This window comes from Vibrio breoganii (genome assembly GCF_001677275.1).
Classification (GTDB): Bacteria; Pseudomonadota; Gammaproteobacteria; order Enterobacterales; family Vibrionaceae; genus Vibrio; species Vibrio breoganii.
Genome location: NZ_CP016177.1, coordinates 57,672 through 115,342 on the forward strand (window position 1 = coordinate 57,672; position 57,671 = coordinate 115,342).

Annotated in this window: 54 protein-coding genes, 2 tRNA genes and 2 rRNA genes (2 of these 58 cut by a window edge); 35 read left to right on the plus strand and 23 right to left on the minus strand. The window is 45.8% G+C overall.

Translation table 11 applies throughout. The annotated features are described in order from the left end of the window. The 4 genes from A6E01_RS00295 to A6E01_RS00310 all read left to right on the plus strand — a co-directional run. A 23S ribosomal RNA gene (locus A6E01_RS00295) occupies positions 1–1,031 on the plus strand (it extends 1,858 nt beyond the left edge of the window). 91 nt (positions 1,032–1,122) lie between these two features. Further along, positions 1,123–1,238 (plus strand): 5S ribosomal RNA (gene rrf, locus A6E01_RS00300). 59 nt (positions 1,239–1,297) lie between these two features. After that, positions 1,298–1,374, plus strand: a tRNA-Asp gene (locus tag A6E01_RS00305). A 78-nt stretch (positions 1,375–1,452) separates the two neighbouring features. Beyond that, positions 1,453–1,529, plus strand: a tRNA-Trp gene (locus A6E01_RS00310). 535 nt (positions 1,530–2,064) lie between these two features. Here A6E01_RS00310 and A6E01_RS00315 read toward each other — a convergent pair. Genes A6E01_RS00315 through hemC form a run of 4 tightly spaced genes read right to left on the minus strand, consistent with a single transcriptional unit; the run spans position 2,065 to position 6,095 of the window. After that, positions 2,065–3,243 carry a heme biosynthesis HemY N-terminal domain-containing protein gene (locus A6E01_RS00315; RefSeq protein WP_017029282.1) on the minus strand — a complete coding sequence of 393 codons (1,179 nt, stop codon included), beginning with the start codon at positions 3,241–3,243 and terminating at the stop codon, positions 2,065–2,067. After that, positions 3,240–4,409: a uroporphyrinogen-III C-methyltransferase gene (locus tag A6E01_RS00320; RefSeq protein ID WP_017029283.1), complete on the minus strand. Its 1,170-nt coding sequence runs from the start codon at positions 4,407–4,409 to the stop codon at positions 3,240–3,242. The genes A6E01_RS00315 and A6E01_RS00320 overlap by 4 nt, the downstream gene beginning before the upstream one ends. Position 4,410: 1 nt before the next feature. Further along, positions 4,411–5,154 (minus strand): uroporphyrinogen-III synthase, encoded by a 744-nt coding sequence (locus tag A6E01_RS00325; protein ID WP_017029284.1) that lies wholly within the window; start codon positions 5,152–5,154, stop codon positions 4,411–4,413. Between the two features lie 5 nt (positions 5,155–5,159). Continuing rightward, positions 5,160–6,095, minus strand: coding sequence for a hydroxymethylbilane synthase (gene hemC, locus A6E01_RS00330; RefSeq protein WP_065209342.1), 936 nt, complete (start codon positions 6,093–6,095; stop codon positions 5,160–5,162). A gap of 332 nt (positions 6,096–6,427) precedes the next feature. Here hemC and A6E01_RS00335 point away from each other — a divergent pair, with 332 nt between their 5' ends. Continuing rightward, positions 6,428–8,950 (plus strand): class I adenylate cyclase, encoded by a 2,523-nt coding sequence (locus tag A6E01_RS00335; protein WP_017029286.1) that lies wholly within the window; start codon positions 6,428–6,430, stop codon positions 8,948–8,950. A gap of 18 nt (positions 8,951–8,968) precedes the next feature. On the opposite strand, the gene cyaY is transcribed toward A6E01_RS00335, so the two are convergent. Then, positions 8,969–9,283 (minus strand): iron donor protein CyaY, encoded by a 315-nt coding sequence (gene cyaY, locus A6E01_RS00340; protein WP_017029287.1) that lies wholly within the window; start codon positions 9,281–9,283, stop codon positions 8,969–8,971. A 73-nt stretch (positions 9,284–9,356) separates the two neighbouring features. On the opposite strand from cyaY, the gene lptM reads away from it, so the two are divergent. The 6 genes from lptM to A6E01_RS00365 are packed head-to-tail and all read left to right on the plus strand — an operon-like array spanning position 9,357 to position 13,941. Further along, entirely contained in the window at positions 9,357–9,482 is a 126-nt protein-coding gene (gene lptM / locus A6E01_RS20860) for an LPS translocon maturation chaperone LptM (protein ID WP_017033040.1), read from the plus strand. A 22-nt stretch (positions 9,483–9,504) separates the two neighbouring features. Continuing rightward, on the plus strand, positions 9,505–10,758 hold the full coding sequence (gene lysA, locus A6E01_RS00345; protein ID WP_017029288.1) for a diaminopimelate decarboxylase: 1,254 nt from the start codon (positions 9,505–9,507) through the stop codon (positions 10,756–10,758). Positions 10,759–10,767: 9 nt separating this feature from the next. Then, entirely contained in the window at positions 10,768–11,598 is an 831-nt protein-coding gene (dapF, locus tag A6E01_RS00350; RefSeq protein ID WP_017029289.1) for a diaminopimelate epimerase, read from the plus strand. 24 nt (positions 11,599–11,622) lie between these two features. Next, a complete protein-coding gene (locus A6E01_RS00355) occupies positions 11,623–12,324 on the plus strand; it encodes a DUF484 family protein (protein ID WP_017029290.1) in 702 nt (233 codons plus the stop codon). Beyond that, entirely contained in the window at positions 12,305–13,225 is a 921-nt protein-coding gene (gene xerC, locus A6E01_RS00360; protein ID WP_065209343.1) for a tyrosine recombinase XerC, read from the plus strand. The genes A6E01_RS00355 and xerC overlap by 20 nt, the downstream gene beginning before the upstream one ends. Continuing rightward, on the plus strand, positions 13,225–13,941 hold the full coding sequence (locus A6E01_RS00365) for an HAD-IA family hydrolase (RefSeq protein WP_065209344.1): 717 nt from the start codon (positions 13,225–13,227) through the stop codon (positions 13,939–13,941). Before xerC ends, A6E01_RS00365 begins: the two co-directional genes overlap by 1 nt. Here A6E01_RS00365 and A6E01_RS00370 read toward each other — a convergent pair. The 4 genes from A6E01_RS00370 to A6E01_RS00385 form a co-directional block, all read right to left on the minus strand. Then, positions 13,934–14,515 (minus strand): tRNA-uridine aminocarboxypropyltransferase, encoded by a 582-nt coding sequence (locus tag A6E01_RS00370; RefSeq protein WP_065209345.1) that lies wholly within the window; start codon positions 14,513–14,515, stop codon positions 13,934–13,936. The two genes, A6E01_RS00365 and A6E01_RS00370, sit on opposite strands and share 8 nt — an antisense overlap. Then, positions 14,512–15,522 (minus strand): COG3650 family protein, encoded by a 1,011-nt coding sequence (locus A6E01_RS00375; RefSeq protein ID WP_017033036.1) that lies wholly within the window; start codon positions 15,520–15,522, stop codon positions 14,512–14,514. Before A6E01_RS00375 ends, A6E01_RS00370 begins: the two co-directional genes overlap by 4 nt. A gap of 34 nt (positions 15,523–15,556) precedes the next feature. Next, positions 15,557–16,384 (minus strand): Cof-type HAD-IIB family hydrolase, encoded by an 828-nt coding sequence (locus A6E01_RS00380; protein WP_065209346.1) that lies wholly within the window; start codon positions 16,382–16,384, stop codon positions 15,557–15,559. Positions 16,385–16,474: 90 nt separating this feature from the next. Then, positions 16,475–17,452: an alpha/beta fold hydrolase gene (locus A6E01_RS00385; RefSeq protein ID WP_017029296.1), complete on the minus strand. Its 978-nt coding sequence runs from the start codon at positions 17,450–17,452 to the stop codon at positions 16,475–16,477. A 69-nt stretch (positions 17,453–17,521) separates the two neighbouring features. Between A6E01_RS00385 and rhtB the strand changes: the two genes are divergently transcribed. From rhtB to A6E01_RS00415, 6 genes are all read left to right on the plus strand, one after another. Continuing rightward, positions 17,522–18,139 (plus strand): homoserine/homoserine lactone efflux protein, encoded by a 618-nt coding sequence (rhtB, locus tag A6E01_RS00390; protein ID WP_017029297.1) that lies wholly within the window; start codon positions 17,522–17,524, stop codon positions 18,137–18,139. Positions 18,140–18,311: 172 nt separating this feature from the next. Next, the gene (locus tag A6E01_RS00395; protein ID WP_017029298.1) at positions 18,312–18,647 is read left to right on the plus strand and encodes a metalloregulator ArsR/SmtB family transcription factor; all 336 of its coding nucleotides are present in this window, start codon (positions 18,312–18,314) and stop codon (positions 18,645–18,647) included. 48 nt (positions 18,648–18,695) lie between these two features. After that, positions 18,696–19,703 carry an ArsJ-associated glyceraldehyde-3-phosphate dehydrogenase gene (locus tag A6E01_RS00400; protein WP_065209347.1) on the plus strand — a complete coding sequence of 336 codons (1,008 nt, stop codon included), beginning with the start codon at positions 18,696–18,698 and terminating at the stop codon, positions 19,701–19,703. A gap of 53 nt (positions 19,704–19,756) precedes the next feature. Next, positions 19,757–20,254: a phosphatase domain-containing putative toxin gene (locus A6E01_RS00405; RefSeq protein ID WP_017029300.1), complete on the plus strand. Its 498-nt coding sequence runs from the start codon at positions 19,757–19,759 to the stop codon at positions 20,252–20,254. Between the two features lie 74 nt (positions 20,255–20,328). Then, the gene (gene arsJ, locus A6E01_RS00410; protein WP_065209348.1) at positions 20,329–21,534 is read left to right on the plus strand and encodes an organoarsenical effux MFS transporter ArsJ; all 1,206 of its coding nucleotides are present in this window, start codon (positions 20,329–20,331) and stop codon (positions 21,532–21,534) included. A gap of 95 nt (positions 21,535–21,629) precedes the next feature. After that, positions 21,630–22,643: an acyltransferase gene (locus A6E01_RS00415; RefSeq protein ID WP_017029302.1), complete on the plus strand. Its 1,014-nt coding sequence runs from the start codon at positions 21,630–21,632 to the stop codon at positions 22,641–22,643. Between the two features lie 50 nt (positions 22,644–22,693). Here A6E01_RS00415 and A6E01_RS00420 read toward each other — a convergent pair whose 3' ends face one another. Continuing rightward, entirely contained in the window at positions 22,694–23,023 is a 330-nt protein-coding gene (locus A6E01_RS00420) for a DUF2500 domain-containing protein (RefSeq protein WP_017033032.1), read from the minus strand. A 318-nt stretch (positions 23,024–23,341) separates the two neighbouring features. On the opposite strand from A6E01_RS00420, the gene A6E01_RS00425 reads away from it, so the two are divergent. From A6E01_RS00425 to A6E01_RS00455, 7 genes are all read left to right on the plus strand, one after another. Further along, entirely contained in the window at positions 23,342–23,707 is a 366-nt protein-coding gene (locus A6E01_RS00425; protein WP_050988793.1) for a hypothetical protein, read from the plus strand. 82 nt (positions 23,708–23,789) lie between these two features. Beyond that, positions 23,790–24,023, plus strand: coding sequence for a YecH family metal-binding protein (locus A6E01_RS00430; RefSeq protein WP_017029305.1), 234 nt, complete (start codon positions 23,790–23,792; stop codon positions 24,021–24,023). Between the two features lie 594 nt (positions 24,024–24,617). After that, positions 24,618–26,345: a dipeptide ABC transporter ATP-binding protein gene (locus A6E01_RS00435; RefSeq protein ID WP_017029306.1), complete on the plus strand. Its 1,728-nt coding sequence runs from the start codon at positions 24,618–24,620 to the stop codon at positions 26,343–26,345. 81 nt (positions 26,346–26,426) lie between these two features. Continuing rightward, complete coding sequence (locus A6E01_RS00440; protein ID WP_017029307.1) at positions 26,427–27,980, plus strand: ABC transporter substrate-binding protein; 1,554 nt, start codon at positions 26,427–26,429, stop codon at positions 27,978–27,980. A gap of 177 nt (positions 27,981–28,157) precedes the next feature. Beyond that, a complete protein-coding gene (locus tag A6E01_RS00445) occupies positions 28,158–29,135 on the plus strand; it encodes an ABC transporter permease (protein WP_017029308.1) in 978 nt (325 codons plus the stop codon). Between the two features lie 2 nt (positions 29,136–29,137). After that, a complete protein-coding gene (locus tag A6E01_RS00450) occupies positions 29,138–30,076 on the plus strand; it encodes an ABC transporter permease (RefSeq protein ID WP_017029309.1) in 939 nt (312 codons plus the stop codon). A gap of 173 nt (positions 30,077–30,249) precedes the next feature. Continuing rightward, positions 30,250–30,663, plus strand: coding sequence for a hypothetical protein (locus A6E01_RS00455; RefSeq protein ID WP_017029310.1), 414 nt, complete (start codon positions 30,250–30,252; stop codon positions 30,661–30,663). A gap of 48 nt (positions 30,664–30,711) precedes the next feature. On the opposite strand, the gene gorA is transcribed toward A6E01_RS00455, so the two are convergent. Both gorA and A6E01_RS00465 read right to left on the minus strand, forming a co-directional pair. Further along, the gene (gene gorA / locus A6E01_RS00460) at positions 30,712–32,067 is read right to left on the minus strand and encodes a glutathione-disulfide reductase (RefSeq protein ID WP_017029311.1); all 1,356 of its coding nucleotides are present in this window, start codon (positions 32,065–32,067) and stop codon (positions 30,712–30,714) included. Positions 32,068–32,114: 47 nt separating this feature from the next. Then, positions 32,115–32,954: a 23S rRNA (adenine(2030)-N(6))-methyltransferase RlmJ gene (locus tag A6E01_RS00465; RefSeq protein WP_017029312.1), complete on the minus strand. Its 840-nt coding sequence runs from the start codon at positions 32,952–32,954 to the stop codon at positions 32,115–32,117. Positions 32,955–33,070: 116 nt separating this feature from the next. Here A6E01_RS00465 and prlC point away from each other — a divergent pair, with 116 nt between their 5' ends. Further along, positions 33,071–35,113, plus strand: coding sequence for an oligopeptidase A (gene prlC, locus A6E01_RS00470; protein WP_017029313.1), 2,043 nt, complete (start codon positions 33,071–33,073; stop codon positions 35,111–35,113). 46 nt (positions 35,114–35,159) lie between these two features. Here prlC and asnC read toward each other — a convergent pair whose 3' ends face one another. Then, positions 35,160–35,621 (minus strand): transcriptional regulator AsnC, encoded by a 462-nt coding sequence (gene asnC / locus A6E01_RS00475; protein ID WP_017029314.1) that lies wholly within the window; start codon positions 35,619–35,621, stop codon positions 35,160–35,162. 88 nt (positions 35,622–35,709) lie between these two features. Here asnC and A6E01_RS00480 point away from each other — a divergent pair, with 88 nt between their 5' ends. Next, positions 35,710–36,492 (plus strand): class I SAM-dependent methyltransferase, encoded by a 783-nt coding sequence (locus A6E01_RS00480; protein WP_017029315.1) that lies wholly within the window; start codon positions 35,710–35,712, stop codon positions 36,490–36,492. A 94-nt stretch (positions 36,493–36,586) separates the two neighbouring features. Further along, positions 36,587–37,138: a hypothetical protein gene (locus A6E01_RS00485; RefSeq protein WP_026012653.1), complete on the plus strand. Its 552-nt coding sequence runs from the start codon at positions 36,587–36,589 to the stop codon at positions 37,136–37,138. Positions 37,139–37,189: 51 nt separating this feature from the next. On the opposite strand, the gene A6E01_RS00490 is transcribed toward A6E01_RS00485, so the two are convergent. Beyond that, complete coding sequence (locus A6E01_RS00490; protein ID WP_017029317.1) at positions 37,190–37,615, minus strand: universal stress protein; 426 nt, start codon at positions 37,613–37,615, stop codon at positions 37,190–37,192. 212 nt (positions 37,616–37,827) lie between these two features. On the opposite strand from A6E01_RS00490, the gene ftnA reads away from it, so the two are divergent. From ftnA to A6E01_RS00505, 3 genes are all read left to right on the plus strand, one after another. Further along, entirely contained in the window at positions 37,828–38,355 is a 528-nt protein-coding gene (gene ftnA, locus A6E01_RS00495; RefSeq protein WP_017029318.1) for a non-heme ferritin, read from the plus strand. 77 nt (positions 38,356–38,432) lie between these two features. Beyond that, complete coding sequence (gene uspB / locus A6E01_RS00500; protein WP_017029319.1) at positions 38,433–38,756, plus strand: universal stress protein UspB; 324 nt, start codon at positions 38,433–38,435, stop codon at positions 38,754–38,756. 109 nt (positions 38,757–38,865) lie between these two features. Beyond that, the gene (locus A6E01_RS00505; RefSeq protein WP_017029320.1) at positions 38,866–40,053 is read left to right on the plus strand and encodes a BaiN/RdsA family NAD(P)/FAD-dependent oxidoreductase; all 1,188 of its coding nucleotides are present in this window, start codon (positions 38,866–38,868) and stop codon (positions 40,051–40,053) included. A 130-nt stretch (positions 40,054–40,183) separates the two neighbouring features. On the opposite strand, the gene A6E01_RS00510 is transcribed toward A6E01_RS00505, so the two are convergent. Further along, positions 40,184–40,489, minus strand: coding sequence for a hypothetical protein (locus tag A6E01_RS00510; RefSeq protein ID WP_237334477.1), 306 nt, complete (start codon positions 40,487–40,489; stop codon positions 40,184–40,186). Positions 40,490–40,754: 265 nt separating this feature from the next. Between A6E01_RS00510 and A6E01_RS00515 the strand changes: the two genes are divergently transcribed. After that, on the plus strand, positions 40,755–41,525 hold the full coding sequence (locus A6E01_RS00515; protein WP_065209350.1) for a substrate-binding periplasmic protein: 771 nt from the start codon (positions 40,755–40,757) through the stop codon (positions 41,523–41,525). Positions 41,526–41,595: 70 nt separating this feature from the next. On the opposite strand, the gene A6E01_RS00520 is transcribed toward A6E01_RS00515, so the two are convergent. The 7 genes from A6E01_RS00520 to A6E01_RS00550 form a co-directional block, all read right to left on the minus strand. Next, a complete protein-coding gene (locus A6E01_RS00520) occupies positions 41,596–45,036 on the minus strand; it encodes a hypothetical protein (RefSeq protein WP_065209351.1) in 3,441 nt (1,146 codons plus the stop codon). 104 nt (positions 45,037–45,140) lie between these two features. Next, a complete protein-coding gene (locus tag A6E01_RS00525) occupies positions 45,141–46,145 on the minus strand; it encodes a LacI family DNA-binding transcriptional regulator (RefSeq protein WP_065209352.1) in 1,005 nt (334 codons plus the stop codon). A 44-nt stretch (positions 46,146–46,189) separates the two neighbouring features. After that, on the minus strand, positions 46,190–47,173 hold the full coding sequence (locus tag A6E01_RS00530; RefSeq protein WP_017029325.1) for an ABC transporter ATP-binding protein: 984 nt from the start codon (positions 47,171–47,173) through the stop codon (positions 46,190–46,192). A 21-nt stretch (positions 47,174–47,194) separates the two neighbouring features. Beyond that, the gene (locus A6E01_RS00535; RefSeq protein WP_017029326.1) at positions 47,195–48,154 is read right to left on the minus strand and encodes an ABC transporter ATP-binding protein; all 960 of its coding nucleotides are present in this window, start codon (positions 48,152–48,154) and stop codon (positions 47,195–47,197) included. Further along, positions 48,151–49,134 carry an ABC transporter permease gene (locus A6E01_RS00540; RefSeq protein ID WP_017242683.1) on the minus strand — a complete coding sequence of 328 codons (984 nt, stop codon included), beginning with the start codon at positions 49,132–49,134 and terminating at the stop codon, positions 48,151–48,153. Before A6E01_RS00540 ends, A6E01_RS00535 begins: the two co-directional genes overlap by 4 nt. Before the next feature lie 9 nt (positions 49,135–49,143). After that, positions 49,144–50,118 (minus strand): ABC transporter permease, encoded by a 975-nt coding sequence (locus A6E01_RS00545; protein ID WP_065209353.1) that lies wholly within the window; start codon positions 50,116–50,118, stop codon positions 49,144–49,146. A gap of 55 nt (positions 50,119–50,173) precedes the next feature. Next, the gene (locus A6E01_RS00550) at positions 50,174–51,817 is read right to left on the minus strand and encodes an ABC transporter substrate-binding protein (protein WP_065209354.1); all 1,644 of its coding nucleotides are present in this window, start codon (positions 51,815–51,817) and stop codon (positions 50,174–50,176) included. Positions 51,818–52,349: 532 nt separating this feature from the next. Here A6E01_RS00550 and A6E01_RS00555 point away from each other — a divergent pair. Then, positions 52,350–53,612: a hydroxymethylglutaryl-CoA reductase gene (locus tag A6E01_RS00555; RefSeq protein ID WP_065209355.1), complete on the plus strand. Its 1,263-nt coding sequence runs from the start codon at positions 52,350–52,352 to the stop codon at positions 53,610–53,612. Positions 53,613–53,616: 4 nt separating this feature from the next. On the opposite strand, the gene A6E01_RS00560 is transcribed toward A6E01_RS00555, so the two are convergent. Further along, entirely contained in the window at positions 53,617–54,498 is an 882-nt protein-coding gene (locus tag A6E01_RS00560; RefSeq protein WP_017029331.1) for a DMT family transporter, read from the minus strand. Between the two features lie 308 nt (positions 54,499–54,806). Here A6E01_RS00560 and ubiE point away from each other — a divergent pair, with 308 nt between their 5' ends. The 3 genes in view from ubiE to ubiB are tightly spaced (at most 12 nt apart) and all read left to right on the plus strand, a layout consistent with a single transcriptional unit that may run on beyond the window. Next, on the plus strand, positions 54,807–55,580 hold the full coding sequence (ubiE, locus tag A6E01_RS00565) for a bifunctional demethylmenaquinone methyltransferase/2-methoxy-6-polyprenyl-1,4-benzoquinol methylase UbiE (RefSeq protein WP_017033025.1): 774 nt from the start codon (positions 54,807–54,809) through the stop codon (positions 55,578–55,580). A gap of 12 nt (positions 55,581–55,592) precedes the next feature. Continuing rightward, entirely contained in the window at positions 55,593–56,198 is a 606-nt protein-coding gene (locus A6E01_RS00570; RefSeq protein WP_017242689.1) for a ubiquinone biosynthesis accessory factor UbiJ, read from the plus strand. After that, on the plus strand, positions 56,195–57,671 hold the 5' portion of the coding sequence (ubiB, locus tag A6E01_RS00575; protein ID WP_017033023.1) for a ubiquinone biosynthesis regulatory protein kinase UbiB. It continues 158 nt past the right edge of the window; the window shows 1,477 of its 1,635 coding nt (coding positions 1–1,477); the start codon lies at positions 56,195–56,197; the stop codon falls past the right edge of the window. The genes A6E01_RS00570 and ubiB overlap by 4 nt, the downstream gene beginning before the upstream one ends.

Below are 57,671 nucleotides of genomic sequence, written 5' to 3' on the forward strand. Positions count from 1 at the left end.
CGAAGCTCTTGATCGAAGCCCCGGTAAACGGCGGCCGTAACTATAACGGTCCTAAGGTAGCGAAATTCCTTGTCGGGTAAGTTCCGACCTGCACGAATGGCGTAATGATGGCCACGCTGTCTCCACCCGAGACTCAGTGAAATTGAAATCGCTGTGAAGATGCAGTGTACCCGCGGCTAGACGGAAAGACCCCGTGAACCTTTACTACAGCTTGGCACTGAACATTGACCCTACATGTGTAGGATAGGTGGGAGGCTTTGAAGACGGTACGCCAGTATCGTTGGAGCCGTCCTTGAAATACCACCCTTGTAGTGTTGATGTTCTAACTTAGTCCCCTTATCGGGGATGAGGACAGTGCCTGGTGGGTAGTTTGACTGGGGCGGTCTCCTCCCAAAGAGTAACGGAGGAGCACGAAGGTGGGCTAAACACGGTTGGACATCGTGTGGTTAGTGCAATGGCATAAGCCCGCTTGACTGCGAGAATGACAATTCGAGCAGGTGCGAAAGCAGGTCATAGTGATCCGGTGGTTCTGAATGGAAGGGCCATCGCTCAACGGATAAAAGGTACTCCGGGGATAACAGGCTGATACCGCCCAAGAGTTCATATCGACGGCGGTGTTTGGCACCTCGATGTCGGCTCATCACATCCTGGGGCTGAAGTCGGTCCCAAGGGTATGGCTGTTCGCCATTTAAAGTGGTACGCGAGCTGGGTTTAGAACGTCGTGAGACAGTTCGGTCCCTATCTGCCGTGGGCGTTGGAAGATTGAAGGGGGCTGCTCCTAGTACGAGAGGACCGGAGTGGACGAACCTCTGGTGTTCGGGTTGTCATGCCAATGGCATTGCCCGGTAGCTAAGTTCGGAATCGATAACCGCTGAAAGCATCTAAGCGGGAAGCGAGCCCTGAGATGAGTCTTCCCTGGCACTTTAAGTGTCCTAAAGGGTTGTTCGAGACTAGAACGTTGATAGGCAGGGTGTGTAAGTGCTGCGAGGCATTGAGCTAACCTGTACTAATTGCCCGTGAGGCTTAACCATACAACACCCAAGGGGTTTTGTGGACTCAAAGTAAGAACTTTGAATGTGTGATATAACTTTTAAATAATAGCTTTCCGAATTTTAAAATTTGCTTGGCGACCATAGCATTGTGGACCCACCTGATTCCATGCCGAACTCAGAAGTGAAACATAATAGCGCCGATGGTAGTGTGGGGTTTCCCCATGTGAGAGTAGGACATCGCCAGGCTTTAAATTACATCGCTTTAAAGCAGTTAGTAAGACTTTAAAGAGATAAGAATTAGGTGCGGAGTGGTAGTTCAGTTGGTTAGAATACCGGCCTGTCACGCCGGGGGTCGCGGGTTCGAGTCCCGTCCACTCCGCCACTTATTTTAGAGAACCTCGCTTTGCGAGGTTTTTCTGAATCTGAAGTTTGAGAAAAATCAGACTCAGATCACAGTTTTAGGGGTGTAGCTCCAATTGGCAGAGCAGCGGATTCCAAATCCGCGTGTTGGGAGTTCGAATCTCTCCACCCCTGCCATACAGAAGGCCTTAGCAGCAATGCTAAGGCCTTTTTGCTTTCTATAAACTTACATAGTCAGTGTGTTATACCCAAGTAGAACTGTAGATTTCACCAATTTTCTTAGTGAACATGTGGTGTGAGCTTGGAGGTAAGTCCCTTCGAATCTCCGGAATGCCGGCCCAGTCCACCCCTGCTAAATTGAAGGCCTTAGTTAGGCGCTTCGTATTAACACCAGGGTCTCCTTTATTACCTGCAATATAGGAAAGTAGAAAAGACCAACGGACACAGACACAGTATAGAGAATTGATTTACTTGAACCGTGGGAGTCCTTAACTGGCTTCTTACTTCAAGGTAGGCATTGCTAATAGATATATTGAGTTGAGTATCAGCGTAAATAGAGGTGTTGTAATCTGGCTGGATAGCCACATCCTTTGAGGCTTGAGGCTTGAGGCTTGAGGCTTGAGGCTTGAGGCTTGAGGCTTGAGGCTTGAGGCCGAAAAAAAAGCCGCTGATAAACAGCGGCTCCAATCAAACATCAATAAGTGAAATAGATTTACTTACTCAATAACAGCAGTGCCTTTTGTGAGACTTCATTTGCGGCATTGGTGTAGTTCTGTTTGTGTAATGCGTTGGCAAGTTGGCCGTAATCAATGGCATTAGGTCGGATCTTCAACGCTGACTCAAAGTAAGCCTGTGCATCACTCCAGTTGCCTTCGTTCATCAGTATCTGACCAATAACACTTTGTAGGTCGCCATTGTCCTTAAACTTCTTCTCTAGACTCTTAAGGTGGCTCAATACAGGGTACCAGTCGGTGATATGTAAGGTTGGGAATACATTCAGCAGTTCCGCCTTAGGTGACTTCTGGGTCGCTTCTTTTAGCACTGTGATTGCCGTTGAGTCTGCGCCGCGATTAATCAGCTCACTGGCAAAGGTCACGATGATCTTACTTTCAGACTTCATGCTTTTGCCTAAATGGTCCCAGTAGCGAACGATACCATCGACGCCTTGTTGATGAGATAACTCTGAGATACGCCCTGCATGTGCTTGTACTGAAAGCTTGTGGTATTCGTCTTTATCTACCCCTTTCGCTTTCTTTAATATTGGAAGCAAATCCAATAAAGGCTGCCAGCAATCCAGTTGGATATAACAGGTTTTTAGCAGGGTGAGCAGACGAGGGTTATCGGGGTAATCATGTCTTAGGCTGGATAGCACATCAAAGGCACTTGCAAAGTCACCCGCGGCCATCGCTTGCTTGCCCTTGGTTAGACCTATAGCAAGATCAGCGCCTTGTTGCTTTGAAGCTAATTCAAAGTACTTATCGCGCTTGTCGTCTTTGCCTAGCTCGTGAGCGGCTTCAGCAGCGACCAGATAACACAGCAATGGCATATCGTGCGAGTTAGACCAGCGAGTTACCTTTTTCTCTGCGCTCTGCCAATCACCTTCAATTAACTTGATAATGCCTTCATTGGTCAGCCTGCGAGCTTTTTTGAGCTTACGGTTACTAAACCAATTCCAGGTAGCGCTAGATGCTCGTATTGAACGCTTGATCAAGAACTCAGCAAAGAACAACGCAATCAGAGCGCCAATAACGAAGATGACTAACGTGGTGACACTCATCTCAATAGTGTATTCAGCCAAAGAGATCAGCACATAGCCTTGTTGACCTGAGAATTGGGTTCCGACAAAAAGACCAATCCCTAGTGCGATGAAAACAAACAGTATGCGAATCATTTGTTTTCCTCCGTGACAATAGTCGTCACCTCTCTACGCAAGCGTTCACGAATAATATCTGCGATGAGCTGATTGGTTTCTAGCTTAGCAGGGTACTCTAGGTCTACTTTAACCTTTGATAATTTATCCAATGCACTCTCAAACTCGTTAACGGATTGTGCATCTTGATCTAAATAGGTTTGGCTCCACTCAAGTGCAACAAGCAGACTCTTGCGATAGATCTCTTCTTGCTCTGAGTAGGTTGCTTTGATCGCGGTTTCCAACTTAGCTTTAATGTTCTCTCTCAAGTAGAAATGTTGCTGAGGAGATAGAAGTGGCACTGCGCTACCATCGCGAACTCTAAAGGTGATGAAGTGTTCTGCGAAGTTCTCTAGAGATGTAGATAGGTTGGTTTGCCAGTCTTGAATGTCCTTAGATACGTGTTTCTTCGTTTCTTCTGCAGCTTCTGGCAGGATGGCATTAGCTAGTGGCAACTTATCGACTTGCTCTTGAAGAGCGATCAATTGCAGCGCGACGCCATCTTTGTCTAATAGAGGCAAGCTGCGTAATTCAGTAATATCGTTGGCCATTGCTTGGCGTAGTGGCACCAGACTCGGGTCATTAAGTGTCGCGATGCGCTGATCCGCGGCTTCCATTAGCTTGGTTGCAGTAACAAGATCGTGTTCTAAAAATAGCTTCCTTCCCGCGAGTTTAACTAAGTAGTCTGCTTCTGCGAGTAGCCAGTCATTGGGACGACGCCCTTTGACATCAGAGATAGCCAGTTGCAGGCTCTCTATACTTTTTTGTTGCTGACCAATCAATACTTCTGTTCTGTTTACCGCTTCGTTGGCTGTCTGAGCTGCTGATTGCTGTGTCTCTTGAAGTTGCCCATTGATTGTCTGTTGGGCTGTTTTTAGTTGACCAGAGACCGCTGAGAGCTGCTGTTGAAGAAGTTGGTTCTGTTGATTGAAGTAATAAAAACCTGCGCCAGCGGTGAGTAGAGAGATAACAACCGCCGCAATAGCGAGTCGTTTTGCTGGCTTGTTGGGTTCGTTCTCTTCACTTTTCTTTGCTGTATTGGGTTTCTTAGCGCTTGGTGCTGTTGTTTTCTTTGCGGCAGGCGAAGCTGGAACGGGTTCACTCTTGTTAACTTTGTTGTCGTCATCGAGTTTTTTATCGTCAGTCATTTTATTTTCCTATGTAATTCGCCTGAATGCTGTCAATGATGGCTTGATTGGATGCACCCTTGATATTGTGAACTTGAGTAAAGCCTAATTGTAAGGCTAAGTTAGCGACTCTTTCACTGGGAACCATCAACTGTAAAGAGTGTAACCAATTTTTAGATTGGGTAGGTATTTGTTGTGCAAAGAATTTTAATTGTTCGAAGCTGGTAACAATCAGAGTGTCTACCCCATCGAGTTGCCATTGTATAACTCGGCTCTCACCATCAAAGTTTAGCCATTGACGCTGATAGCTCTCAACATAGACCACATCCGCTCCAGTTTGTTGCAAGCTTTCGAAAAGCATTTCCCGCCCACTTTCACCTCTCAGTATGCTTACCTTTTTACCTTTTAGATCATAGGAAGACAAAAGCCCCAATAACCCCTCGGTGTCTTCCGACTTGGGTGATCTGACAGTGAGATGAGTGCATGAACGTAAATAAGTCGCTGTTTTACTGCCAACCGCAAGGTACTGAGCTGCTATCGGCCAGTTCTGACTTTGCTTAGCTAGGATTTCGTTGGTGTAGTGAACGGCTGGCTGGCTGACGGCGATAACCACCTCTGAGTGAGATAGATGATCTAAGGTATGAAGCGGAGGTTGGGACTTCTGAAATGAAACAACGGGGCAGTAGCTTGCTACTACCCCTATATTGCATAAGGCATCACATAGTTCTTTGGCCGAAGGTTGAGGTCGAACTATAAGTGCCTTCATTGGAATTAGGCCTGATTGTACACTTCGCTAAGAATTTCTTTTGCCCCCGAAGCAAGCAGTTCCTGCGCTAGTTCTTCACCCATCGCGATCGCTTGCGAGCGTTCTCCTCGGGTTTCAGCTCTGATAATCTCGGTACCGTCTGGCTTACCCACTAAACCTCTGAGGTAGAGTTGATTGTCTGGAGTAATCACGCAGTAACTACCGATAGGTACCTGACAGCCACCTTCAAGGGCGAGGTTCATCGCGCGCTCAGCGGAAACACGATCAGAGGTATCGGTATGATTTAGGGGTTTAATGAGTTCTAGAACGCGCTCGTCATCAAGGCGGCACTCTATGCCTACAGCGCCTTGTCCTACCGCAGGAAGAGAAGACTCAGGCTCAATATAGCTTTGAATACGCTCTTCCATTTCTAAGCGCTTTAGTCCTGCTGCGGCTAAGATAATGGCGTCGTACTGCCCATCATCTAGCTTGCCCAAGCGAGTGCCTACGTTACCTCTTAATTCTTTGATGACAAGATCAGGTCTGGCTGCGCTAATTTGACACTGTCGGCGAAGGCTACACGTACCGACGATAGCGCCTTGAGGCAACTCATCAACGGATTGATAGGTATTGGAAACGAAAGCGTCTCTAGGGTCTTCTCGTTCACAGATAACCGCTAAGCCTAGCCCCTCAGGGAAATCGACAGGAACGTCCTTCATTGAATGAACGGCAATATCTGCGCGCTTCTCTAGCATGGCCACTTCAAGCTCTTTAACAAACAAGCCCTTTCCACCTACTTTAGCTAGCGGCGTATCAAGGATGATGTCGCCTTTGGTTACCATGGTCACCAGTTCAACATCTAGGTCAGGGTGAATCTCTTCTAAGCGAGATTTAACGTAGTGAGCTTGCCACAATGCAAGTGGGCTTTTGCGAGTCGCAATTCGAAGAGTTTGTTTTGACATAATAAAGGCAACAAAATGAGAGATAGCCTGATTCTATCACTGCTAGATATAAATTTTCAGCGAGTAGAGATAGGCTTAATGGTGCTAACTCACATAATGTTAAGTTTTCTATGCATATGTGATGCTAATCACGCCGTTTAGGTCATACTGATCGCATTTGTGTGACCTTTATAATCTTTGAGTTATTCTGCCAACTTAGCTGTCACTGAAAGGTGACAATGGGTGATTTTCTTTACCTAATAACTAAAAAGTGTTAGATTGGTCACGTTTTGTAGGGTTTTAGTTTAAAATTAAAGCGTCCTTACTTTTATTTCTTTGTTTGGGAAGTTGACTTGCAAGCATATACTCGCACATTAATCGCTAGGCTCGATTCGCTGAATGAACAGCGTAAACATCGTGCACTAGACATGATGGATGCTCAAGGTAAGCAAGTATTTTCACTCATCCCGCTTTTGCTTCATTACAACCATCCAGCTTTACCTGGGTATATCTCTAATGATGTCCCACAAGGCGTCTTCGATTTTTCTGCTGACCCTGAACAACGCCAATTTCTCGACAGTTGCGCTCGTTCAACAGGGGAAGAGATCTCAGCTCCTACCAATATCGACATTCTAGCTCTGTACACCATGGGAAGTACTTCTTCCATTGGCCAGAGTCTGACTAGCGATCTTGATATTTGGGTATGTATCTCTCCTGAGATGCCAGCAGAAAAGCGAAGTGTACTGGCCAACAAGTGTCTCAGAATTACAGACTGGGCACAGCAACAGGGTATCGAAGCAAACTTTTTCTTGATGGACGACCAGCGATTCAAGCAGTCCAACAAGAGTGAAGCAATGACAGGGGATAATTGTGGCTCTTCTCAACACATGCTGCTTTTGGATGAGTTCTACCGTTCCGCTATGCGTATGGCAGGTCAACGCCTGTTGTGGAGCATCGTGCCTCCTGAAATGGAAGAGTGCTATGAGCAGTACGTACTAGAGTTATGCAACAGTGGAGAGATCGACTGCAGTGAATGGCTCGATTTTGGACAGCTTAACAAAATCCCAGCAGAAGAGTATTTCGGCTCTAGCCTTTGGCAATTGTTCAAAAGTATAGATTCGCCTTACAAATCAGTACTGAAAGCTATCCTGCTTGAGGCCTATTCGTGGGAATATCCGCAGACCCAACTTTTAAGTATTGATACCAAACGTAGATTCTTTGCACACGAGCCCGACCTTTACGGTATGGACGCTTACTATGCGATGCTAGAAAAGGTCACTCGATACTTGCAAAGAATCGGTGACCAAGCTCGTCTTGATCTTGTGCGTCGTTGTTTCTATTTGAAAACCCACGAGAAAATATCGCAACAGCCTAAACTTGGCTCGGTCTCTTGGCGTCGCAAGGCGATGCAGCAGCTGACCTTGAGCTGGGGCTGGAACGAGCAGGATATTTTTGAACTTGATACGCGTCGTGACTGGAAGGTCGAGCGTGTTAAGGGTGTGCATCATAATCTGCTTGATGCCTTGATGGAAAGTTACCGTAATCTGATCCAGTTTGCGCGTCGCAACGACATCACCTCGGTAATTAGCCCGCAGGATATCTCTATTCTTGCGCGTAAGCTTTACGCTGCCTTTGAGGTGTTGCCGGGCAAGGTTACCTTGCTTAACCAGCAAATTTCTCCTGACCTACATGAGCCAGATTTGAGCTTTATTCAGGTGGAAGAAGGGCGTAGTAATGCTGAAGGTTGGTATTTATACAAACAACCTTTAACGCCAGAACGCATTATTGGTCAATCGCCAATTGAGCATCACACGTCGCTAAGTAAGCTAGTTGCATGGTCATTCTTTAATGGATTGATCACTGAATCTACACGCCTGCATTCTGTTGTTCGCAGCGCTGATATCGACATCGATAAGCTGTATCAGATGGTGAGTGACCTAAGAAACACCTTCTCACTGCGTAAACGTCGCCCTACTATGGAGGCGCTTGCAAGCCCTTGTGAGATAAGCCAGTTGGCAATGTTCATCAACCTTGAGAATGATCCAACTGAAAAGCTAAGTCCACGCCAAGCTAAAAAAGACTGTCGCAATGTGAATCTGTTCTCTTGTGGTACAGATGCAACGAGTATGATTGGCAGTGTCGATCTGGTGTATCGAAATTCATGGCATGAAGTGCGTACTCTGCACTTCCGTGGTGAAACCAGTATTCTTGATGCCCTTAAAACGATTTTAGGTAAGATGCACCAAGATGCTTTGCATCCTGAGTCTGTGGATGTGTTTAGCTACAGTAAAAACTTCCGCGGTTTGATGCGTAATACCGTTTACCAACTCCTTGCTGAATGTATTGAGCTAAGGCTCAAGCCTGTTGAGCAAGAGAAGCGTCGTCGCTTTAAAGCTATTGGCGTTGGTAGCAAGATGTATGGCTTGTTCTTTGAGCGTCGTGGTGTTTCTGTGCAGACGCTAGAAAATTCTGTAGAATTTTATCAAAGCATCTCAACCAATAAGCTTACCGGTTCACCGTTAGATAAACTGGATAAAGAAAAAGACTTCTCGCTTCCTGACGTTATTGATGGCTTTGCTAGTGAGGGACTTATTCAGTTCTTCTTCGAAGACACCGAAGATGGTTTCAATATCTACGTGTTGGATGAAAATAACGCCGCAGAGGCCTATCACAGATACAGCCATGATAAGAACGAAGTGGTGAGTGAAGTGAATAACTTCTACACCAACGGCTTAAATCGTGCCGGTGCGAAGGCAAACTTTAATTTGCCTCAGTACTATCAAATTATTCATCAGCACGATCAAGATAGCTTCATCGTGCCGTATCGTAGTGATAGCGAACTCCACTCCACCCCATCTGCTGTGGTGGGCATCTAGTGGCTAACAGGCTGGGTTTTATACCCAGTCTATCTCTTCGCCCGCTTGCTTTTCGCATTCCGCTTTAACCAACGCCATTAGCTCAAAGCCTGTCTTAGAGCAGATCCAAGCACCCTCTTGCATAGAAAAATGATATCCGCCCGATTTAGAGGCTAACCAGATCTCACGCATTGGCTCTTGCTTATTGATGATGATTTGAGTGCGGTCTTCAAACTCTAATGTCATCACGTTGCCCGATGTTTCAAAATCGATATCAGCGCCAGAATCTTCTATCGCTTGCTCAATATTTGTTAGTTGCTCATCAGCCAATTGGTGAAACTCACTGTCCTTCATGCATAGTTCCTATTGCTTTTCTTAATGGTGGTGCGATTATAGAGGCAAGGTCAAATATATCACCAACATCATCATGAAAAAAATTATCTCGCTATTGTGTTTGGGTTCGACACTACTTTTGGCCGGCTGCGGTCAAACAGGCCCTTTGTATATGCCGAACGATGCAGGTCAAGAAACACCTGAGCAGCCCGCGCAGTAGTTATTGAAGAAAGGAAAAAATCTTGGATTATTTTAATTATCAGGAAGATGGTCAGCTTTGGGCTGAAGGGGTTCCCCTGACCCAGGTTGCACAACAATTTGGTACTCCAACTTACGTATATTCTCGCGCTACCTTAGAGCGTCACTGGAATGCTTTCGATCAGTCCGTTGGTGATTTTCCTCACTTGGTTTGTTATGCAGTTAAAGCCAACTCTAATCTGGGCGTATTGAATGCGTTGGCAAGATTGGGTTCAGGCTTTGATATTGTGTCACTAGGTGAGCTTGAGCGTGTTGTTGCCGCCGGTGGCGATCCATCGAAAGTGGTATTTTCGGGCGTGGGTAAAACGGCTGAAGAGATCAAGCGAGCGCTTGAGCTTAATATTAAATGCTTCAATGTAGAGTCAGAGCCTGAATTGGAACGCATTAATCAGGTGGCAGGAGAGTGTGGCACACAAGCCCCCGTTTCTCTGCGTATTAACCCTGACGTTGATGCTAAGACTCACCCATACATCTCAACGGGCTTACGTGATAACAAATTTGGTATCGCTTTTGATCAAGCACCGCGTGTGTATCAACTCGCTCAGCAGATGCCTCATCTGAATGTTGTTGGGATTGATTGCCACATCGGTTCTCAGTTAACCGACCTCGACCCTTTTATCGATGCAGTCGATCGCCTTCTTGGCTTGATTGATAACCTGAAAGCACAGGGCATCAATATTAAGCACCTTGATGTAGGTGGTGGCTTGGGCGTGGTTTATCGTGATGAAATGCCTCCTCAGCCTTCGGACTATGCAAAAGCATTACTGGCTCGTTTACATAACCACCCTAATATCGAATTGATTTTTGAACCGGGTCGAGCGATCGCGGCTAACGCAGGTGTGCTGCTGACCAAGGTTGAATTCCTGAAGCATACTGAACACAAAAACTTCGCTATTATTGATGCAGCAATGAATGACCTTATGCGTCCGGCGCTATATCAAGCGTGGCAAGATATTGTGCCTTTGCTACCAAGAGAAGGTGAGCCAACGACTTATGACCTGGTTGGCCCTGTATGCGAAACAGGAGACTTCTTGGGTAAAGATCGCAACCTTGTGCTAGAACAAGGCGATCTCCTAGCAGTGCGCTCTGCTGGGGCTTATGGGTTTACTATGTCCTCAAACTATAACTCTCGCCCACGTGTTGCCGAGATTATGGTGGATGGCGATATGCTACACCTCATTCGTCAACGTGAGAGCGTTGAAAGCTTATGGCAGCTAGAAAGCACATTACCGGAGTAATTGAACAGAATGCATTTCCATTTCTCTAAAATGCACGGACTAGGCAACGACTTTATGGTCGTTGACTGCATTACTCAAAATATATTCTTTTCGCCAGAATTGATTCGACGTCTTGCTGATCGCCATACGGGCGTGGGCTTCGATCAATTGTTGGTGGTTGAAGCGCCATATGATCCAGAAACAGACTTTCACTACCGCATTTTTAACTCTGATGGCTCAGAGGTAGAGCAGTGTGGTAATGGCGCACGTTGCTTTGCACGGTTTGTGGCGATGAAAGGCTTAACCAATAAATACAGCATTCGTGTGAGTACCAAGAAAGGCAAAATGGTCCTTAAGCTTACCGAAGGCGATTTGGTTCGAGTGAACATGGGCGTTCCTGAGCTTGAACCAAGTAAGATCCCATTTAAAGCTAAGCAAAAAGAGAAAACCTACATCTTAAGAGTGGGCCAACACACCCTGTTTTGTGGCTCCGTCAGCATGGGTAACCCTCATGTGGTGACGGTTGTCGATGATGTCGCAACAGCCAAGGTTGAAGAATTAGGGCCACTGCTTGAGTCTCATGAACGCTTCCCTGAGCGAGTTAACGCCGGGTTTATGCAAATTGTCGATAGGAACAATATTGCTCTTAGAGTCTACGAGCGCGGTGCTGGTGAAACTCAAGCTTGCGGAAGCGGTGCTTGTGCGGCAGTTGCGGTTGGTATTTTGCAAGGCTCATTAGATGAATCTGTGGAGGTTCAACTCACGGGCGGTAAGCTAACGGTCGAATGGGCAGGCCCAGGCGAACCGTTATACATGACGGGCAGTGCTACGCATGTATTTGATGGACAGATTAGCTGTTAATTGTTTGCTGAATAAGGATTAGTTTTGGACTCAACGGTAAAAGCGTTTCTTACCGCAACAGATGTAGAGCAGTTCTTGATGGATAACCCTGACTTCTTTGAAGGAAGGGAGTATCTCGTCGATTCATTAAGCATCCCTCACCAACAAGAGGGTGCAGTTTCTTTATTTGAGCTGCAACTGAGGCGTCAGCGTCAGCAGATGCAGACGATTGAGTCTGAGAAAGATGAGTTGTTGGCTCTAGTGGGTCGCAACGACCGAATTTTTCGCCATTTTATAGAGCTGGAACGACGCTCATTAATGGCGAACTCCGGTGAGAAGGTGATCAGCGCTATTGAGCACAAGGCTCGAGAGATGGATCTTAAGGTCGTGGTGGGTGTCGTTGGGCACGTTAGCTCGCAAATGAGTATCAGCAAAGAGAACTGGTCTCGTTTTAAGGCTAAAAATATCGCAGATAGAGGTGCTTATCTGGGGCGACTTAAGCGCAGTGATCGTGAGCTGATTTTCTCTAAAGGAACCCCTGTATCTGAACTGGGCTCCTATGCGGTTATTTCATTTGAGCACCCTTACTTAGAAGGGTTTCTATGCTTTTGTAGTGAAGATGGCGGGCGCTTCCAGCCAAGCCAAGATACCCTATACTTGAGTCATCTCGCTATGGTTATAGCACACCAACTTTATCATCTAGAGTGGCAGAAGGTTCAAACGCTACATGCCCAATCCAACACCTAAAGCCTTTCAGGCTTGGATCGATTCGTTCATTGCTTATCTTCACAATGAGAGAGGAATGAGCGAACACACCCAGAGTAACTATCAAAGACAGCTATCCATCATTGCAGAGCAGCTAGTGAGCTTTGGCGTTGAGGGGTGGCAGCAGCTCGATATTGCGTGGGTAAGGCAGATTGCTGCCAAAGGCGCTCGCGAGGGACTAAAGCCCAATAGCTTAGCGACAAGGCTCTCTTGCTTGCGCAGCTTTTTGGACTACCTAGTGCTTAAAGGTGAGCTAACGGCCAATCCAGCCAAGGGTGTCAGCACCCCCAGAAATCATAAACGACTGCCGAAAAACCTCGATGTTGATGAAACAGGACAGCTATTGGATATCGATATGGATGATCCTCTGGCCATACGAGATAGAGCCATTATGGAACTGATGTACGGTACTGGAATGCGTCTATCTGAGCTGATTCAGCTCAATATAAGAGATGTGCAAAGCGATCGTGGTGAAATTCGCGTAATTGGTAAGGGCGATAAAGAGCGCATTGTTCCCTTTAGTGGTGAGGCGAAGCGCTGGATTCAGCTATGGCTGAAGGAGCGTCCAGCTCTGCTTAAAGCAGAAGATGAAGCCTTGTTTATCTCTAAGAGGGGCACTCGTATTTCGCATAGAAATGTGCAAAAGCGTCTGTCTGAGTGGGGCATTAAGCAGGGGGTGTCTAGCCATGTCACCCCCCATAAGCTAAGACATTCCTTTGCCACTCACATTTTAGAATCGAGCGGAAACCTGCGTGCGGTGCAGGAGATGCTGGGTCATGAGAGCCTATCCACTACGCAAGTGTATACGCACTTGGACTTTCAACATCTAGCTCAAGCCTATGACAAGGCTCACCCTAGAGCGAAAAAGAAATCGGAGTCTTAATGCGTTTTTTTCGAAGCCTAGATCCTGTGCATGCAATGACCTTCGATCTTGATGACACCTTGTATGACAATCATCCGGTGATTAGGCGTCTAGAACGAGACCTACGTAGTTGGTTGATCGATGCTTTTCCTAGCCTAGGACAATTTACTGACGACCATTGGCGAGGGTTAAAGCGACAAGCACTGCAAAGCAATGAACGTTGCCGCAATGATGTGACCATTGCCAGAGAGACTCAGCTTAGCTATGCCTTCGCTAGTATTGGCATTATTGGTGAGAGTCAGACGCAAGCTATTCAAGATACTATGCATCAGGTGACGCTATTGCGTAACCGTGTGCAGATCCCTGAAGAAACGCACAGCACCCTAAAAGCTATCACAGCTAAGCTTCCTCTGGTTGCTATCACCAACGGCAATGTGGATCTTGAGCGTATCGGTCTACAAGGCTATTTTAGTCACACTCTTAAGGCTGGGCCTGATGGTGATGCCAAGCCTAGCGCCGACATGTTTCTGCGAGCCACAGAGTTACTCAACATTCCAGCGTCTTCCATTTTGCATGTAGGCGATCATCTCGTAAGCGATGTACTTGGCGCTAAGGCGGCGGGGTTTCAGGCAGCTTGGTTCAATGATACCGCTAAAGGTATCGAATCACAGACGAAGACCAAGGTGATGCCAGATGTAGAGATTAATCGAATCGAGCAGTTACTTCACTTTATTTAGGCTTAAGGGCGTGCCCGCTGCGATCCGCTTGAAAGACTTGAAGATACAACTGTAAGAAGTGGTTCAATTCATTAGCTTGTTCGTTTAAACCCTCCAACTTCATTAGTTCTGACCCCACCTCACAGGTACATAGGTTTCCATCGCTCTGATTTCTTCTCAAGCTGTAGTTTGAATTACTAGCAGGCAGAAGGTGGTATTGAGAAAGCGCTTGTAGCCAAGGGCTCTGCCGCCACATTTTCTTAGCTTCTTGCCAGGTCGCATCTAGTACTATGTATAGCCTAGGCTCTTTGTCTGCAGTGTTCTGCGCAATGGGCAGGCTTTGCTCACTTGGGAACAGCAGCACAGGCTTTGGGTGTTGCTCTATCAGTACCAATAAATCGGCTGGTGGCTCTTTTCTGCTCCATTCAAACTGTTGAACCCCAGGTAAGCTCCAAAGGAGTATCTTTCCTGTATTGGTTTCTCTTTTCAGCTCGTTAGGGTGGCACAGCAGTGCCACCTGAATGGAATCATCAAACTGTGGTAATTGCTCACAGAGACAGTTGTGAGTAAACCCGCAATTGGAACAAGGCATCATTGAGCTTTCTTGAGGCTCAACCCACCATTGGTTAATGGGTAAGTCGCACCGTTGATGGTTTCATGCTCTGTTGTGAGGGTATTGCCCTTTAGCTCAAACTCACGCGTCGCAATGATTTTCTGCCCTTGATAGGTAACCGATGTGACTTGTAGCAATCCACTTTCTAGGGTTTGCCAGTAGCCGCTTTCGACCACATCATCACTGCCATCGGTGTAAGAATAGCGAGTCTGTGCCTGATGGTCTGGATGTAAAGACAAGGTCAGGTTGGTAGAGCCATCGATGGATTGAGAATATTCCCCGGCAGACAGGTCGATAGATTCGTTTGAATCGGTGCTGCATCCAACGTAGGTTTCGTCTTTTGTCGTTAGCTTTGCGCTCCAACCGTAGATGGAGTCGCTCATAGTATCGCGACAGACCTTATTGTTAATCTCAAGCGTTCCCTGAGTATGATCGTAGCGTGTCCCAGTAGTTTCTTGCTCTAGGTTTACCACTGGCAGAACCAGCGTATCTTTACCTAATTGGGTAAGGGTAATGGCATTGTCAGTGATAGCAGCAGACCAAGAAGGCTCATTGCCGAAGGCGCGTGCATCGCGAGTTGGTTGCTCACAGCGATTAGGATTCTCGGCTGTGATGATATTGAATTCAGTGACAACAAATTGGCTACCAAATTCTTCGGCGAAGCCAGTAGTTGCTGGCTCAAAATAACCAAATACCTCTGCATACATAGGTTGGTAGGGCTCAGTTGTCATTGATTCGGCAATATTGCGAACGGGCTCAGGAAGATCGAGCCAGTAGGTGGCATTGCTATTACAAGGCTGGATGGTACGAGATTCGTGACCAACAATAACCTGCCCTCTTAAAAGAACGCGAGCAGGTGCTTGTTTGTTCGGGGCGAGCTCAACGGAAGTGAGGGCCTCGTCTTGATTGGCGGAAGATTGAGGCTCGGTGCTACTGCAACCGAGCAAAACTAGAGAGCTAACAATAGAAAATAGAGCGCATTTTTTCATTATCTAGCCTGCTGTAAGGCGATGAATTTAATGCCTATCTTAGCAGGTGTTCAACCAGATAGTGAGCCACAGCGTCATCTTCATGGCTACCAATAACTTCATTATCCGGTAGTGCCGCTTTCACTTTAGGGTGAGAGGTTTGCATTACTTTGCCCATACCGACCATAGACAGCATTTCTGCGTCATTCATCCCATCACCAAAAGCGATGCAGTGTGAGAGCTCCTTGCCGAGAGTCTTTGCTACGGCTTGCAATGCATGTCCTTTAGAGACATTGCCTTGCATCACCTCTAAACACCAAGGCGTAGAGAAAGCGATGTTCAACTCATCGCCAAACTTTTGGTTCAGCTTATCTTCAAATGATGCAAGATGATCGTGACTCTTGTGTGTAAAGAAGATCTTAGCGATGCCGTCTTTTGGTGCGTTGCTGTCATCAAAGACGTCAAAAGAGAATCCAGATAACTTGCTGAAAGAGAGCAATTGCTCATCGGTTTGATTGACCCACCACTTCTCATCTTGGTAGATGTGCACGATGATGTCAGGGTCTTGGCGAATGATATCGACAATGTCCTGTACGAGTTCAGGATTAACATCTTGGCTGTACATTAGGTTGTCGTTGATGTCATGGACGCGAGCACCATTGGAGGTGATCATGTACGCCGGAATTCCTGCGGTTTCACGAATGTAAGCCACATCAACATGATGACGACCAGTCGCGAAAATAAAGGTATAACCTTGTTCATGTAATTGCTTTAGCGTCTGCTTGGTAAACTCAGATAGCTGGTGGTCGGGGGCCAAAAGTGTGCCATCCAAATCGGAAGCGACAATAGAAATGTGTTCAAAAGCAGTGTTGTTCAAGGTCATACCCTTTCTCTTATTTTCAGAAGCAGGTTCATATTACGATAATAATAGGGGAAGAAAGAGGGTAAACCTGCGTTTCCCCTTTTCCTTTTTTTACTGCTCAAAGAAGCCCAATATGGCGTCGAGAGCTTGGTTTCTTGGCGAATCTTTTTCTACTAGGATCTCGTGCTTTGCGTCAGCAACAGGCACCAAAATAGCATCTTGACGTGCTCGGCTAAGCTGAGCAATAAATTGGTTTTGTGCCTTATTGTCGACAACGGTATCTAACGCTGGCTGAACCAACAGTAATGGGATATTGACTTCTTGTGCATGCTTGACGCATTGCTCGGCTCCAAGAATTGCCTGCCATACCCATTGTGATGTTGGCCCGCCCATTTGGATCTCTTTTACTGAATCGAACAGATCGGCTGACCATTCAAACCTAATCTTGCAGTGACTCAGGGTGTTACCCTCAAAGGGGGCTCTTTGGTAACTGGTTTGCCCTGGAGCATAATGAGGATGCTTCTTCCAACGAATTAAGGTTTTGCAAAGAGGCTTAGCAATAGCTCGCAAAGGAGAGGGCATATTGATGCCAAACATTGGGGCGCAAAGAGCAATAGCATGAAAAGGCTGAGAGTGATGTGTTTGAATATAGCGTGTTGAGATGGCGCCGCCCATCGAATGGGCCAGAATAAAACGTCGACTATAGCGATTAAAGTCAAACTGCTTAACGATAACATCGAGGTCATCAATGTAGTCTTGGAAGTCTTCCACATGACCCATATCATGATCATCTAGCAGTCGCTCAGACATACCTTGACCTCTGTGATCAAAGGAATAGATATCAAAGCCTTGCTTGAATAGATCGTAAAACAGCTCTTGATAACGACAAACGCTTTCTGTGCGACCGTTTACCATCAATATTGCCTTGCTATGAGCAGGAGAGGTAAGGCTTATCCAATACAGTTTTTTATTCTCTTTACCCTCGACATATCCCTGCTGCCGGTTGTTCCAAAAGCTGCTTATTGGATATTTCATCTGATACTCATAGTCGTGTTCTTGAGTACAGATATCAATCGCGTTATTTGACATTGCATTTGTTCCCTGTTCACGTTACAAACAGCATAACATCCTAGAATGACAGTGAATATAGGTACCAATATGGAGTTAAAAATTTGGTTGGCATACGTTGCAACCGCCATCATTTTCAGCCTGGCACCAGGCTCAGGCACGGTAAACTCTATCGCCAATGGCATTAACTTTGGTATGCGAAAGTCGTTGTCAGCGATTATTGGTCTTCAACTAGGGTTGGCGTTTCATATTATCCTGGTCGGTGCAGGTATTGGTGCGCTGGTGGCTAAGTCGGCGGTTGCGTTCAGCGTGATTAAATGGGTCGGGGTTGCCTATCTCATTTTTCTTGGTATTCAGAAGTGGCGCGATAGTAAAGGCTTTAAGGTCGTAGAAAGCCACGAGCAGGTCTCAAGTACGACCTTGCTGAAGCAGGCGATTTTTATCAATCTCACTAACCCAAAATCGATCGTGTTCTTGGTGGCGTTGTTTCCTCAGTTCATCAATCCTAGTATGCCTCAGATGCCACAATTGTTGATTCTAGGCGTAACTACGATTGTGATTGATGGTGTGGTCATGCTCGGTTATACCGGATTGGCGGCACAGATGGGGCGCTTTATTCGCTCTGATAAAGTCATTGGTAAGCTGAATAAGGTGTTTGGTTCTATGTTTGTCGGTTGTGGGATGCTACTTGCGGCAGCGAAAAGCTAATACGCATCGCACTCAATAGCTGCGCTATGTCTAAATACTGAGTGGATTGGTATAGCTAAGACAAGCGGTATTTAATTGTGAAGATTTGATGACATCGGTAAGTTTTACTTGTCGGTGTCTTTTTTTTGACTAACATATACGGATATTCATATATGGTTATTTGGTTGTGCTTATGTTGCCTCATCAATTCTTTAAATTGCTTTCAGATGAAACACGATTGCGAAGCCTGCTGCTGATTGCGCGTGAAGGGGCACTGTGTGTCTGTGAATTAACGCAGGCGCTACAAGAAAGCCAACCTAAGATCTCTCGTCACTTAGCCCAAATGCGTCAGTCTGGCATTTTGGTTGATGAGCGACGCGGTCAGTGGGTTTACTACCATGTATCAACTGAGCTTCCTGGATGGGCTCAAAAAATAGTGGATGGCTTAAGAGACTCCAACTGTTTGAAAGAGCAATACCAGCAAGACATACAAAGATTAGTACACATAGGCGATATGTCCTGTGCGTAAGCGTAAATTTCAATAACCTCACTCTGCATGAGAAGAAAGGAAAAAAAGATGACTATTAAGATCGGTATCAATGGTTTTGGTCGTATTGGCCGTTTGGCTTTAAGAGCTTCATTCGACTGGCCTGAGGTTGAGTTTGTTCAGATCAATGATGTAGCGGGCGATACAAAGACACTGGCTCATCTGCTGGAGTTTGATTCAGTGCAAGGTCGCTGGCACCACGAAGTGTCTGTCGATGGCAGCAATATGATCATCGATGGTCAATTGGTGAAAACGACACAAGAGCGCGATATCGACGCAATTGACTGGTCTGGCTGTGATGTTGTGATTGAAGCGACGGGCGTGCATCGCAAGACTGCATTCCTAAATAAATACCTAGACCAAGGTGTTAAACGAGTCGTCGTTTCGGCACCAGTGAAAGAAGAGGGCATTGCTAACATCGTTGTTGGTGTGAACGATGAAATCTTTGACCCAGCTATCCACAAGATCGTGACTGCAGCATCATGTACGACTAACTGTATTGCTCCTGTCGTTAAGGTAATTCATGAGAAGTTAGGCATTGAGCAGGCGGCATTTACCACTATTCACGATCTAACAAATACTCAAACCATCCTTGATGCTCCACACAAAGACCTACGTCGTGCTCGTGCATGTGGTATGAGCCTTATTCCAACAACCACGGGTTCAGCAACGGCAATCGTTGAAATCTTCCCTGAGTTGAAAGACAAGATCAACGGCCACGCTGTGCGTGTTCCACTAGCGAACGCTTCGCTAACGGACATCATTTTTGACGTTAAGCGCGATACCACAGTAGAAGAAGTTAATGCTCTACTGAAAGAAGCATCAGAGAATGAACTTAAAGGCATTCTTGGCTTTGAAGAACGCCCATTGGTTTCTATCGATTACAAGGGTGACCAACGCTCTACTATCGTTGATGGTATGTCTACTATGCTTGTCGGCTCTCGTATGCTGAAGATTTATGCTTGGTACGACAATGAGATGGGCTACGCAACACGTACCGCTGAGCTTGTACGCACTGTTGGTCTAGCAGACAAATAAATTATTCGTTTAAAGGGCATGCATCTGCATGCCTTCGTTTTGAGGAAAAATTAATGACGCATCCTACTTGGGAACTTTCTATTGATCACGGCGCAGCTTTGGTTCTAACGCCTTGTCCGGGCACCAAAGAGCTAGGTCTTGATGAATCTCTGGCTCAACTGAAAGAGCAAGGTGTTGTGGCAATCGTTACTGCAATCAACAGTGAAGAAATGGCAGGCAAAAACGTCGGCGAGCTAGGCGAAAAAGCAACAGCTTTAGGTCTAAAGTGGTTCCACCTTCCTATTGAAGATGACTGCGCTCCAGAAGCTGATTTTGCACAGCAGTGGAAAGCGGCAAGCCCTGAGCTTCACGAGATTGTTAAGCAAGGCGGAAAAATCGCAATGCATTGCATGGGTGGCTCAGGCCGCACTGGTTTATTGGCTGCGAACCTTCTACTTGAATTGGATTGGCCTCTACCGAAGATTGTGACTGAGGTTAAGGCTCTTCGCCCTGGCGCATTCAGCAAGCCTGTGCAAATCAACTACGTTGAAGCACTTGCACAAAATCGCTAATTAAAAAGGCTGATACTAGCGTGTCTTTACTAGAGGCACGCTGATACCCAATGAGATTTTCTCGGACCACTCCTATGTTATCGACTCTAGATAAAAGCGTTCGCCAGTACATGCTGGTGACATTTAACTACTGGAACTTTACCCTGACAGATGGCGCCCTGCGTATGCTGGTGGTGCTGTATTTCTATGACCTTGGATACAGCAGCTTAGCTATTGCGTCTCTATTTTTGTTCTACGAGTTCTTTGGAGTGGTGACCAACCTTGTTGGTGGCTGGTTAGGGGCAAGACTTGGCTTGAATCGCACCATGAATGTGGGGTTGGCGATGCAGATTTTTGCCTTGGCTATGCTAGCGGTGCCTCAAGTATGGCTGACCATTCCGTGGGTGATGGCCGCTCAGGCTCTCTCTGGTATCGCCAAAGACCTTAATAAGATGAGTGCTAAGAGCGCTATCAAGACCCTTGTCCCAGATGAAAGACAAGGCGCGCTATACAAGTGGGTCGCGATTCTGACGGGTTCAAAGAATGCCCTCAAGGGTGCCGGCTTCTTCTTAGGTGGTGTGCTGCTATCCACACTGGGCTTCCAAGGCTCTGTGCTGGCTATGGCTGCGGTTCTATTCTTTGTTTTGGTGGGCAGTCTTGTTTGGCTAGAAAGCGATATGGGCAAAGCCAAGAGCAAGCCTAAATTCAAGCACTTGTTCTCAAAGTCTGAAAGCATCAACGTGCTTTCAGCGGCGCGTATGTTCTTGTTTGGCGCTAGAGATGTATGGTTTGTGGTCGCACTGCCTATCTATCTTGGCAGTGTCTTTGGCTGGAATCACTCTATGGTCGGTGGCTTCCTTGCGCTTTGGGTTATCGCTTATGGCTTTGTGCAGGGGTTTGCGCCTGGTATTACCGGTAAGGCGCAAGGAAAAGTGCCAGACGGAAAGGCGGCGCTTCTATGGGCGATATTGTTAACCGTAGTGACAGGTGCCATCGCTTATGGGGTGCAGATAGGCTGGCAACCAGAGTTGGTTATCGTGGTGGGTCTTCTTATCTTCGGGGCTATCTTTGCGGTTAACTCCTCTCTTCACTCTTATCTTATCGTCAGCTATGCCAAGGGTGATGGGGTGTCGATGGATGTAGGCTTTTACTATATGGCCAATGCCATGGGGCGCCTGATAGGTACCGTTCTCTCTGGATGGGTCTTCCAAATGGCGGGTTTAGCTGCCTGTCTTTGGGTCTCGTTTGCCTTCTTGTTGCTGGCGAGCATTATCTCGATTAAGCTACCTCGACACGCATAATTGCTTTAAAAAACAACAAAAAAGCTGGCAGGGTTTCCTTGGCCAGCTTTTTTATTGCTATGATGGCAGTAGCATAAATAAAGGAATAGGTTCTAATGAGACAAAGGGTACTGTTTTTCGATCTCGCTCGATGCGTGGCTGCTATTGCCGTGATCGCGATACATGTGTTGGCTCCATATCGACATCAGTACGGCGTGATTCCATTCGATGAGTGGTTTACCGCAATCAGCATAAACAGTATCAGTCGCTGGGCCGTTCCCGTCTTTATTCTCATCTCTGGCGCTTTGATGCTGAGCGATCGTAGGCCTTTTGACTTCCAGTATTATGTGAAGCGACGTCTCGGTAAGGTACTGGTTCCCTTCATTATTTGGTCTATTTTCTACGCCTACCTTTCTGGTTGGAGCGCCAGTGGCTTTGATGCCAATAATGCACAGAAGGTATTGTTTGAGGGATTAGACCATGCGACCTATTACCACCTTGGCTTCTTTTACTACTTCATCCCGCTTTATTTTGTGATTCCGTTCTTACAGATATTTGTTCGTCGCTACGATGACAAGGCTTTGTATGCTCTGACGGGACTGTGGTTATTTACCACTGCGTTATTCTTATTCCGCATCGATGGAGTATGGAGTAGCCAAATGTGGCTCTATTCTGGTTTGCTGCCGTTAGGCTATATCCTGTACCAAAAAATCCCATTGACTAAGACCAATGTAAGTATCTTTGTACTGCTTGGTGTAGCGGCATTTGCTGCAACTATCTATGAGGTAGTGCACCTAAGTATGGAGGCGGATAAGTATGCCTTTGGTCGCTGGCTATCCTATAAAACACTGAATACCGTGTTAGCTGCCAGTATGGTGTTTATGGTATGTCGCTATTTTGGCGAGGGGCTTTCGGCAGGAGCAAACAAGGTCGTTGGCTTTATCAGTACGCATAGTCTGGGCATCTACATTTTGCACCCTATCTTCCTTTGGCCAATGAAAGAGTTTGGTTGGTATCAAGGGCATCCAGGATGGGTGATACCGCTTTGGATTGTGATCAGTGGTGGGGCGTCGCTCTTTGCGAGTTGGTTGGTCTCTCGTTCAAGCAAAACCGCTTGGTTATTGCCTTAAGATACAGATGAGCTTAACTCAGTAAGCATCGAGTTAAGCCCTAATAGATGTTATCTCTTCATCGCAAAATGCATGAACTTATCACCCTGGTAGGTTAATTCGCCTTGGTGACCAGGCAGTAGCGCGTGGTAATAGTGGATGCCAACTTGAAACTCACGCTTTGGACCAAATCGTCCTTTTTGAACGTAGATCCAATATTCCTTATCTTCTTCACCAGGCTGCGCATCGGGTAAATCTACAGCTTGCTTATCAATGATAGTGACCTTGGCTTTTTGTTCGATAGCACCAATCCCTTGCACATGTTTACTAAACACATATTTGAATGCGACAGCGGCAGTAGCAACAAGAATTGCAACCAAAAAGAACAGAGATGTTGGCATAGGGTCACCCTTGAGATCTATTGGTGGAAAAGTGTAGCCTTCAGTGACTTTATACATGCACAATTAGTGATATTGCGTGATCTAGATGCAAGAGATGTCGTAAAAATGGCGCTTTGATCACATAACAATGCTGAACCGGAATGGACCATAAAGGTCTGATTTATAGAGAGACGAGTGGTTTAATCCTGCTAAACTTGATTTAGGTTCAATAATTAGCCGACTTGCTCGATTTTAATGACAGAATAGTAAAAAATGGCTAAGAGAAGATTCATGGACGGAGTCTTCTGCATAAGCAGACGTTTGGACGGGAGTATGGATATGTCCGATATTGATCAAGTGGTAACACGCACAAGGCGTATAGAGGGGCTTTTACGCACGCGCTTTCACGCGAGTGGCCGAGGCCTACATCAACTCATCACAGACAGTGAAGAGCGCTTGCCTCATGATGTTATTGCGAAATTGCGCTATGTCGCCACTATCCGCAATAAGATGCTTCATGAAGACGGCTTCAAATTAGAAGATCGTAAACAATTTCTTCAGGCATGTAATGAATGTGAGAAAGAACTGACTCCCCGTAGCGGGCGCTTTATTTGGGGCGTTGCTATTGCATTGATGACCCTTCTTACATTAGCCGCTGCTTTGTTCTACTACGCCAACTGGGCAGAATTTAGCGTACATCTATAAATGACAGGATGTACTTTGACTTGTAACAATGTCTTTCTTTTCTCACTCGGTAAAGTCTGATTTTAAAATTTAGGAGTTCAGTATGTCCGTACATGCACATAAAATATTAAATCAGCTTCGAGAACAACCAATGTCGAAAGCAGAATTGCGCCAGTGGGTTGCATCTGAATTTGGTGAGCAGACTCAATTTCGTACTTGCAGCAAAGAAGGCTTCGATTTTGATTCTATTTTAGATTTTTTTGTATCTAGAGAAAAAATTCTTCTAGATAACGATAAATTCAGAGTAAACGAGCCGAATATCTGCTCTCATAACTGATTTAAGTGAAGTATTTTACGACTTTTTTAAGGCTCCTATGATGGAGCCTTTTTTGTTCATAATTTTGTAACATTTTAAGTTGGGGTAACCTTACTATCGTGCTATTTATATGCGCTCAATTGGTGTTAAATGTGCTATTGATGTGATTTTTGTGGTGTTTATGGTTGCATAATGGTGTTCTGTTGAGCTTTTATGCTTAATTGGTTTTTGAATTATCCAAGCATAAAAATGCGTACATTTCGTTGCTAAAGCCCTCTATTGTATGGCCTTACACTTACAATCCCTTTGCGGATAAGGTGTAAGCGTTGCTTTTATCAATCTCCCCTGCCTTTGGGTGACTTTTTATTCACCTAGATCGGCTACTCATGCATCAGTTCATCTTTTATTCAGCTATAAAGCCAACTTTTATCCTTTAAATGTTGCTTTTGTGTGTCTTTTTTGCCAAATTGTGCATCGAACACAATATTTATCGTTGTGTTTTGGACGAAGACGCCGATAAAAGGCGCAGACTGGATATCAAATCAGTCACGTTCATTTCGAATGGATTCAATTTGCAGACAAGGCAGAAAACTGTCCAGCAGTAGAGGTCTGGTAATGTCGTTATTAGAAGTAAAAAATCTTCGCATTGAGTACCCGTCAAGACACGGTGTTCACGCAGCAGTAAAATCTCTTTCTTTCAATATTGAGCGCGGCGAAATCGTCGGCGTTGTTGGTGAATCTGGCGCGGGTAAATCCACAGTCGGTAATGCCGTTATTGATCTTTTAAGTCCTCCAGGTGTGATTGCTGGTGGCGAAGTTTTCCTTGATGGAGAAAAAGTCTCTGGTTTATCTCCAGAGCAAATGCGTCAGGTACGCGGTTCAAAGATTGGATTTATCTTTCAGGACCCAATGACGTCACTAAACCCTTTGTTTACCGTTGAGCAGCAGCTTAAAGAAACCATTCATGCCAATATGAAGGTTTCTGATGAAGAGGCGTATAAACGCTCTTTGGACCTGATGAACAAAGTGGGTATTCCACAGCCTGAAAACCGTTTGAAACAGTATCCACATCAGTTCTCTGGTGGTATGCGCCAGCGTGTTGTTATTGCAATAGCGCTTGCGGGTGAGCCGGATCTTATCATTGCGGATGAGCCAACCACGGCGTTGGACGTATCTATTCAAGACCAAATCCTAACCCTGATTCGTGACCTGTGTATTCAGCAAAATGTAGGCTGTATGCTAGTAACTCATGACATGGGGGTTGTATCAAACGTCACTGATCGCGTAGCAGTAATGTATCGCGGTGATCTCGTTGAATTTGGACCAACAAGCAAGGTATTGGGTGCGCCTGACCATCCATATACGCGCAGTCTAATCTCTGCTGTACCTCGTTCAGATGTGAAGCTAGATCGATTCCCATTGGTGAGTTACATCGAAGAAGCTGCAGAACATCAGCCTTTAGATGTGAAGAATCACTGGTTGGGTCAAAGCCAAGACGAGCGTGAATACACAGGTCCATTGCTGAATGTTGAGAACGTAGACCTACGCTTCATTACCAAAGACTCTTTATTTGAAAGCCGCAGAGAATACGTGCAGGCATCAGATAATGTCAGCTTTGAAGTATTCGAAGGGGAAACCTTTGGTTTGGTAGGTGAGTCTGGTTCAGGTAAATCCACCATAGCGCGTGTTATTGCCGGTCTATATGCACCCGATGCGGGTAAGGTAACCTTTGAGGGGATTGACCTAACTGGCCTGAAGAGCGAAAAAGAGCGCCGCCCAATGCGTCGCCAGATGCAGATGGTGTTCCAGAACCCATATACATCGATGAACCCGCGTATGAAGATCTTCGACATCATCGCAGAACCTATTCGCTTCCATAAACTGACAGCAAACGAGAATGAAACTCGTCAGATCGTTCACGATCTACTGGACCATGTTGGTCTAGGTCGCATGGCTGCAGTGAAATACCCACATGAATTCTCAGGTGGCCAGCGTCAGCGTATTTCAATTGCACGTGCTTTGGCGACACGTCCTCGTTTATTGATTTGTGATGAACCAACATCGGCACTGGACGTTTCAGTGCAGGCTCAGATTCTAAACCTTCTGAAAGACCTTCAGGATGAGTTGAATCTCACCATGCTATTTATCAGTCACGATTTGCCGGTTATTCGTCAGATGTGTGACCGTATTGGCGTGATGCAAAAAGGTACTCTGTTAGAGGTTGCACCGACTGAACAGCTGTTTAAGTCTCCGCAACATGAGTACAGCCAACATTTAGTTTCATTAATGCCAGAGTTCAAGGGCTTGCGCGAAGGCATTACTGAAGAGAAAGAATTAGCTTAGGACACTAAGCAATAAGCTCACTGAGCAAAATACACAGCAAACACAATATAGGGATTCCATCCCGCATGAAGGAGATATGCAATGAAAACCATTAAGACCAAATTGGCTGTAGCACTTGCAGCCGCTGGCCTTGCTTTTGGCGCTGCCGCTGCCGACATCAAAGTTGCTTACGATGCTGACCCAGTATCTCTAGATCCACAAGAGCAACTATCTGGTGGTACGCTTCAACTTTCTCACATGATATTTGACCCATTGGTACGTTATAAGCAGGATCTGTCGTTTGAACCTCGCTTGGCAACTAAGTGGGAGCGCGTAAATGATACAACAATGCGTTTCACTCTACGTGAAGGCGTTAAATTCCACTCAGGTAACACACTGACTGCCGACGACGTAGTTTGGACTTTCGACCGTTTGAAAAATTCTCCAGACTTTAAAGCAATCTTCGCACCGTTTGAGAAGGTTGTTAAAGTTGATGAAAACACGTTTGACCTTGTATCCAAAGGCGCTTTCCCGTTAGTTCTACAAACTGCGACCTACATTTTCCCAATGGATAGCAAGTTCTACTCAGGTAAAACTGAAGACGGTAAAGACAAGTCTGAGATCGTGAAGCACGGTAACTCTTTTGCTTCTACTAACGTTTCAGGTACGGGTCCATTCATCGTTACCGCTCGTGAGCAAGGCGTGAAGGTAGACTTCAAACGCTTTGACGGCTACTGGGATACAGAGTCAAAAGGTAACGTTGAAAATCTAACGCTAGTGCCAATCAAAGAAGACGCAACTCGTGTTGCTGCTCTGCTTTCTGGCGGCGTAGACATGATTGCTCCAGTTTCTCCGAACGACCATCAGCGTGTTGAATCAGCAAAAGATGTTGAACTAGTGACTCTACCGGGTACTCGCCTAATTTCGTTCCAAATGAACCAAGAGAGCAACCCTGCGCTTAAAGACGTTCGTGTTCGTCAAGCTATCGTATACGCAATCAACAACGACGGTATTGCGAAGAAGATCATGAAAGGCTTTGCAACAACTGCTGGTCAGCAAGGTCCAGAAGGTTACGCGGGTTATGACGCAGACCTTAAGCCTCGCTACGATCTGAAGAAAGCGAAAGAGCTAATGAAAGAAGCGGGTTATGAAGATGGCTTCTCTCTAACTATGATCGCACCAAACAACCGTTACGTGAACGATGCAAAAATCGCTCAAGCAGCGGCTGCAATGCTAGCTAAGATTGGCATTCGTGTTGACCTGAAGACTATGCCTAAAGCGCAATACTGGCCTGAGTTCGATAAGTGTGCAGCAGACATGCTAATGATCGGCTGGCACGCAGATACTGAAGATTCAGCGAACTTCTCTGAATTCCTAACTATGACTCGTAACGAAGAGACAGGTAAAGGTCAGTACAACTGTGGTCACTACTCGAACCCTGAAATGGACAAGCTAGTTGAAGCGGCTAACGTAGAAACTGATCCAGCGAAGCGTGCACAAATGCTGCAACAAGTAGAGAAGACTCTTTACGATGACGCTGCATACGTTCCTCTACACTGGCAGAACCTAGCGTGGGGCGCAAAGTCTAACGTTGAGATCACACCAATCGTAAACGCAATGAACTTCCCTTACTTTGGCGACCTAGTTGTTAAGTAAGAAGTAGCAATACGAATAAAGGCACCCATTAGAAATAATCGGTGTGCCTCTGTTGCCTACGAGCAACGCTTTTAAAAGCGCAGTAATGCGGTTTTCGGTGCCTGGCCTTGTTTCAGTCGGGTCAGGTACCATTTTTAAGGCTGAAAATTTGATAGATTGGAAAAAAGGGGCAAAGGAATGTTTTCGTTTCTAGTCAAGCGCCTATATCAGGCACTGGTAGTGATGTTTGTGATCAGTTTGGTGGCGTTTGCTATCCAAGATAATCTTGGTGATCCCTTACGTGAATTAGTTGGTCAGTCGGTATCTGAATCGGAGCGTCAAGCGCTGCGTGATGACCTTGGTCTGAACGACCCGTTTGTCACTAAATATACCCGTTTTATTACTGCAGCAGTACAGGGTGATTTAGGTACTTCATATTTCTTTAAGCGTCCAGCTGTGGACGTTATCTTGGACAAGCTGGTTGCGACTCTAGAGCTCGTATTCGGTGCCACACTCATTATTGTTGTGCTGTCGATTCCGCTTGGCGTTTATTCCGCTATAAATCCTAAAAGTTTCTTTACCAAGGTCATCATGGCGATGAGCTCGGTGGGTATTTCTATACCCGTATTCCTAACAGCAATCATGCTGATGTACATCTTCTCGATAACCTTAGGGTGGCTGCCTTCCTACGGTCGAGGCGAAACAGCGAACGTACTTGGGTGGCAGTCTGGCTTCTTCACTGTAGATGGCATTAAACACTTAATATTGCCGTGTGTTTCACTGGCTTCTATTATGCTTCCACTGTTCATTCGTCTAGTGCGCTCTGAAATGCTTGAAGTGCTTAGCTCGGAATACATCAAATTTGGTAAGGCAAAAGGCCTACCACTGAAGAAAATTCATTATCAACATGCACTTAAAAATACCCTTTTACCGGTATTAACGGTAGGTGGTGTACAGATTGGTACTATGGTGGCATACACCATTCTTACTGAGACTGTATTCCAATGGCCAGGCACAGGATTCTTGTTCCTTGAGGCGATCAACCGTGTAGATACACCGTTAATCACAGCTTACGTAATCTTCGTAGGTCTGATTTTCGTGGTAACTAACACCATCGTTGACTTGCTATACGGCCTAATCAACCCAACCGTGAACATTACTGGTAAAGGAGCATAATCATGGAACAGACAACACAAGCTCCAGGTCGCTGGGAGCGTTTTAAAAACTCGGATATCGTTTACTATTTCTTGCGTGACAAAGTGGCTATGTTCAGTGCTTTCGTCTTCGCTTGCTTCTTGGTAGCAGCACTAGCAGCACCGATTATTGCGCCGTCAGACCCTTATGACTTGATGTCTATCGATATCATGGATTCAGAACTTCCTCCTTCATGGATGGAAGGTGGTGAGTCGCACTTTGTCTTAGGTACCGATGAGCAAGGCCGTGATATATTCTCAACGATCTTGTATGGCTCAAGACTGTCACTGACAATCGGTTTTCTAGCCGTAGGCCTACAGCTGATTCTGGGTATCGTTATCGGTCTATCAGCGGGTTACTTCGGTGGCCGCATTGATAGCTTCCTGATGCGCTTTGCCGATATTCAGCTTTCGTTCTCAACCATGATGGTAGCGATTATTGTTTCCGCCATCTTTAAGGCGAGCTTTGGCAGTGCCTTCTATAGCGAATACGCAGTAGTGATGCTGGTCGTGATCATTGGTGTGGCGGAATGGCCACAGTATGCGCGTACCATTCGTGCTTCGGTACTGGCAGAGAAGAAGAAAGAATACGTAGAAGCGGCGCGCGTGATGGGCTTTAAAGCACCACGCATCATGTTCCGCCACATTCTCCCTAACTGTCTATCACCAATCTTGGTTATCTCAACGGTACAGATTGCGAACGCAATCATGTCTGAGGCGGCACTGTCGTTCCTTGGCCTAGGTCTACCAGTTGACCAACCTTCTCTGGGCGCGTTGATCAGCACAGGCTTTAACTACATCTTCTCTGGTGCATGGTGGATTACAGCCTTCCCAGGTATCGTTCTAGTAACCTTGGTATTGGTTATCAACCTACTGGGTGACTGGTTACGTGATGTATTTAACCCGAAATTGTATAAGGGTTAATTAAACTCGATTCGAGAAATCCTCAAACGCCTGACGTGAATTCGTCAGGCGTTTTTTATTGCGCCAGAACAAGGCTATACGCAACAGCTTGCTAATTATTGGCGAATAACCCTACTCTCAACTAGTCTTTCGGAAGTGATTGTTTTTAATATAATTAGAGGGTTATAAGCAAAATGACGCTAATAAAGTTACCCCTAGTGTGTTCAGTGTTTATTTGGCTAGTTGCGTCTGTGAATGTCCAGGCCGGCAATTTTTTGTGCTCCGCTACTCAAGAGTCTTTTGATAAGCCCGCATTGCTGGGAGAGGAGTGCCCAATAGGTGTATCGTTGTGGGGAAAAACCAAGCCACAATACAACAAGTCGACCTTTTGGATACAGTGTGGCTTTTTTCCTGAAGAGCTCACCCTAGATCAGGTGAATCAGATTTACCCTAACGTTTCTGCCTCTATCTGGAATAAAGCTGAATCAAAGGGCAGACGCTGCTTAATTGGACCTTATGATGATTTCGAACAAGTGAATCTTGAAGTCACACAGCTTAGAACCATTGAAGGGTTTGAAAAGTCCTTTATCCGTGAAGTCGAAAAATAAAAAAAGGATGGCCTAAGCCATCCTTTTTAATATTGCCGCAGTTGGCAATTATCTCATGGTAACAAACTCTTCCGAGCCAGTAGGGTGGATAGCCACTACAGAATCGAAGTCTGCCTTGGTTGCGCCCATCTTCATCGCTACAGCGAAGCCCTGAATCATCTCATCAACGGTAAAGCCGATACCGTGTAGACCCACTACTTTTTCGTTGTCACCCGCACAGACTAGCTTCATCTTACATGGCTGACGATGCTTGGTGACTGCTGTGTACATAGCAGTGAAGCCAGAGGTGTAAACCTTCACGTTCTCTTTGCCGTACTGCTCAATCGCTTCTTGCTCAGTCAGACCAATAGTGCCAATTGGTGGGTGGCTGAAGACGACGGTTGGAACTAGGTCGTAGTCCATTTTCGCATCAGTCTTGTTGTTAAACAGACGCTCAGATAATTGGCGACCCGCTTTAACCGCAACAGGCGTTAGCTCAATACCGCCTTCCATGATGTCGCCAACACAGTAGATGCCTTTAACATTAGTCTCTTGGTACTCATCAACCTTGATGTAGCCACGGTCGTTGGTTGCAACGCCAGTGTTGCTAAGATTGATCACATCAGTGGCAGGGTGGCGACCGATAGCCCAGATTAGCTCGTCCACGTTGTGGGTGTTGCCGTTCTCTAGGTGCAGGGTTAGGCTGCCGTCCGCTTCTTTTACCACTTCTTTTGGTACAGAGTGAGTATGTAGCGTTGGGCCTTCTGCTGCCATTACTTCGGTCAGTGTCTCTATGATCATTGGATCGAAGCTACGTAGCGGAGACTCTTTACGCACAAACAGGTCTGTTTGTGTGCCAAGGGCGCTCAGTACGCCTGCGATCTCAACGGCAATGTAGCCAGCGCCAACCACAGCCACGCGCTTAGGTTGCGCCTCTAGGTCGAAGAAACCATTTGAGTCGATGCCATGCTCAGCACCAGGGATGTTAGGGATAGTTGGACGACCACCCACTGCAATTAGGATGTGATCAGCTGTGTATTGCTCACCATCAACCTCAACGGTTTTCTCGTCAACGAACTTTGCAAAGCCCTTGATCACATTCACTTTATTGTTACCAAGAACACGGTCATATGACTGATGGATACGGCCAATATACGCTTGGCGGTTTTCAACAAGCTTTGACCACTGAAAGTCTTTCAGGTCTACATCAAAGCCGTAGTCTTCTGCGTAAAGGTTAATAGCTTCAGCAACTTGCGCGCCATGCCACATTACTTTCTTTGGCACACAGCCAACGTTTACACAGGTGCCACCAAGGTCTTTCGCTTCGATGAGAGCGACCTTAGCGCCATACATAGATGCACGGTTAGCTGATGCAATACCGCCACTACCGCCACCAATACAGATGTAGTCAAAATGAGTTGCCATTGAGTTCTCCAAAATCCTTGTAGTCTTTTTAGTTATATTGGGTGAATTTATTCGGGTACAACCCATTCAACCTTAAAATGTCCTGTTGCGGGTGCAATCGCTTGTTTTAATACAGGCAAGATGGCTTGCATCTGGCTTTCAAGTTTCCAAGGCGGATTGACAATGATCATGCCTGACGCTGTCATGCCTCTTTCGTTGGTATCTGGCGATACACCCATTTCGATTTGTAATATCTTGCGAATGCCAAGGCCTTGTAAGCCCTTCAGCATATCGTCGATATCATAGCGATTAACTACAGGGTACCAGATTGCGTAAATACCTGTTGCCCAACGCTTATAACTTTGTGCGATAGCTTGTACGACATCGCGATATTCTTTAGCCAATTCGTACGGAGGATCAATAAGTACTAATCCACGACGCTCTCTTGGCGGTAAGCTACCCTTTAAGCGAGCGAAGCCATCTTCTTTAAAGATCTTAACTTGGCGGTCACGGTGGAACTCCTGCTCTAGCAGGGGAAAGTCGCTAGGGTGTAACTCAGTTAACACCATGCGATCACCACGACGAAGTTGAGCTCGAGCGACGCGAGGAGAGCCAGGGTAGTACCTCAGCTCATCACCTTCATTGAGGGTGCGAATTGAATCAAGGTAGCTCTCTAATTCTTCAGGCAAATCAGCTTGCTGCCAAAGCTTCGCGATACCTTGTTTGTATTCGCCGGTTTTTTCTGACCATTCATGGGTCAGATCGTAACGGCCTACACCTGAATGAGTGTCGTGATAGACAAAAGGCTTGTCTTTCTGCTTTAAGGCGTCAAGTATAAGACTTTGTACAATGTGTTTAACCACATCGGCATGATTTCCAGCATGAAAACTGTGACGGTAGCTGAGCAAGGTGACTCCCCAAGTGAGTATGTGATGGGACTAATCCACATTATACTCGACTATTGAATTTTGCATAAGTCGTCACTATGTAAACTCTTATAAGACGAAAATAAAAGGGACCCTCTATGTCTAACCCGCTTCTCAATATTACGGATTTACCGCATTTCTCCGAGATCAAGCCAGAGCATGTTAAACCTGCTGTGGAAAAGGCAATTGCGGATTGCCGACACAAGGTAGACGACGTTCTAAAAGATAACGACAACCCAACTTGGGAAAACGTCTGCTTGCCATTGGATGAAGTGGACTCAGTTCTTTCACGCCTTTGGTCACCAGTGAGTCATTTGAACTCAGTAGCCAACAGTGAGGAGCTTCGTGAAGCCTATGAGAGCTGCTTGCCACTGCTATCTGAATACGGCACATGGTTAGGTCAGCATAAGGGGCTTTATGAGGCTTACAAAGCGATCAAAGCAGACTCAAGCTTTGACGGTCTGAGCCAAGCGAAGAAGAAAACCATCAAAGACGCACTGCGCGATTTTGAATTGTCGGGCATTGGTCTTCCAGCCGATGAGCAGCATCGCTATGGTGAGATCAGTAAGCGCCTGTCTGAGCTTGGGTCTAAGTTTTCTAACAATGTACTTGATGCCACTATGGGGTGGAGTAAGCACATTGAGGACGTGAATGAGCTTGCGGGCATGCCAGAATCGGCATTGGAAGCAGCCAAAGCGGCGGCACAAGCAAAAGAGCTAGAGGGCTACCTACTTACGCTAGACATCCCTTCTTACGTTCCCGTTTTAACCTACTGCGACAATCAAGAACTGCGTAAAGAAATGTATGAGTCATACAATACTCGTGCATCCGATCGTGGACCGAATGCGGGCAAGTGGGACAATACTGAGATCATTGCTGAGCAGCTAAAACTGCGCCACGAGATCTCTCGCATGCTAGGTTTCTCTACTTATAGTGAACGCTCACTTGCTACTAAAATGGCAGAGACCACCGATCAGGTACTTGGCTTCTTAAATGACCTTGCTAGTAAGGCTAAGCCTCAGGGCGAGAAAGAAGTAGAAGAGCTGCGTCAGTTTGCAGAAAAAGAATTTGGTGTCACCGAACTTAACCTTTGGGATATCGCTTACTACAGCGAAAAACAAAAGCAAAATCTGTTCAGTATTTCAGACGAAGACCTGCGCCCTTACTTCCCAGAAAACAAAGTGGTTTCTGGCCTATTTGAGGTGCTTGAGCGTGTGTTTGGCATGCAAGTGAAAGAGCGACAAGATGTGGATGTTTGGCACGAGTCAGTGCGCTTCTTTGATATCTTGACCATTGATGGCGAATTGCGTGGCAGTTTCTACCTAGACTTGTATGCCCGAGAGCATAAGCGTGGTGGTGCTTGGATGGACGAGTGTCGCGTGCGCCGCACAACGTCATCGGGTGAATTGGAAACGCCAGTGGCTTACCTAACTTGTAACTTTAACAAGCCGGTGGGGGATAAACCTGCGCTGTTTACTCATAACGAAGTAACGACGCTATTCCATGAGTTTGGCCACGGTATTCACCACATGCTTACTCAGATTGATGTTTCGTCTGTGTCTGGCATCAATGGCGTGCCATGGGATGCGGTTGAACTGCCAAGTCAGTTCCTAGAGAACTGGTGCTGGGAAGAAGAGGCGCTGTCGTTCATCTCAGGTCACTATGAAACGGGTGAGCCTCTACCAAAAGAAATGCTGGATAAGATGCTAGCGGCGAAAAACTTCCAGTCGGCGATGTTTATTCTGCGCCAGCTAGAGTTTGGACTGTTTGATTTTACTCTACACACCGAGTTTGATCCTGATATTGGCGCGCGAGTGCTTGAAACCTTGGCAGAAGTTAAGCAAAAGGTCGCAGTATTACCAAGCCTAGAGTGGAACCGTTTCTCTCATGCATTTAGTCATATCTTTGCCGGTGGATACAGTGCGGGCTATTACAGCTATCTGTGGGCAGAAGTGCTGTCTGCGGATGCGTACTCTCGTTTTGAAGAAGAGGGCATCTTCAACAAAGAGACAGGACAAAGCTTCCTGAATAACATCCTAGAGATGGGGGGCAGTGAGGAACCTATGGAGCTATTTAAGCGCTTCCGTGGTCGTGAGCCGCAAATTGATGCCTTGCTAAGACATGCAGGTATCGGGGCTTAATCCTCGTTAACTCTCTATAAGCCATCTCAAATTGAGGTGGCTTTTTTTATGGGTTCACATTGCGGTTGATTGGATTTTGTAGCGAGATAAGGGTTTCGGTAGATTGCACCTCATCGATGGCCTGCAATTTATTGATCAGGACATGCTGCAACTCTTCAATTGAGCGGCACATTAACTTAACGAAGATGCTGTAGGCGCCAGTGGTGTAATACGCTTCGACGACCTCATCTAGGGCGTTGAGCTTCTCTAGCGCTGAATGGTAGTCCTTGGCCGCATTCAAGTTGATGCCGATAAAACAGCACACGTCATAGCCCAATTTTTTGGTATTGACGATAACCTCTGTACCTTCAATGACCTCAGCAGCTCTCATTTTTTCAATTCGAACATGAATGGTGGCAGGGCTAACATTAAATCGCTTGCCCATCTCTGCATAGGGAGTACGGGCGTCCTCCATCAGTGTTTTTAGGATATCTTTATCGAGCTGGTCGAGCATAGGGTTTTGGTTCATTGGGGTTCCTTAAGAGACACAGATAACAAGAATGCGGTAAACTAACGGATATCCTAATCAGGTCGACAGACCCCTAAACTTTAGAGAGATGACGTTGCAGATTCAACTTCTAGCGCAGTCCGAAGACAAACAATTACAGATCCAAGCATTGGCGGAGTGTTGGGGCTTGCAACATGATCCTGATAGTCAGTTTGCCTTGCAGTTAGGCGAGCGTCTAGAACTAAAAAAGCTGGATGAGCCTAAACTAGGGTCAATCTTCGTGGACTTTGCTGGTGGAGCCGTGGCGCATCGCCGTAAATTTGGTGGTGGTAAAGGGCAATCTATTGCAAAAGCCGCGGGTCTCAACAAGGGCGCGACCCCGTGTGTGTTAGACGCGACAGCAGGCCTTGGCCGCGATGCCTTTGTGTTGGCCTCTCTAGGCTGCAAGGTGCAGATGATTGAGCGCAACCCTGTGGTTGCGGCTTTGCTTGATGATGGCCTTTCTCGAGCAAAGCTGGACCCTGAGATTGGTGGTTGGGTTAGCGAGCGTATGTCGCTATTGCACGCTTCGAGCCTAGATGCACTGTCGCAGTTAGCTGAGGATAACGAATTTCAACGACCTGATGTTATCTATCTTGACCCTATGTACCCTCACCCAGAAAACAAAAAGAAAAGCGCGCAAATCAAAAAAGAGATGCGAGTGTTTCAGACCTTAGTTGGCCCCGATCAAGATGCGGACGGTCTTCTTGAGCCTGCTCTGCAGCTTGCCACGAAACGAGTCATTGTGAAAAGACCTGACTACGCCAACTGGCTGAATGAGAAGAAACCAAGCATGGCCATCGAAACTAAGAAAAATCGTTTTGATGTTTATGTTTTGTCTTCAATGACTTAGCTCAAAGGTCAAAAATAAATAGTTGAATTACTGCGGTGAAATCGCTATATGTAAGTAATAATCATTATTAATTGCATTTGAGTGACGAGGCTTTATGAGTAAGAAAATGTGCAAATTTAATCGCCGAACGATAGAGGGCAGCTTAGGGGCTATCTATTCTATTGTGGCGGAGCCAAAATTTGTGTGTCGCTCTTGCGCTCGTGTAGCAGGTAGTGGTGAAAACCTGTGTAAGCCTAGCCCGATCCCACCTCAAGCATGCCGCAATAAGATTGCAGGACCTATTTTAGAGCCGGCCGTCGAAGACTGTGTATTGCTAGCTGAAGCTAAGGCGACAAACACCATTACCGAAATATCATCGGCTAAAAACAAGTCGGAAAAGAAAAAGCAGATTAAGCCAGTGATCGAAGTGGCGGAAAATGCAGAGCAAGACACTATTGCGAATGAAGAAGTACAGTGTCAGTTGAGCAACAAACAGCTTAAGAAGCAGCGTAAGATGCTGAAGAAGCAGGCGAAAATGTACAAGAAGCTGAACAAGATTTTACGCAAAGAGAAAAAGCTTACCAAGAAGAGAAGTAAGCTAGACGCACACCTTAATGAGGTTGTTGAGGCTACCTCTATTCGCGTAGCCTCAAATCATCTCCATTAATTCCAGAGCTATCCTAGAACCAACTAGAACTGTTCCAGAACTGTCCCAGAACTAATCTTGAAGCGGCACCACCAATAGGTCGATAGGCATGTCATGGATCATGTGGCGAGTGTTGGAAAGCAACTTGCCCCAGAAGTCATGATGGTGTCCACAGACAACCAAATCAAATCCTCTTTCTTTTATTGCATCTGAAAGTTCTTCGACCAAATCACCACGTCCCACGAGAGTGTTACTCACTGGATAATCGAGCTTTTCGCTCAAGTCTTGGAGCTTTTGAGTGGAAAGCTTAGTGGTCGCGCTCTGACTATCAACCAAATTAACTTCAATCAGTCCTGTGTAGACTTCACTATAGTTAACGTCGATATGAATAAAAGAAAGCTCAGCATCAAGAGCTTTGGCAAGCTTGGCTGCTCGATTAGCTAAGTACTCACTATGATCTCCTAAGTCTAGGGCAACAACGATATGTTTATAGCTCATGATAGGCTCCTTATTCGGGCAATAGAGAATGTATCCTTAATTTCATTCTAGCAGGGCGAGACATATTTTTTGCTGAAGTGATCTGAAGTTGAAGTATTCGACTAACAAAAGAAAGAGAATTTTGATTTAGGGCAAAGTCTGTTAATTTAGACACATAGCCACATCGTATATTGGCTGAATGACATTAGAGCTATTAAGAAGAGGAACGTCTTATGCTGTCGGAACAGATGGTTGAAAATTTAAACGCACAAATAAACCTAGAATTTTTCTCATCCAATCTATACTTACAAATGAGTGCTTGGTGTGAAGATAAAGGTTTCGAGGGTGCAGCAGAGTTTATGCGCAAACATGCCACCGAAGAAATGGAGCATATGCAACGCTTATTCACTTATGTGAGTGAGACTGGGGCGATGCCAATTCTCGGTGCAATAGATGCGCCAAAGCATGAGTTTGCTAGCCTTGGAGAGGTTTTCCGTGAGACCTACGAGCATGAGTGCATGATCACCGAAAAGATCAATAAGCTTGCTCACGTGGCTTTCACAAGCCAAGACTACTCAACGTTCAATTTCTTACAGTGGTATGTGGCAGAGCAACACGAAGAAGAGAAATTGTTTAAAGGGATTTTAGACAAGCTAGAGTTGGTTGGTGAAAATGGTCAAGCACTGTTCTTCATTGATAAAGACCTAGCAATTATGGCTAAAGAAGGTTCAACCTCTATCATGGATGTGGCAGCTGAGTAACTTATCCGTACTCGACTAAACAACTGATTCACACTGGTTGTCTTGCCATTTCCTAGAGAGTGTAGGGAGGAAAAGAGATGATCAGTGGGGATTTGATTATTTTTGCGCTTATGATCGTAACTGCGGTCAATTGTATGCGTTATATCAGTACATTAAGGGCACTTATCTTTGTGATGCGCGAAGCGCACCCTTTACTCTACCAGCAAGTCGATGGCCGAGGGTTTTTCACTACTCAAGGTAATGTCGTCAAACAGTTCAGACTTTTCCATTACCTCAAGAGCAAAGAATATTCCCAGCATCATGATCCGGTGTTTGTTGACAAGTGCGACAAGGTTAGAGAGCTCTTTATTCTCAGTTGCGCATTGCTTTTCGTCACCTTAGTGGCGGCTTTCAGCGTTTAATTATTAATCTTGTTTGTATCTCTACCCTGCATCTGGGTAGAATGTGCGCCTTTGTAAGGGTATGCGGTTTTCGCATGCCCTTTTTGTATGACCTCCCGAGATGTAGAAAATGAGTGAACACTTTGATGTCGTGATTATTGGTGCTGGTGCCGCAGGCCTGATGTGTGCTGCTGAAGCTGGCAAGCGAGCTAGGCGAGTACTAGTGGTTGATCATGCTAAAAAACCAGGACGTAAGATTCTCATCTCAGGTGGTGGCCGCTGTAACTTTAGCAACTACGATGTTTCCCCTTCCAATTTCATCTGTAGTAATCCCCATTTCGTGAAATCGGCATTGTCGCAGTACACCAATTGGGATTTTATCTCTATGGTGAGTAAACATGGCATCGAGTTTGAAGAGCGTGACCATGGGCAGTTGTTTTGCGTGGATTCTGCGAAGCAAATTGTAAAAATGCTACTTGATGAGTGTGACTCGCAGTATGTACAGTTTCAATACCAGGTTGCGGTAAGCAATATTGATAAAACAGAATCTGGCTATACACTCCTAGCCAATGGTAAACCGATCAGCTGTGAATCATTGGTCGTCGCGACTGGTGGTCTATCTATGCCTAAACTTGGAGCAACGCCTTTTGGCTATCAGATCGCCGAACAATTTGGCTTGGATGTGGTACCTACCACTGCAGGTTTAGTGCCATTTACTCTGCATAAGCAAGACAAGTTGGATTTCAGTGAGCTGTCTGGGATTGCGATTCCTGCAGAAATTACTGCAGAAGATGGCACTGTCTTCAAAGAGGCATTGCTGTTTACTCATAGAGGGCTCTCTGGACCATCAGTGTTGCAGATCTCATCGTATTGGCGTGCCGGGCAAAAGGTAACCGTCAATTTAGTGCCTGAGGCCGATGTTGCTGAACTGCTGGCGCAGAACCGAGAAAAGCATCCTAACCAATCTCTAAAAAACACCCTATCTAAGGTACTGCCTAAGCGCCTAATTGAGGTGTTGATTGAGCGTAAACAGCTAGTCGATAAACCTCTAAAGCAATTGAATCACAAAGAGTACGACCAAGTCGTTGATGCACTTGAAGGCTGGCAGATTGTGCCTAATGGCACCGAAGGCTATCGAACTGCGGAGGTCACTCTAGGCGGCGTAGACACCAATCATCTTTCGTCTAAAACCATGGAGTGTAAAACCCACTCTGGTTTGTACTTCATTGGCGAGGTTATGGACGTAACGGGATGGCTTGGGGGCTTTAATTTCTGCTGGTGTTGGAGTTCAGGCTACGTGGCTGGGCAGAACGTATAGACATAACTTGTTGAATTGACGGGGGAGCGTTCGTACTTCATTGTTTTTTGGGTAATATCTGAGGCTGAACCTTCTTAGCCGTAATGCTTAATATCACCCTTGCAGTACGAACACGAATGCGCCTGTCGAATTAAATAATATGCTTACCCATTTTTAGATAGTTTTTCTGTGCGTTTAAATAGGCTGCTTTTTGTATTTTTAGCTCGGCTTGCATCTTTGAAATTTCTTCAGCGTGAGTGTTGCGCGCAGTCATCGGAAGTTGCTGGTAGAAGTGGTTTTTTACGGCTAGTTCGCCTTTGATTGCATCATAGCTTCTTTCTGCGTTTATATAAGCATAAAGGTGTTCGCTCATCTGTTGAAGCCTTGCACTTTTCTCACTCGCTTCTTTTTTAGCTGCCTTGATTTTTTTTATGCACACAGTACCGGTAGTGCTCACGATGCTAAATACTGAAGTGAATGCAACTAGGCTTAACAACATTTCTTATACTCGTCTGGCTATTTATCGTACGGGCGTGCATTTTGCCACTGTTTGAAAATTAATCAACGTATTTGTATGACAATTTAACTTTCCATTTTTATGCCCCTTTAGCATATCGAAGAAGGCTCTCAAATTAAGTCTCTGATAACCCTGATAGATCACACAAGAAAGCGCTTACTTTTGCGATAATTGAAGAAAGAAAATTTTTTGCTTGGGAACAGAAATGATCAGCTTTTGGAATGGAAATAAGTCACCTTCTCGTCAAGAACATGAGTTTGAGGTGCTGCAACTTGCTTTAGGTACAACAGAGGTCAGCAATGACTTAACGGATTACCCTGACGCTAAAGACGAAGGCAATATCTTCAATCTAGGCGCTGATGCGCTGGTAACTGTTGCTGGGAACACTAAGTTTGATTCGCATGCCTTTTTACCCGTGAATCACCCCTTGTGCATGGGATTGCTTGGGCATCGAATCCTGATTGTTCGTCGTCAAGATATCAGCACATTTTCGGGTATCACTGAAGATGATTTAAAAAGCTTGAAGGCGGGAATTCCTGCAACTTGGGCTGATGCCGATTTATTTCGTAGCAACGGCTATCAAGTCTTTGAGCAAGGTTCTTTGGATACCATCTTTGCTGATCTGCAATTGGGCTTATGTGATTATGTCGCTCTCGGGGCCAACGAAGTGCAGGCGATTTATCATGAATTTGCTGAGCAATTTGAAGGGTTAGTCATCGAGCCATCCATGATGCTCTACTATCCATTTCCATTGGTTTTCTATGTGCACCCTGAAAAAGAGCAGCTCGCGACTAAGATAAATAATGGTTTGGAACAGAGCCGTAATAGTGGTGCGTTGAGAGCCTTGTTTGATAAGCATTATGGTCAGACGGTTACCGATATGAATTTGTTATCTCGCAGGCAGATAGAGCTTGATAACCCTCTGCTTCCAAAGACTTTTTCTGGCTTTAGTTCAGAGCTTTGTACAAGTAAATAAGCAATTGGATCATGGCAAACAAAAAAGGCCTTAGCATTGTGCTGAGGCCTTTGTTTTTCAATGGTTTTTGTTAGCTACGCAGAGCCGCCTTCGCCACTGTACAGCGTACTTGAGAGACTTTTCCAGAACGACTGAATAGCTCTTGGCACACCTCGGCGGTTAGACCACTATTTGGCATTGCTACTACCGAACCATCTTCATAGATGACATCAACAGAGGTTTCGCTATCAGATGCAACTTGGTACACAAACGGCACTTGGCAGTAAGTGAAGGCTAGCTGGCCAACGGCTAGAGGGATCTCTTTGGTTTCACCCTGAAGATCAAGGTAGCTAAAGGTTACAGCTTCATTCAAGAACTCACTGCTGTTAAGGAGTGAAGGGTTTAACTGAATCGCTCCCTCTTTGACTTCAATACCAAGCTCTATAAAGCGAGTAATGATCTCTTCTTTTACCTGTCCTGTCATACCCGGTTGCTGTGCGCCCGCTTGTTTAGGGGTATGCGAGTATGGGTCAGTAGGGAAGGCACCATAGTTGCTTGCTGTCTTGTTGAAACCAATACCTTCACGAACGCGGTAGTAGTAATCAGCAAGGGCTTTGGTTACTTCGCTATCAGCATCTTGCTCTAGCGCTACTAAGTAGTTCTCTTGCACCGCCAACAGTAGTTTGGACACCATGTGCCAATAGATACAACCTAAGCCTTCATAACCAAACATGGTACCAGAGCGACCAGTAAAGGCCTTGTGGTTGAATACCTGTTCGTAAAGGGCGTTGATCTCTTGCCACTGAGCCTCTGTTGCCTCTGGGTAGTCACCCTTGACGCTATTGATAGCTGCCTTTAAGTAGTCACGGTTTTCAAAGCTCGCATTAAAGTGGAAGTTGTCAGCTGTGCTTTGTTGAACAAGGCGCTTATCACCCTTTTCTACCATTGCGTTCAGAAGACTAGAGTCAGCAATTTGCTGTTTGGTGACTTGGTTTTTCTCCATGAATGGAGTTAGGTCACGATCAGGGTAAAGCATGAAGCTCTTCTGGTCCTGACGGTACATGTCACTAGCGTACAGCTTGTCTAACAACTGCTTAGTTTCTTGAGGCTCAAGAAGACCAGAACTCAATACCGCTACCTGACCTTCTAGCATCGGGTACAGTTCTTCTACTGTCACGCTGTCTTTTGCGTAAGAGATAATGTTGTAGGCGTTGTACAGACCATCTTCACGAAGGTTGTTGCGAATACTCTTATCGAGAACCGTTAAGCTTACGTTCAGTAGCTTGCTGATCTCTGCCGTATCTACGGTTTCTTTGCTACCAAAGCTACCAGTAGGGTATACATTGTTGCGATAATCAGCGGCTGCTTGCGCTAGTGATACAAGAACGTCGTACCTTAGCTTAGGGGTTACTTCGCCTGCAGTGATAGAGGCTTCAGCGTCGGCTAAGATAGCTTCAATTGCGACCATCCAATCACGTACTTGAGTTGATAGTTGCGTGTACTGAGGAGCTTCAGCAAGCATTTGCTGCATGAAAGATACATAGCGACGCATGTAGTAAAGCGTAACCATAGACAAGCCATTACCAACGATGGCGTTATTGGCATCGTTCCACTCAGGACGTTGAGTATTTAGCCAGATACCACCATCAAGCACTAGGTTGCTTAGTTTAGAGAGTAGAGGAACTAAGATTTTCTCTAGTAGGTTAACCATGTAAACAGAGTCATCGCTGTTTAGAACTAACTTACCATCGCTGCCTAGTTCAGCCACTTTGCGCTCGATCAGAGACTGTTTTTCGTTGTTAAAGTTAACAGTATCTTTCGGGTTGGCAAACAAACCATCCACATCACAAATTTCGTAAGGTACGTTCGCGTAGCTGTACGTCTCTGTATTTAGCAGAGCGATCAAGTCGTCGTGTTCAAATTTATTGGCTAGTTCTAGGAACTTAAGCAAGTAGATGATCTGATGGTCACCCCAGTAGCCAATGTTGCTCCACTCATCTTCTGGATCAAGAAGCTCCCAATCAATACCATCTTTAGTAATGCGGTAAGGGTTAAAGCCATCAACAGTTGATGCGTTAACAAACTTAGCGATGAATGATTTGATGAAGCCAGGGTAGCTGAGTGCCATCGCTTCCCAGTTTTGGAAGATGTCACGCCAGTTGCCTTGATAAGACAGCAGGCGATCACCTTGCTCATCTTTGAGTTTGATTTCGTAATGGTTCCAAGGACGGCTTGGGTCACCATGACGACGGCCAAACGTTAACGGCAGATACTCATAGGCAAGGCGAACAAGTTGTTGATCATCTGTTTGTTTTGCACGAGAGACTAATTCTGCGTGAGTAAAGCTATCGGCAAGTTCAGCAAAGAAACCTTGATGCTTTGCTACTACCGTTTGGTTAGCGTTACGCATGGTTTTTACTACGTCGGCTTTATCCAAGGTGTAGTTGTTTTCGACTACGCCGCCACGCATGTTATTGAACAGTACGTTAGCGTAGTGGTGAACAGAGGTGCTTTCTTCTGCTGTTAGCTGCCATGCATCGGCACCTGACATCAAAGAGACCAATTCTTTTTGGTTATCTTCGATACTTGAAAGGACTTGTTTGCGAATATCGTTAGGCACCGCAATCTGAGTATTCAGTGCAGTAATATCGCTATGGTTCTTGTCGATGTCAGCGGCGATAACCCAAGAGTTTGTTTGATTGCCTTCTAACTTAATTGTTTTATGAATCAGGTAGCTACCACGTTGACCCTTAGTTAAGGTCTCGTCCTGAATTGGCAGTCCTTTTCTAAATGTGGCGATTTGCGTGCTAGTCAGTAGGATCTGATTCGCGTCATCATCAAGGCTAAATACAGTCGTTGCAAGCAGGGACTCTGCAGGATCTGCGCGGTCGCTGAGTTTTGCATACATGGTGTATAGCGCTAAAGGAGAACCTTGCTGACGCTCATTCCATTTGTACGCATCAACTAAGGCACTTCTTGTTTGCAAGGCACCTAAAGGGGCACCTGGTGGCAATAGGTTTTGCAGGCCATCGAGCAGCTCAATCTCGCGGTCATCGCCAGAAAGGTCGGTTAATTGTGATTGACGGATAAAGCCAAATTGCTCACTGGTGTTCCAGCTGTATTGGAATTGTAGCTTCAAAGAGTGGTTGATCTCTTCAAAGATAATCTTGTCACCGATGCTGTTTTTGTAGAGGTTACGCTCTACTTGATACAGGCCATCATGGAAGATATTGAACGGTTCCCATAAAGAAGCACCTGAACTGGTTGTTACTTTAAAGATCGACTTTGCACCGGTGTTTTCGGCGCTTTCATGAATATAGTCCACTGACTTGTACGGGAACAAAGCGTTTTCTGGGCGGATACGACCAGCAGAAAGGCTACCTGTAGAAGAGATGAACAGCCAGTGATCGCTTGCTGAAACGACACTGATAAAAAATGGGTTCATGTGGTCGACATTGGATATCTTGTAGTAGCGTTCGCCATCAAGGTTGACGAACTTTCCATCCACGTCTTGTAGAGTATTGTGTTCCATATTTCAGGCCCTTTTAGGATTTTTGAAAGCGCTTACTTTTTTACGCTATTGTTTTTATATCGCTATATCCGAGGTAGTAGCCTCAGATATAGACCCTTTATTCATTAAATAATTGAGTGAACAGAGTTGCGCTTCACTAGCTCAGGATTGAAGCGTTTTTGCACAGGCAGTTTGCTTCCATTGAGCTGATTTAACAGCATATTGGTTGCATTGATGCCGATTTCTCTAATTGGATAGTTTACTGTGGTCAGCGTCGGTCGAATGTAACGGCAGTAAATACTGTCATCAAAACCAATAACGGATATGTCTTTGCCAACAACTAGGTTTCTTCGATCGCACTCGTCATAGGTAGCCATTGCGATATTGTCATTTTGACACAGGACAGCGGTAACTTGTGGGTGCTCATCAAGGAGCTGTTTTGCCAGTGTTTTGTTTAGCTCGCTTTCCGTCTCGTAAGTACCGTGATAGACGTAGTCCATACTCGGTTCGATACCCGCTTCCTTAATGGCTCTGTGATATCCGATTAAACGCTCTCGACAGTCCATTTTATCCATATCACCGGTAATGATACCGATATGGCGATGACCCAACTCAATAAGGTGTTTAGATGCAAGATAACCGCCCAGCTCATTGTCGATATAAAAGCATTGCTCTGAAATCTCTTCAATGTGCCTGTTGACGACCACTAATGGACGGTCATGTTTAGCTAGCTTGATTAGGTCTTCATCTTCCAGTTTGTCGGCATGAACGATAAGCCCATCGACGCGCCTAGAATCAAGGAAGTGCAAAGACTCAGCTTCAACCTTTTTATCCATATGACCGCAGGTTGCGATCAAATGCAGATTGGCATCGCGAGTCTTTTTTTCTACTTCTTTCATAAGGTTGCCAAAGAAGGAGCCCTCTAAGGCCCCTACTAAAACACCGATACTATTAGAACGATTAGAAGCCAAAGCCTTTGCAATGGAGTTAGGTTGAAACCCTAACTCGTTGATTGCATTGTAAACTTTCTCTTTGTTCGCCTCTTTTACTGTGCTGTGGTTATTCAAAACACGGGATACCGTGGCTTGAGACACTTTGGCAAATTCGGCAACTTCTTTTATCGTAATCATGTTCTAATCTTATCTATCTCAGAGAAGAAAACTATCTGTCTGAATTATTCGTAGTTATGGCAACGGATAAAGTGATCATCTGCCAACTGTCTAATTTCTGGGAATGATTTGTCACACTGCTCGCTTGCTTTAGGGCAGCGAGGTGCAAAAGGACATCCTACGCTTTCTGGTTTCCAAAGAGGAATCTCACCCTTCTTCGCGTCCAGTTCACGTCGTCCACCACGACCAGGCTCTGGTACCGCAGATAATAATAGCTGCGTATACGGATGCTGAGGCGTTTGTGTCACTTTGTCACTGTTACCCCACTCAACCATGTGGCCTACATACATTACCGCAGTTTTCTCAGCAAAGTAGCGAGCAGTGGCAATATCGTGAGTGATGTACATAAACGAGATGCCGTGCTTGTCTTTTAGGTCCGACATTAGGTTCAAGATACCTAAGCGAACGGACACGTCTAGCATTGAAATAGGCTCATCGGCCAAGATAACTTCTGGGTCAACCGCAATTGCACGAGCAATAGCAACACGCTGACGCTGACCACCACTGAGTTCGTGAGGGAATTTATCGGCAGTTTCCACTACTGGTGATAGACCGACTAGCTCAAGCAGTTGGTATACCAAGGTATCAATGTTCTCTTTGCCTACACGATTATGGATCTGTAGTGGGCGAGCAATGTGGTGGTAGATAGAGTGCACTGGGTTTAGAGAGCCAAACGGGTCTTGGAAGATCATCTGAACCTGACGAGCGTACTCTAAGCTGCCATTTTCTTTGATGTACTGATCAATTGGCTGACCCTTAAACTCAATGTCGCCACCAGTGGCTTCATAGATGCGGGTTAGAACGCGAGCGCCAGTACTCTTACCTGAGCCAGACTCACCAACAATAGCCAGAGCTTCGCCTTTACAAAGGTCAAATGACACATCATTAACGGCGCGCATGTAGGCGCCTTTTTTCTTGCTGCTACCAACAGGAAAGTCTTTGATTAGGTTCTTAATCGAAAGAATTACGTCAGGGGTATTAGTTTGCATAGTTTTCCCTTTTCTTCTCAATTACAGCAAGTTACATGCAGCATGGTGGTGTGGAAGCACTTCAATAAGCTGCGGTTCAGTCTTCATACAGTCAGCGAAGCATTCGCTACAGCGGTCTTGGAAGTTACAACCTTGAGGTATCTTAAGCAGGTTAACTGGGTTACCTGGGATACCGTGTAGGCGTGTTTTAGGACCGTGAATACTTGGGAATGAAGAAACCAAGCCTTTGGTGTACGGGTGAACTGGGTCGCGGAATACTTTTTCAGCTTCACCAATTTCAATCAGGTTACCTGCGTACATCACGCCAATGCGGTCTGCAATCTCACCCATCAAGCTCAAGTCATGGCTGATGAACAAAATAGAGAAGCCAAATTTTGTTTTTAAGTCGTACAGTTCATTTAGGATTTCGCGTTCTACTACCACATCAAGCGCAGTTGTAGGCTCATCCATAATGATCAGCTTTGGTTCAAGTGCTAGAGCAATCGCGATGACCACACGTTGACGCATGCCACCTGATAGTTGGTGTGGGAAGCTCGATAGACGATCCCCATGAATGCCTACAATCTTTAGCAGCTCAACGGCTTTTTCACGAGCCTCTTTTAGCGTGATCTTCTTGTGTGCCAAAATCACGTCGGTAAGCTGCTCACCAATAGTGATTACTGGGTTCAAAGAGTTCATAGCACTCTGGAATACCACTGAGGTTTCGTTCCAGCGGAACTCACGCAGCGCCTTGTCATTCATCTTCAGAATGTCAGTTCCCTTGTAAAGGATTTCGCCTTCAGAGATCAACGCTGGAGCTTTGTGTAGTCGAGCGATAGCAAAGGCTAGCGTGCTTTTACCACAGCCAGATTCGCCTGCGATGCCCAAGGTTTCGCCTGGTTTGATTTCTAGACTGACATTGTTTACTGCACGTGCCACACCGTTTGGCGACACGTAATCAACACATAGGTTGTTAATTTCTAATAGAGGTTGTTGGTTCATGCTAGGCCTCGACGTTTGTCAGCGTCTTTCTTCATTTTCGCCCATAGTTTCATATGAGCACCAGTTTTCAGTTTCGGGTTACTTACTTGGTCAATTGACATGTTGATCAGTGCTAGTGCACCACCAGTGATTGCTAGAGCAAGAGCTGGAACAATCATTTCCCACCAAGCGCCAGTGTAAAGCGCCGCTGAAGTTTGTGCCCAGTACAGCATTGAGCCCCAGCTCACTTCTGTTGCGTCACCTAGACCAAGGATACCTAGACCTGCTTCTGCGCCCATTGCATAGATAACTGCGCCAAGGAAACCACCGAAAACGATAGACGTTAGGTTTGGTAGAATCTCAACAAGGATGATACGAATCTTTGACTCGCCCATTACCTCAGCTGAGATGATGTATTCTTTGTGTCTTAAAGCCATGGTTTGCGAACGGATAACACGTGCCCCCCATGGCCAGGATGTGAGTCCGAGCAATAAGGTTATGACTAATGAGCTGACCTGTCCGAGAAAGGCGGCGAGTACTATCAACAGCGGTAGCTGCGGGAATACCAAGAATACGTTAGTGACGAAGTTCATCCACTCGTCAACTTTGCCACCTAGGTAGCCAGAAGTCACACCAACCGCTACAGCTAGAGTCATTGCAATAATGCCAGCAGATAGAGCAACAGTCAGAGATTTCTTACCACCGTGTAGCACTTGGCTGTACACATCACGGCCACTACGGGTTGTACCTAAAAAGTGCTCAGAGCTCGGTTCTTGGTGTGCGCGAGCCACGCGTCGTTCTGGATCATGCGTCATTAGTACTGGTGAGAAAAGTGCACCAGCTAGGATGATAGTAATTAGGAAAGTACCAATAATTGCTGGTGGGTTTCCGTTAAAGAAGTCTTGTAGAGTCCCTTTAAGCTTGCGCAGTGTCGTTGCTAGACCTCGCGCACGACCTGTAGGGAACTCGGACGTATCAATATGTGCAGTTAACTTTTTCATTATCAAACCTTAATCGTCAATGCGAGGGTCTAGCCAAACGTACAGTAGGTCAGCAATGAAGTTTGCTGCTAGTACTGCTGTAACCAAAATTAGTAGGATTGCTTGAATTAGAGGGTAGTCACGAGCGGTGATGCCCTTAAGTAGCATGTTGCCAAGGCCTTGGTAGTTGAATACAACCTCTGTAAGGATTGAGCCTGCAAATGAGAAACCAATTGCCATTGCAATCGCTGTTGCTACTGGAAGAATCGCGTTGCGTCCTGCATAACGATACATAACGCGGAAGCTTGATAGACCTTTTGCTTCAGCCATGGTCACGTAGTCTTCGCCTAATACGTTGATCATTGCGTTACGCATGTTGAATACCCAAGTAGCGATACCAACAAGGATCATCGAGCCCATTGGAAGTACGGCGTGTTTTGCTACGCTGCTTATGAACTCCCAAGTAAAGCCTGGGGCAATCATTGGGTCATAGGTGTAACCCAGAGGGAACATTTCTAGCTGAAGAGCAAAAATGTAGAATAGTAGTAGTGCTGTAACAACGTATGGGAAGTTACTGATGAATGCCAACACTGGTGGAACGATTTGACCGAATAGGCCTTCACGGCGGTAAGAAGCGTAAGTACCAATGCTAACGCCAATAATTAGGGCAACAATCAGTGAGCCTAAGGCCAAGAACATAGTCCAAGGTAGGGACATGCCAATCACTTTAGTTACTTCGGTCGGGAACATTAAAACAGATGGACCAAGGTCTAGGGTGAAAACACTCTTGATGTAAGCGATGTATTGTTCGAATAGGCTACCATCAACGAAGCCGTACATTTCTTTTACCGCGTCCATCTGGGCCATGTCCATTTTGCCGCCGGCAGCCGCAAATAAAGCATCAACTGGACTACCAGGCATAACGCGAGGCAAGAAGAAGTTGAATGTTATTGCGACAAAGAACGCCGTCAAATAGAAGCTAAATCTACGGAGTACAAAATTCATAGGTCTTTCCTGGGAATGGAGGACTACCGGAAAGGTAGTCCTCAGTGGGTTTTAATTATTTTGCGTGAAGGTGATCTAGGATCTTCACTTTTTTGTCCGCTTGGTAGTAGTTAGGGTGGATGTATGGGTTTTCAGCATCCGGCCAACCTACAACTTTCTCTGTGCGGTATTGGAACCATGTTGGGTTAGAGAATAGAGGAATGAACGCAACCTGTTCAGCTGCAAATTCTTGTAGCTCACTTAGGATTTCTTGCTGAACTTTCTCGTCTGTAGTTTGTGTAAATGCGTCAATCTTGTCAGAGATCTCTTGTGAGAATACACCGTGACCTGCGTGCCAGCTCTGTCCCTTAGTGCTTGCCGAGAAGTAATCTTGGTATGCTTGGATAGGGTGCGCATTGTTAGTGTTAGACCAGTTGATAGAGATGTCATAGCCACCTTCTTTCAAGTTCTTGTCATATACAGACCAGTCAACAGTTTTCACGTTTGCTTTAACGCCAACTTCTTCGAAGTACTCAGACACCATTTGCACGGTTTGAACCCAGTCAGTCCAACCACTTACTACTTCGATATCAAACTCAACGTTTTCACCGTTTGGCATGTTACGGATGCCGTCACCATTGGTGTCTTTTAAGCCAGCCTCATCAAGAAGACGATTTGCTTCGTCAAAGTTGTAAGTAGAGTATTTTGCGAATTTCTTTTCGACATCTTGGTTAACGTACGCTTCAAAGTACTGACCTAGACCGCCCATGTAGTGGTTAGCTGTTGGGTAGCCGTAAGCTGCGAACTCAACAATATCTTCACGGTCAAGCGCCATAGAAAGTGCACGACGTACGTTTACGTCATCTAGTGGAGCTCTCTTTGTGTTTAGGTAAAGTTGGATAGCATCGTTCGCTGGGTACCAGTAGTGGTTGTTCTCTGGATCGCGGTCAACGAAGGTTTTATCGATGTCAGCAACAAAGTTAGATGCCCAGTCGATTTCGCCTTTCATAAGCGCAGCTTGGATTTGCGAGTTGTCGTTGTAAGAACGCGCAGTAATACAATCTAGGTATGGACGACCTTCTGCTGCTTGCCAGTAATGAGGGTTACGGCAAAGTTTGATTTGCTGAGGAGTCATAAGAGCAACCTCAGTCATAGGACCGTTACCAACAGGGTTAGGGTTAGTGAAGGTAGTTAGGTTCTCTACTTCGCTCCATACGTGCTTAGGAACGATGTAGTAGTCTTTTAGACCCCAAAGGAAAGTAGAGTCTGCTTTAGCCATTTTGATAACAACAGTTGTGTCGTCAGTAGCAGTTACGCTTTCAGTGTAGCCACTCCACATGCCTTTAACGTCAAATGCTTTGTTGTCTTTAGTAAGTGTGTAGCTGTAAGCAACGTCTTCTGCTGTTAGAGGTTTGCCATCAGACCACTTCAGATTCGGGCGAACCTTGATAGTGATGGTCATTAGGTCTTCAGATTGTGTAATAGATTCAGCGATACGAGGCTCAATCTCACCCGTTTTACCGTTATGGATGAATAGTGGCTCGAACATTGTTCCAGCAACGATATCTTTTTGGGTGTAAGGGTTAAAGTTTTCAACAAAACCAGTGCCGATCGCAGGTACAGTAATCTCACCACCTTGCTTGATTTCTGTATTGGCGAAGGTCGCTCCTGTAGTTAACAGTCCGACTACAAGTGATGCCACTGCAGTTTTCTTTAACATATCTTCTATTCCTCGTTGTTACACTTCAATGAAGAAAGTATGAAAGCGCTTTCTTTTGTGAAGCGTAGGTTTAAGAACCGATTAATTATTTTGTGTTTGTTTCGTAGGGTTTCTAAAAGAAGTATCGCTCGTGAAAGCGCTTTCTTTAGCGAGTAAGTTACGACTTCTTCATCAGCAAAACAAACATCATTCTGGTAAAACCTGTTCGATCTCACGCATATTTCACGAACCAATGACGAAAGTTTGATCTGCTGCAAGATTTATATATTTGTATGATTTGTACGCGAATTCGATTAAATCTTAAACGGAAACGCAATATACGAAGGCAGAAATGCTTAGTTACATTTACTCATTCAATGAGTCAAATCATTGCCACTGGAGTACCCTTGAATCTGGTTTGCGTTGTAATTGGAGGGGAATGTTCGTATTCTGCTCGGCAAAGCTATTTGTACGACTAAAATAAGATTGCGCTAAGGAAGGAATCGGCTCAGGGATCTGTTTAGCAATTGTGATAACCCCCAAAGTGAGAAATATGCCTAAATTAAATCTACATCGCAGTGATTACACCTCATCTCTCAGTTCTGAGCTTGACCCTTCACTTCGTAATGAGGCTTTGCAACCTCACTTTGATACGCCCAAAAGAAAGTTAACGAAGAGCCCGTATTTGACTGAGAAGAATGTCCAGCGACGTTGGGACTCTCTTGATAATGCTGATTCTCAGAAACATCTCTTAGATGAGCATACTCAGCAGCACATGTTGGAGTACTCAAAGAACATTGAGCATTTCATTGGCACAATAAAAATGCCCGTGGGTATGGCTGGCCCATTGCGAATTAATGGCTTATTCGCTCGCGATGACTTTCTGATTCCTCTAGCCACCACAGAGGCTGCGTTAGTGGCATCCTATAACCGCGGTTCTCAATTGCTCACTGCTGCTGGTGGCGCTACGGCTATGCTTCTTAATGAGGGTGTGACTCGTACACCAGCGTTTGCCTTCTTTGATATTAGTGAAGCAGGGCAGTTTGTCGCTTGGGTTGTGACTCAATATGCCACCTTTAAGTCTATTGCCGAACAAACCACCTCTCACGGCAAGTTAACAGATATCAGTGTCAGCATTGAAGGTAACCATGTTTACCTAGTATTTGAATTCCTTACCGGTGATGCGTCGGGCCAGAATATGGTCACGATTGCCACTAATGCGGTGCTTGAGTACATCATGGCACATACGCCGGTTGAACCAGAGCACGCCTTCCTTGATGGAAATCTATCTGGGGATAAAAAAGCCAACGCCCAAACACTGCGCAGTGTTCGCGGTAAAAAGGTGACGGCAGAGGCGCACATTCCAGCAGAATTAGTCGAAAAGTACCTACACACCACCCCTGAGAAGATGATGCAGTTTGCGCAGATAACAACGGTCGGTGGAGCGCTAAGTGGCACTATTGGTATCAATGCCCATTATGCCAACGCATTGGCTGCGCTTTATATCGCGTGTGGCCAAGATGCCGCATGTGTGGCTGAATCTGCGGTCGGTATGACACGATTGGAAGTGGACAGAAATGGCGATCTGTATGCCAGTGTGACCTTACCCAACCTAATGGTAGGAACTGTGGGTGGTGGTACTGGATTACCGAGTCAAAAGGCGTGTTTAGACCTGATGGGACTGCATGGCAACGGAAAATCACAGGCCCTAGCCGAGGTTGCCGCTGCCCTTTGTCTTGCTGGTGAGCTTTCTATTGTTGGTGCGTTTTGTGCTGGGCACTTTTCTCGTGCCCATCATAAACTCGCGCGAAAATAATGCGTTAAGCAGCCTTACGTTTAAGTTGCTGGATAACCAGTCCAGCAACGATCAATACCAAACCGAGTAAGGTTGAGATATGAATCTCTTCTCCTAAGATTTGCGATAGCAAGATCAGGGAAATGAACGGAGAGATAAAGATGAGATTGCTGATCCTTGCGGTGTTTTGTGTGGCTTTTAGTGCACCCAGCCATAAAACAAAGGTAATCCCCATCTCAAACAGGCCAACGTAAGTCACCGCTAGCCAACCTTTAGTGCTGATATCCCAAGCGGCGCCTTCCCAAATAGAGAGCGCTATGGTGAGTGGAATCGCTACTAGGAAACCAAGCAGTACCGCAATGACCGGATCGGCTTTATTTTTGGCGTTCAAGATCCAGTAACCGGCCCAAAGCAGGGTAGACAACAAAGCTAAACCAACCCCTAGCGGACTCTCAAACTGCAAGCCCAGCACATCCCCTTGTGTTGCAATGACCACCACACCTAAATAGCCCAGCGCACAAGCAATCCAGTCTTGAGTTCGAATCTTTTGTCCCAAAAATACTGCCGCCATCAAGGTGAGGGTAATGGCCCAGCTGTAATTGATCGGTTGTGCCTGCGAAGCGGGTAAAAGGTCATAGGCCTTAAACAGGATCAGATAGTAGGCGAGGGGATTAATCAGACCTAACATCAAGTAGTAAAGTGGATTTGCGACAAAGGTTCCGACGATGGTATGAGTCTTTTTTTGATAGACACAAACAAGCAATAGGGCAATCGCAGAGACTATGCTGGCACAGGTTAGCATCTGGATTGGCGTAAACTCAGCGAGGGTGAGTTTGAATGCGGTGGCAACAGTAGACCACAGAAGGACTGCACTGAGTCCTAATATAAGCGCTTTGCGTTCGTTCATGAATGACTCAAAGTGTTAAATAAAGGAAAAGATAAAAGAGGGCTCAGTCTATAGCCTTTGTGGGTATGCGCCAATATACAATTTGCTTGGTTTGGTCGTGTATTTCCACTCGCTGTGGTGCATCTATTCACACTTATGCAAACCTTATGAGGCTGTGAGAGACTTCAGCAAAGACAAGTGCTGATGTATGCAGTAAACTTGGCCATTCGTTTGCAATGCAGTTTGCTAGCGTAGCCGGGCGGCTTTCGTCGTGAATACACTTTCACTAGCCCTCGTTTGGAATACGACTTCAGAGATAGAACATGGATATGAGCGTTAAAGAACCCCAAGATCAAGCCTCGCAAGACACTACTCACTTTGGTTTCAAGACTGTCGCCAAAGATGACAAGGTCACTAAAGTAGCAGAGGTATTTCATTCGGTAGCAAGCAAATACGACCTGATGAACGACCTAATGTCTGGTGGTGTTCATCGCTTGTGGAAACGCTTTACCATCGACTGCAGTGGCGCTCGCCCTGGGCAGCGTATATTGGATCTCGGTGGCGGTACTGGTGACCTAACGGCTAAGTTTTCGCGCATTGTGGGTGATAACGGGCACGTGATCTTAGCGGACATTAACAACTCAATGTTGAACGTAGGTCGCGACAAGTTAAGAGATGTTGGCGTTGTCGGCAATGTTCATTATGTACAAGCCAACGCAGAAGAACTGCCGTTTCCTGATGATTACTTCGATTGCATCACCATTAGTTTTTGCCTGCGCAACGTAACCGATAAAGATAAGGCTCTACGCTCTATGTATCGCGTATTGAAGCCTGGTGGTCGCTTGTTAGTGCTTGAGTTTTCTAAGCCAATCTTGGACCCATTATCTAAGATCTACGATACCTATTCATTCCACATCCTGCCGAAGATGGGTGACATCATAGCGAACGATTCAGAGAGTTATCGTTACCTAGCGGAGTCTATTCGTATGCACCCAGATCAAGAGACCCTTGAAGGCATGATGCAACAGGCAGGCTTTGAGCAGACGAACTACTACAACCTGACAGGCGGCATAGTCGCACTGCACCGTGGTTACAAATTTTAGTGGGATGCCAAAATGCCAATTGATGCCTTAGTGACAGCCGCTGTTGAAACCTCATTCAATGCCTTGATAAAAGAGCAACCGGAGAGCCAAAAGCAATTGGCTCGCTTAAAGGGCTCTATTATTCGACTCAATATCAAAGAGTTAAATAAAAGCCTAATCTTTGTGTGCAGCCAGCAGGTTGATGTGTTGGCTGAATTTGAAGGGACGCCGGATTGCGAGCTCACGCTAAGCCTAACGGCTTTGCGAGATTTACAGCAGCAAGCCAATATCAATGACTTATTCAAGAAAGATAAGCTGTCAGTCTCTGGAGATATGCAGGTAGGACAGCAATTCGCGACTCTAATGCAATTGAGTAAGCCCGATGTGGCTGAGATTCTCTCCAAAGTGCTGGGAGATGTGGCAGCACATACCCTAGTTACTGGCGCTAAAAATGGTTTGTCGTTTTTTCAGCGCAATGCTCGTAAGCACACGACGCATCTCAAGCATGCCATTACAGAAGAGTGGGAGTTGGCACCATCGCCGTTGGCCGTCGCCAGTTTCTGTGACCAGGTCGATGACGCTCAGGCAAAACTACACTCTTTAGAACAACGCTTATCGCGTCTAATGGAAACCGAATGACTCCTTCTGAGCTAAAGCGCCTTTATCTTATTACTCGAGTTCAATTGGAATATGGCTTAGATGAGCTTATCCCTGAGCATGAACTGGCGAAATTTCCACGACTAGCGCGAAAGGCGCTCTTTTGGATCAAGAATAAGCATCCAGAGAAAGAGCTAGGTCATCGAATGCGTCTTGCCTTGCAAGAGTTGGGGCCGGTATGGATTAAGTTTGGGCAGATGATGTCTACGCGCCGAGACCTATTTCCTCCGCATATCGCCGATCAACTTGCCTTGTTGCAGGACCGCGTTGAGCCATTTGATGGTCACCTTGCGAAGAAGCACATCGAGCTGGCTCTAGGCGGCCCTATTGAAAAATGGTTTGATGACTTTGATATTGATTGCCTAGCATCAGCGTCAATTGCACAGGTACACACCGCTAAGCTGAAAGAATCAGGCCGAGAAGTGGTACTTAAGATCATTCGTCCAGATATTCGCCCAATCATTGATGCCGACGTTAAGCTTATGTTTCGTATGGCGAAATTGTTGGCTAAAGTTGCACCAGAGGCACGTAGACTACGACCTATCGAGGTGGTGGCTGAATACGAGAAGACGCTACTGGATGAGCTCGATCTACGCCGTGAAGCAGCCAATGCCATGCAGCTTCGCCGTAATTTTGAAGGCAGCGAAGAGCTGTATGTTCCAGAGGTTGTGGTTGATTTAAGCAGCAAGAATCTCATGGTGTCTGAGCGTATCTATGGTATTCAAGTCTCTGATATTGAAGGACTTGAAGCGAATGGCACCAACATGAAGTTGCTTGCTGAACGCGGAGTGACAGTCTTCTTTACCCAGGTATTTAGAGACAGTTTCTTCCATGCCGACATGCACCCAGGCAATGTGTTTGTCCAGTATTCACACCCTGAAAATCCGCAATGGATTGGCCTAGATTGTGGCATTGTGGGCACGCTTAATGCCGATGATAAGCGCTATCTAGCGGAAAATTTCTTGGCGTTCTTCAATCGTGATTACGGTAAAGTTGCGCAGCTGCATGTGGACTCTGGCTGGGTTCCAGCAGACACCAATGTACAAGAATTTGAGTTTGCGATTCGTATGGTGTGTGAACCTATTTTTGCCAAGCCATTGTGCGAGATTTCGTTTGGTCACGTGCTACTAAATCTGTTCAACACCGCGCGACGCTTCAATATGGAAGTTCAGCCACAATTGGTGTTGTTGCAGAAAACCCTTCTCTACGTAGAAGGATTAGGCCGACAGCTATACCCTCAATTAGACCTATGGGCGACGGCTAAGCCATTTCTTGAAAAGTGGATGGGCGAGCAAGTCGGCCCGCAGGCGGTAATCAACTCACTTAAAGAGAGAGCACCGTTTTGGGCAGAAAAGCTCCCTGAATTGCCTGAGCTACTGTACGACAACCTTAGGCATGGCAAGCAATTGTCTAGAAAAGTCGAGCATTTATATGAGGGATATCGACAAACGAAGA

Coding starts and splice junctions, on each gene's coding strand:
- A6E01_RS00315 (WP_017029282.1), bottom strand. CDS start 3,243: ATGATTCGCATACTGTTTGTTTTCATCGCACTAGGGATTGGTCTTTTT.
- A6E01_RS00320 (WP_017029283.1), bottom strand. CDS start 4,409: ATGACTGACGATAAAAAACTCGATGACGACAACAAAGTTAACAAGAGT.
- A6E01_RS00325 (WP_017029284.1), bottom strand. CDS start 5,154: ATGAAGGCACTTATAGTTCGACCTCAACCTTCGGCCAAAGAACTATGT.
- hemC (WP_065209342.1), bottom strand. CDS start 6,095: ATGTCAAAACAAACTCTTCGAATTGCGACTCGCAAAAGCCCACTTGCA.
- cyaY (WP_017029287.1), bottom strand. CDS start 9,283: ATGAAGGACAGTGAGTTTCACCAATTGGCTGATGAGCAACTAACAAAT.
- lptM (WP_017033040.1), top strand. CDS start 9,357: ATGAAAAAAATTATCTCGCTATTGTGTTTGGGTTCGACACTACTTTTG.
- dapF (WP_017029289.1), top strand. CDS start 10,768: ATGCATTTCCATTTCTCTAAAATGCACGGACTAGGCAACGACTTTATG.
- xerC (WP_065209343.1), top strand. CDS start 12,305: ATGCCCAATCCAACACCTAAAGCCTTTCAGGCTTGGATCGATTCGTTC.
- A6E01_RS00365 (WP_065209344.1), top strand. CDS start 13,225: ATGCGTTTTTTTCGAAGCCTAGATCCTGTGCATGCAATGACCTTCGAT.
- A6E01_RS00370 (WP_065209345.1), bottom strand. CDS start 14,515: ATGATGCCTTGTTCCAATTGCGGGTTTACTCACAACTGTCTCTGTGAG.
- A6E01_RS00375 (WP_017033036.1), bottom strand. CDS start 15,522: ATGAAAAAATGCGCTCTATTTTCTATTGTTAGCTCTCTAGTTTTGCTC.
- A6E01_RS00380 (WP_065209346.1), bottom strand. CDS start 16,384: ATGACCTTGAACAACACTGCTTTTGAACACATTTCTATTGTCGCTTCC.
- A6E01_RS00385 (WP_017029296.1), bottom strand. CDS start 17,452: ATGTCAAATAACGCGATTGATATCTGTACTCAAGAACACGACTATGAG.
- rhtB (WP_017029297.1), top strand. CDS start 17,522: ATGGAGTTAAAAATTTGGTTGGCATACGTTGCAACCGCCATCATTTTC.
- A6E01_RS00395 (WP_017029298.1), top strand. CDS start 18,312: ATGTTGCCTCATCAATTCTTTAAATTGCTTTCAGATGAAACACGATTG.
- A6E01_RS00400 (WP_065209347.1), top strand. CDS start 18,696: ATGACTATTAAGATCGGTATCAATGGTTTTGGTCGTATTGGCCGTTTG.
- A6E01_RS00405 (WP_017029300.1), top strand. CDS start 19,757: ATGACGCATCCTACTTGGGAACTTTCTATTGATCACGGCGCAGCTTTG.
- arsJ (WP_065209348.1), top strand. CDS start 20,329: ATGTTATCGACTCTAGATAAAAGCGTTCGCCAGTACATGCTGGTGACA.
- A6E01_RS00415 (WP_017029302.1), top strand. CDS start 21,630: ATGAGACAAAGGGTACTGTTTTTCGATCTCGCTCGATGCGTGGCTGCT.
- A6E01_RS00420 (WP_017033032.1), bottom strand. CDS start 23,023: ATGCCAACATCTCTGTTCTTTTTGGTTGCAATTCTTGTTGCTACTGCC.
- A6E01_RS00425 (WP_050988793.1), top strand. CDS start 23,342: ATGTCCGATATTGATCAAGTGGTAACACGCACAAGGCGTATAGAGGGG.
- A6E01_RS00430 (WP_017029305.1), top strand. CDS start 23,790: ATGTCCGTACATGCACATAAAATATTAAATCAGCTTCGAGAACAACCA.
- A6E01_RS00435 (WP_017029306.1), top strand. CDS start 24,618: ATGTCGTTATTAGAAGTAAAAAATCTTCGCATTGAGTACCCGTCAAGA.
- A6E01_RS00440 (WP_017029307.1), top strand. CDS start 26,427: ATGAAAACCATTAAGACCAAATTGGCTGTAGCACTTGCAGCCGCTGGC.
- A6E01_RS00445 (WP_017029308.1), top strand. CDS start 28,158: ATGTTTTCGTTTCTAGTCAAGCGCCTATATCAGGCACTGGTAGTGATG.
- A6E01_RS00450 (WP_017029309.1), top strand. CDS start 29,138: ATGGAACAGACAACACAAGCTCCAGGTCGCTGGGAGCGTTTTAAAAAC.
- A6E01_RS00455 (WP_017029310.1), top strand. CDS start 30,250: ATGACGCTAATAAAGTTACCCCTAGTGTGTTCAGTGTTTATTTGGCTA.
- gorA (WP_017029311.1), bottom strand. CDS start 32,067: ATGGCAACTCATTTTGACTACATCTGTATTGGTGGCGGTAGTGGCGGT.
- prlC (WP_017029313.1), top strand. CDS start 33,071: ATGTCTAACCCGCTTCTCAATATTACGGATTTACCGCATTTCTCCGAG.
- asnC (WP_017029314.1), bottom strand. CDS start 35,621: ATGAACCAAAACCCTATGCTCGACCAGCTCGATAAAGATATCCTAAAA.
- A6E01_RS00480 (WP_017029315.1), top strand. CDS start 35,710: ATGACGTTGCAGATTCAACTTCTAGCGCAGTCCGAAGACAAACAATTA.
- A6E01_RS00485 (WP_026012653.1), top strand. CDS start 36,587: ATGAGTAAGAAAATGTGCAAATTTAATCGCCGAACGATAGAGGGCAGC.
- A6E01_RS00490 (WP_017029317.1), bottom strand. CDS start 37,615: ATGAGCTATAAACATATCGTTGTTGCCCTAGACTTAGGAGATCATAGT.
- ftnA (WP_017029318.1), top strand. CDS start 37,828: ATGCTGTCGGAACAGATGGTTGAAAATTTAAACGCACAAATAAACCTA.
- uspB (WP_017029319.1), top strand. CDS start 38,433: ATGATCAGTGGGGATTTGATTATTTTTGCGCTTATGATCGTAACTGCG.
- A6E01_RS00505 (WP_017029320.1), top strand. CDS start 38,866: ATGAGTGAACACTTTGATGTCGTGATTATTGGTGCTGGTGCCGCAGGC.
- A6E01_RS00515 (WP_065209350.1), top strand. CDS start 40,755: ATGATCAGCTTTTGGAATGGAAATAAGTCACCTTCTCGTCAAGAACAT.
- A6E01_RS00520 (WP_065209351.1), bottom strand. CDS start 45,036: ATGGAACACAATACTCTACAAGACGTGGATGGAAAGTTCGTCAACCTT.
- A6E01_RS00525 (WP_065209352.1), bottom strand. CDS start 46,145: ATGATTACGATAAAAGAAGTTGCCGAATTTGCCAAAGTGTCTCAAGCC.
- A6E01_RS00530 (WP_017029325.1), bottom strand. CDS start 47,173: ATGCAAACTAATACCCCTGACGTAATTCTTTCGATTAAGAACCTAATC.
- A6E01_RS00535 (WP_017029326.1), bottom strand. CDS start 48,154: ATGAACCAACAACCTCTATTAGAAATTAACAACCTATGTGTTGATTAC.
- A6E01_RS00540 (WP_017242683.1), bottom strand. CDS start 49,134: ATGAAAAAGTTAACTGCACATATTGATACGTCCGAGTTCCCTACAGGT.
- A6E01_RS00545 (WP_065209353.1), bottom strand. CDS start 50,118: ATGAATTTTGTACTCCGTAGATTTAGCTTCTATTTGACGGCGTTCTTT.
- A6E01_RS00550 (WP_065209354.1), bottom strand. CDS start 51,817: ATGTTAAAGAAAACTGCAGTGGCATCACTTGTAGTCGGACTGTTAACT.
- A6E01_RS00555 (WP_065209355.1), top strand. CDS start 52,350: ATGCCTAAATTAAATCTACATCGCAGTGATTACACCTCATCTCTCAGT.
- A6E01_RS00560 (WP_017029331.1), bottom strand. CDS start 54,498: ATGAACGAACGCAAAGCGCTTATATTAGGACTCAGTGCAGTCCTTCTG.
- ubiE (WP_017033025.1), top strand. CDS start 54,807: ATGAGCGTTAAAGAACCCCAAGATCAAGCCTCGCAAGACACTACTCAC.
- A6E01_RS00570 (WP_017242689.1), top strand. CDS start 55,593: ATGCCAATTGATGCCTTAGTGACAGCCGCTGTTGAAACCTCATTCAAT.